Here is a 57671-nt window from a genome sequence, read left to right on the forward strand (position 1 = left end):
TTAGCGTTGCCCATCGACAGTCTCCTTGCGAACAGGGGTTTCTATCGACACCCTAACAAAAAAGCAGAACCAATCCGTGTTCTTCGGCTCCGTTCTATTTGCTGAGTTCGTGCAGCGACGTGGCCCACTGAATCAGTGGAGGGTCAGATTTTTCCGATGGCGGGGCGAGAAATGGTGGGCCAAGCCTTATCGCTTCTACCAAACACTAAACGTTGGGGGTCCGCTTGGACTTCGCAATGATGGATCGGAGATCCATTGCGAAGTCCAAACGGACCCCCAAAGTTTCAGCAATTCTCATTGAACACGGTAGCCAGCAGGACGTTACGGATTTGTCGCCCAGCCGCTTTAACGGCTTCCCGGAGACTTCCGAACGTCCTGCTTGCTTCGTCGCAAAACGGATCACTCAGATGATGCCCATCATAGCTCTCTCTAAGGTTTCCGCGTCGATGAGGCTGGACGACCGCTTTTAATCGAAACCCTCGAAAAGGTCTCTACAACATCGTGAATCAGAATCCATTGCCAAGCAACACTCCTCCCGCACTTTTCATCGGAATCGACTGGGCTGATCAGGCCCACGATTGCTACATCATCGCGGTCGATAAACGAATGGAAGAAGGATTGAACAAGCATCCCGATGGGTCCTTGTTTACCGAGCTGCGCGGTGCGGGCCCGACCTTGGCAGCAAGGCCTGGCCGCCTTCGGCTCGCAGAAGGATCGCTGGAACAACGCTGATGAAATCGCTTGCCTTTCGGGCATCGCGCCCGTGACAGTTCAAAGTGGCAAAAGCCGAGTGGTGCATCAGCGTTGGGCGTGCCCGAAATACCTCAAACAGACATTCCATGAGGTCGCCGACAGTGCTCGAAAATACTGTCCGTGGACAAAGGCTCGTTACAATCAACTCAAAGATGGCGGAATGAAACAGAATGCGGCAATCCGAAAGCTAGCTCGCAGCTGGATCCGAATTCTCTTTCGGGACTGGCAAACTGGTCAGCCATTCGACTGCGATCGCTACGTAACCGGCCTACTGCGACGTAATCCCGAACTCGCAAATTACCTTCCAAAATCCTGAAAAAATGACCGCCAACCCCTGGAACAAACCTCCGATGTCTCCGGGCTAGGTTTGTTGCTACTATTTCAGCAGCTTCCTATATTCGGTCATCGTTGTCGCGACTAAAACCGTCAGTAATTAAGTCGAAGTCCCTTCGGGATGACTGATGAACAACGTGAAAGTTGTTTATGACTTGCAAAGCGACCGATCGAATCAACGCAAAAATTGGCAGTACGAATGATCCCAGTTCCGATCCTCATGCTTGGTATCCCAATCGTGTTTTTGTTCATGTGGTGTGGGATTTCATTACTGCTGTCGTTCTTGAGTGGCTGGTCCAAACTTGCGGGACGATATCAGTGCTCGTCGCTGCCTGATTGCAAAGCTTTCCATTTTCGATCCGGCATGATCGGTGCTGTTAAATACAATTCCTGTCTCACCCTTTCGGTCACGCAGCAAGGGTTGGGGCTTTCGGTGCTGATTCCATTTCGAATCGGGCATCCCACCCTTCTCGTTCCATGGTCGGACTTTCATCAGGTGCAAGAAAAACGAACGCCCCTACTTGGCGTTCGTTCCATGACCGCCATGCTGGGAACGCCCCCAACGGTACGTGTGACGTTACCGGTATGGCTGATCGACTATGTCGAAGTCGCGGACGGATACGAACTTGACCAGGGGCGTTCGTTTGAGTTCGATTCAGAGTTTGGCCCGCAGTGGGAATGCGAAGCGTGCGGCGAACACAACGATCCGACGTTTGATGTATGTTGGCAGTGCCAAAACGCAAACTTGTGTAGATGACATCCAGGAATTAGAACGGATCGGCTCCGGCGTGATGAGACTTGTCGGTAACTGACAGGCTAGAAGTCGTGGGTACGTTGATCGCCGGCCGAAAAGGAGGAAATCCAAAACTTATAAATCGAACATCCCTTCGGAACTTCAATCGCAGCAGATTGCGCGACCCTGGACTCGCGTCCGCGGCTAGTGCCTATCGTGGCTTCGCCACTAAAACAAACTTACTTTGGCTCCAGTAGTTCGAGCCCCAAATCCTTGCCTTTCTCGACCGCTGGAATGCCCTCAGCCATCCACACAGGCTCGGGTGCGTCCTTCAAGTAATGATCAAAAAACTGTTGCATCCGAATTGCAAAGTCGCGACGATTGTAGTCGCCCATCACCCAGTGTGGGTCACCGTTATAATTGAGCATCCAGGCTGGCTTTTCCAGGCGGCGTAGTGCAACAAAAAGCTCGATTCCTTGATACCATGGCACGGCGCCGTCTTGGTCATTATGCAAAATCAGCAGTGGTGTATCGATATTGTCGGCGAAGAAGAGGGGTGAATTGGCAATATATTTTTCACGGGCTGCCCACAGATCCCCACCGATCCGACTTTGCGTCCGTTCGTACTGGAACATGCGACTCATTCCACTGCTCCAGCGAATGCCACCGTAAGCACTCGTCATGTTACTGACCGGCGCCCCGGCTTCGGCACAGGCAAACATGTCCGTTTGGGTCACCAGATAGGCCGTCTGGTACCCTCCCCAACTGTGCCCCTGCATCCCAATCCTTTCTTGGTCGACAAAGCCCTTAGCGATCAAATGCTCAACGCCCGGCAAAACGGCGTTCGCAGCACTCTGACCAGGCTCGCCCGTCTTATAAGGGATGTCTGGAATAAAGACGACATAACCACGACTGACGTAAAAACTGAAGCAGATAATCGATCGCCCCGCAGCAGGCGGATAATACTTGTGCAGGCCATCCGAGCTTCGTTCATAAAAGTACACCAACAGCGGATACTTTTTGGACGGATCAAACCCATCCGGCTTGAGGAGAATGCCATCAAGCGTTTGCCCGTCTCGCGATTCCCAATGAGTCAATTCGGACGTCCCCCACGAGTACTCGTCTTGTTGGGGATTGAGGTCACTGACGCGAGAGATCTTTTCGAAGCGAGTGGTACTGGTCCATAGATCGGGAAACATGCGAAACGTGCTGCGAGTGAATACAACCTGGTCACTGTCTTTCGCTTTTTGCAGTTCACCTAGGTTTTCATCAAGCATGATCAATGGAGCAGGACCAACTGGGGCGGCTTGTTTATTTTTCGCGTTCCCCTCGAGCGCAGGCAGAGAGTAAAAACCGCTCGCCTTCGTCTTTAGATGGAATGCGGTCAACAGCATTGGTTTTTCGGCATCGACAAAGCGCTGTTTGGAATCGAAGTGGCGATAGCGGAATCGAATCTCGTTTCGGCGACCGCTGCCCAAAGTGATGCAAACCGGTTTGGATTCGCCTGTCGGGTCGAGTTTCCAGATATCGTAACGATCGTAAATCAAGAGAGCGCGGTCCCCACGCAACCAGCCTGCCGTTCCATATGCCGACGGCAACATCGGACGATCGTCGAGTACATTGTAGAGTGGATGCTTAATACCTTTGCTGATCTCGATCGACTTCGCATCCTTATCTTTGGCCTTCTTTGCAAACCACTTCTTTTGTTCAGCATCAAACCAAACGATATACTTTCCGGTTGGCGACAGCGCCGCATCGGAGCGAACCTTGTTCAGGACCTGGGTCCTTCGTCCGCTATTGAGGTTAACCAAGTAAACGTCCTGGTACCCTGGGACGTCCCACGAAAGCATTTTACGGTAAGGCACATTGCTATTGGCGATTGATACGTTTGACGGGGAGCGATAGTCGATATCCACGACGGGGGTTTGCAGATCTTCGATCTGAACGATTTTCTTGGACTTCAACACATAGGCTGCGCGATAATCACGTTTCCGTTCGGCTTCAGCCTCCAGCAATTGTTGCGGTTGCAATTGTGGGTCTTGCCAATGCCAAAGATCAAGCTTGGCTCGTTCTTCCGATTCCTCGGCATCGACATCGCGTCCCTCAGCAAGATCGCGCCGCTGCTTGAGAATCGCCTCAGGAATGGGGCTCGTTTCAAAATACAGCCTGCGTCCATCTTCGCTGTAGCGCTGCGTCGATCCCGGTGCGATCCACCATCCGCTGGGGATTCCCTGCTCACCTTCGCCAGCGATACACTTGGCCTGTTTGGAGCCAGCGGTCCATTCATAGACGGACCATTTCGGCGACTTCGATTCGTAGTCGTCTTTGTTGGTAATAAACGCCAAACGCGAACCATCTTCGTTAAAAGCAAGGTTTTTGTATTCCCCCACGCCACGGGCGATGCATGTCAATTTCAGCGAATCAAGTTGCAGCAGATGCACACCATCGACCACCTCATTGGCAACGAGATCATCGGCTTGCTCACCATTCCGCTCTTCCTTATCGGGCGCTTCGACCGAAGTCACAAAGGCAAGCCAATTGCCCTTTTTTGAGAACCGAAAGGCACGGACGAAGGGAAAGGTTCGCTGGATTTCGGTAGGCAGATTGACCAGCTTTAGCGGCGTACCAACCGTCTTCTTCTTTGGGTCTTTATCGTCTTGGTCGGCCCTTGGCGGTTCGGAGTGCTGTGGTTTCTGCTTTGCTTTGGCCTCGCTCTCTTCGACCGGATCCGGTTTGCTACGCCCAGGCTTACGAGTTGTTGCTCCGCGGCTCTTTAGCTTTAGCTGTTTTGCTGGCTGGCGAAGTCCTTCGCCCGTCACTTCGTAAACCTCGCGTGGTCCCTTCTCGGTTTTATCAATCGGAGAGGTGACCGTTGGCTTTTCCATCTGGCATGCGACCCAATCACCGTTCTCTTGCGGCAAACCAAAAGAGCGAGCGTCATCGAGAGTGATGATGTCACCCGACGCCAATTCGAGGGCCTGCATCTTGGCTTGGGGACGCTCCTGCGATTCCTTTTTCTGTTTTCGAAATTGCTTCAGGATTTTTTTCTCTGGCGTGACCAAAAACACCGCGAATTGGCTGTTAAACGTGAAGCGGGCCTGTGCTGCACGTTCGATCACATATTCACGCGCCGTATCGACGTGCTGGATGTGCAAGGTCGACTCACCATCAATGGCACCACTTTGGACCGCGTACAAGACCCAGTTGCCATCGTTTGAGATCTTGGCATTGGAAAGCGTATTCCAGACGTCGTAGTCGCTGTGCTCGAGCATTCGCCGGGTAATGTCTTGGGCCACGACAGCTGGGCAGAAAGTCAAAAACACCAACACGGCAGCGATTTTGCTGATCCGCGATTGGCCTGTGAAACGGAACAAAAGTCTAGTCATCAAAAGAGGCTCCTCGGCACGTTGTTATCCAATAACCGAGAGTAGCTACTCTTGTTAAAAAATGGAAACAAACTTGCCTTGGATGTCGCAGTTTTTGGCGATTTATCGAGGTCGACGTTGGAATCCAGACGGCAGCCGGTTGACCCGCCCAGACGATACAATGCAGAACGGCCCTACTCCGTTTTCCATCGAAACGGCAACCTGCAAGCGGATCCAAAGCAATTGAGCACCCTTCGACGAATCGTGGCCTACCTTTGGGCGTCGCCCTATACGATCGCTGGAATTACGATCGGGCTGTTGCTCGGTGGCCGGTTTCAGGTTGTCGACGGGGTCATTGAAATCAGCGGGCCGCGAATTGCGGGGCTCTTGCTGCGAATGCTCATCCCCGCCTTGGCTTTGACCTTTGGGCATGTCGTCTTTGGGCAAACCGAGGCTGCACTGGCACGGACTCGTGAACACGAACGGGTTCATGTACAGCAATATGAGCGATGGGGGATCGCCTTTGTGCCCGCCTACCTGACGTGCTGGCTGATTTTATCCCTCGCTGGCAGGGACGGTTACCGCGAAAATCCGTTTGAAGTGGAAGCTTACGCGGCCGACGACTGCCAAAAGTGAAGATAGGTAAGCAAAGTAGCCAATCCGATGAGGTCGAAAGAATGACTTAGAAGATTTTCTCTCAAGACGATTGGGCGGCAAAGATGTCGTAAACTTGCGAATTTCCTAGTGTTTCATGCAAGTCCTGGGGTCTCAGCGTCCGAAAACCTTCACATGACTCAAACAAATTCTACACTTTTTGCAAAACAGCCGTTGACCATTTTGGATCAGCCGCTATCTTTCTATCTCGCTCAGCAAATGAGTCTTCCAAACGTCCCCGAGGGACACCTGGTATGACCCCGCTCTGAGCGAAAGTGAGCCGGTTTAAGAAACTTTAAAAAAACTTCTCAAACACGGTTGACGGCAACGAATCGCCTCGCTATTCTTCGCCCTCACTTGTGACCAACCGGCTGACGCCGACTGTCCCAGAGACATCATTCTGGGTACAATTCGCGTTGACCGGCTGTTCACAAAAACAGCGTCTCTTGCTGACATGACCCTGTGTCATCGGCGAGATATTGATATTTGACAATTTGGTTGTTTTGGTAGTTGGCATCTAAAAAGAGCACCACGCTCATTTGGATTCAAGCTGACTTCGCTCAGAGCTTGCTCTAAGAGAAGGCGGTTTCCAATTGAGTTGGTAGTTTAAGAACAAGTTCTTAAGAAGCGTGCTAACGAAGAAGTCTTGCTGTACTTAACAGTAAAGAGTGAATCGTTAGCGATTAGTATTCTAATAGGATTCTGTGCAACGTGATTGCTGGCGATTTAATGAAGCCGCCTGTTAAGTCTTTTTGGCTTGAGAGGTAGCGTTCCTACAGAGCGTGTGGTGGAGGTTAATGAAGCAGTGATCAACACATGTGATATCGTTAATCGTAGAAACCGATCGATATTTTGGATTTCAATCGTGACGCAAGTTACTTTTGAGTTCGGGATTTCGGCGGCCAATCTATTAAGGGCACATGGGGGATGTCTTGGCGTTAAAAGTAGAAGGGCGTGGAAGTCTGCGAAATGCCTGGGGGAGCTGACAAACAAGCAATGATCCCGGGGTACCCGATTGCTACCTGCTGAATACATAGGCAGGCTAGTTACAACCTGGTGAACTGAAACATCTAAGTAACCAGAGGAACAGAAAGAAAAATCGATTCCGTCAGTAGCGGCGAGCGAAATCGGAATAGCCCAAACCGTGAAGGTTTTCCTTCGCGGGGTTGTAGGACTTCAATATCAGATTGTGTGTTGTTAGTGGAAGATTCTGGGAAGGATCGCCACAGAGGGTGACAGTCCCGTACACGAAAATAAACACACACTGTAGAAGCACCTGAGTAGGTCCAGTCACGTGAAACCTGGACTGAATCCACGGGGACCATCCCGTAAGGCTAAATACTCTTTAACGACCGATAGCGAACCAGTAGCGTGAGTGAAAGGTGAGAAGAACCCCTGCTAGGGGAGGAATGTGAACCTGAAACCATGTGCCTACAAGCGGTCGGAGCACTATTTAATATGTGTGACGGCGTGCCTTTTGCATAATGATCCGGCGAGTTGTGGTAAATGGCTTGGTTAAGTTCTTACGGAACGTAGCCCAAGGGAAACCGAGTCTGAATAGGGCGAAATATTGTCATTTGCTGCAGACGCGAAACCTGTGTGATCTACCCATGAGCAGGTTGAAGCGCGGGTTAAACTGCGTGGAGGACCGAACCCACTTAGGTTGAAAACTGAGGGGATGACTTGTGGGGAGGACTGAAAGTGTAATCAAACCAGGAGATAGCTCGTTCTCTCCGAAATATCTTGAGGGATAGCGTCGAGTAAATTAGTGACCGGGGGTAGAGATACTGAATCGGATGGGGGCCCTTCCAAGGGTACCTCACCGAACCAAACTCCGAATACCGGTTCACCTTACCTCGGCAGTCAGTCCCTGGGGGATAAGCTCCAGGGTCGAGAGGGAAACAACCCAGATCGCCTGCTAAGGTCCCGAAGGACCACTTAGTCACTAAGGAAGTTGAAATGCTGTGACAGCTGGGATGTTGGCTTAGAAGCAGCCACCATTTAAAAAGTGCGTAACAGCTTACCAGTCGAGCATTTCTGCGCCGATAATGAACGGGAGTAAGTGGTACACCGAAGCAGCGGATTCTAGATTTATCTAGAGTGGTAGGAGAGCGCCGATGAAGAGATACAAGCCGTACGGTAACGAGCGGTGTTGGCTTCATCGGGTGATTATGCCGGAATGAGTAACGATAAAACAGGTGAGAATCCTGTTCGCCGAAAACCTAAGGTTTCCTGGGGAAGGCAAATCCGCCCAGGGTTAGCCGGTACCTTACCCGAGGCCGAAAGGCGTAGGGGATGGACAGAAGGTCAATATTCCTTCGCCGGTTGTGTATCCGATGCAGGGACGGCGTCCAGAAAGTGAGCGGTACGAATAGAAATGTCCGTAGCGAAAGCTGAGAGATTCGGGGTTAAAATACCGATGTTTATCAAGGCATAGCTCGAGAGCGTTTAAGTTCTCGAAGTCATTGGAAGGACGTCCAAGAAAAGCTGCTAGGTTAAGCAACTGACCGTACTAAAACTGACACAGGTAGGTGAGAAGAGAATTCTAAGGCGCTCGGGAGAACGGTGGTTAAGGAACTCTGCAAAATGGCCCCGTAAGTTCGCGATAAGGGGCGCCCACGCAAGTGGGCCACAGAAAATCGGCTCTAACGACTGTTTATCAAAAACACAGGACTCTGCTAACACGCAAGTGGACGTATAGAGTCTGACGCCTGCCCGGTGTTGGTAGGTTAAGGAAGAGGGTTATCTCCTTCGGGAGAGAAGCTCGCAACCGAAGCCCCAATAAACGGCGGCCCTAACTATGAGGGTCCTAAGGTAGCGAAGTTCCTTGTCGGGTAAGTTCCGACCTGCATGAAAGGCGTAACGATTGGAGCACTGTCTCAACCACCGACCCGGTGAAATTGTAGTTGTGGTGAAGATGCCACATACCCGCGGTTAGACGGAAAGACCCCGTGAACCTTTACTGTAGGCTGATATTGGGTTGAGATATAAATTGTGTAGGATAGCTGGGAGGCTTTGAGACCGGGACGCTAGTTTCGGAGGAGCCATCGTTGAAATACCAGCCTGTTTATGTTTTAATTCTAACTTCGATCCCCTGAATCGGGGCGAAGGACAATGTCAGTCGGGCAGTTTGACTGGGGCGGTCTCCTCCCAAAGAGTAACGGAGGAGTGCAAAGGTACACTCAGCCTGGTCGGCAATCAGGCGAAGAGAGTAAAGTTAGAAGTGTGCTTGACTGCGAGAGATATAACTCGAGCAGGTACGAAAGTAGGTCTTAGTGATCCGGTAATCCCGAATGGAAGGGTTATCGCTCATCAGATAAAAGGTACTCCGGGGATAACAGGCTTATCGCATCCGAGCGTCCACAGCGGCGATGCGGTTTGGCACCTCGATGTCGGCTCATCACATCCTGGGGGTGTAGAAGCTCCCAAGGGTTTGGCTGTTCGCCAATGAAAGTGGTACGTGAGCTGGGTTCAGACCGTCGTGAGACAGGTCGGTCCCTATCTGCCGTGGGCGTTCGAGTCTTGAGGAGATTCAACTTTAGTACGAGAGGATTTAGTTGGACGAAGCGCTGGTGTACCAGTTGTCGCGCTAGCGGCACGGCTGGATAGCTAACTTCGGAAAGGATAAACGCTGAAAGCATCTAAGCGTGAAGCCCGCTCCAAGATTAGGACTCGTAGACTTATGTCGAGAGCCCCCTGAAAGACGATCAGGTTGATAGGCTGGGCGTGTAAGCACGGTAACGTGTTAAGCTAACCAGTACTAACGGGCGAAAGATTGGCCGTCGATATCCCGCACTCAAATCTATTAGATTCTGATTGCTTCGACGAGCTTGCAAATGCGGATTACAGCTACCAAAAACAACCGGCTTACTAGCGGCGAAATACCCGTTAGTAAGTCTTTCCGGCGACCATATCGTAAAGGTTATACCTGTTCCCATCCCGAACACAGCAGTCAAGCTTTATGAGCCGATGATAGTGCATACCAGCGTGAAAGTAGGTATTGCCGGATTTTTTAAAACCTCTTGTTTCGTAGCCGAAACAGGAGGTTTTTTTATGCGCTAAGCTCTCTGTCCCTTCAAAACCGGGGGTGCCCTGCTTCACTGCTCCCCCCGGCGACTTATCAAGGCTGCCCCTTCCCGGACGAAAAAGGATTCAATTAATCGCCGCTTTGCCGTGTCCTTTTTGGCTGCTGTCGAAACGGAACCGTCCCCGGGGAAAGGTGCGACGCCAGTGATGGAGCCGGCTTTAGCGTGGGCCATCCTGACTTAGCCCGGATGATTCATGGGCTTGCAAATTGTTTTGCTATCGTCTTCGCCTTAAAGCGTTTACGTTCATTGCTCGAAAAACAGTCTGCGTATCATCCGGGTTAGGCGATGCGGCAACGAGCTTCGGATCTGCCTATCGAAACGCTCGGCGAGCTATTCGTATGGCATCATGATCTTCCCAGCGCGGACGTTACCAATTTCCGTCCACCCCTTTTCAACAATCATACTTCCAAGCTGGGTGACTTGGCGGAAATCTCCGTCGCTGGGGGCTTCCCCGGTCAACCGCCTGCGAAGTTCTCGACAGACGGCATCGGCAGCGGATTGAGTCACGACGTCTTTCGATGCTCGCGCGTACAAACTGGTGACCAAAATCACGACTGCGTTTTGTACGTCCGAGGACATGGCTGACATGCGACATTGACGGTCAGCCAACGTCAACTGGTATTTGACCATGTTGCGACTGATCGTCATCCCACTTCGTGACAAGTATCGCTGCGCGAATCGCGTGTGTTGGCTCAAGCGTTCGTTTGACGCTGCAGCATTGCTTATCGAAGCGGGTGTCCATTTTGCGGACACGAGCTTTTGCTTGGCAAACCACATCGAATAGCGGGTGAGCGGTCCCTTCAATGCCCAAACGTGTTTGGGGTTGATCGGGTTAAGTTTCGTTGTTCCCATCGAACCGAGCGTACGGCCAATCGGTTCGAAGAATTTCTTTCCATGATGTTTCACCAACGATTTCAGAAACGCCATGCCCAACATTTCTCCTTCACCTTCGTAGATACATGGAGCCAGGAAATCGTGAACGTTATCCCCAAACAAATGACCAGCTAGGAACGATCGGCCACCATGCGTTTTCATAAACAATTCGATTGCCGCTTCCTTTTGTGCCTCACTACCAAAAATTTTTGCGACGATACATTCCATTTCGCCTCGATAACCTTGATCGAGTAACCCGGCTCCCCAGGCGGTTAATGCATCGCAGGCGACAATCAACCCCGCCATCCGTCCGATCCGGCGACGAACCAATTCACGTTTGTCGATTGATTTTCCATAGGTCTGGCGAAATTTACCCCACGGCAACATTTCGGCCAACATCATCCGCATCGCACCCGCTGCATTGGCACATAGTGCAACACGTCCTAGATTGAGTCCGTGATAGGCGATGGTTAATCCATCCCCTTGCACCGGAGTGAGCAGGTTCGCGGCGGGAACGCGGAAATCACGAAAGATTATTCCAACGTTGTGAGCCCGACGCAGCGCATAGATCCCATATTTTTTGAGTTGAAAATGCTCATCGCAGCAGAACGGCAAATCGACGATGAGGACGCTCGGTTTACCATCGATTTTGCAAACCAATCCGATCGTGCGTCCGGGGATGACATTGGTGATGAAGAGCTTTTCGCCATTGACCACATACTCGTCACCGTCAAGCACCGCATGAGTCCGTAGGGCAGTCATGTCGCTACCGGCGCACGGTTCGGTCAGGGCGAAAGCCGACAAGCGTCTACCGTCGGCCAATTTTGGCAAAAATCGACTTTTCTGTTCTTCGCTGCCGAATGAGCGAACGGGATCGACGGCGCCGATGCAACCATGAACCGATGCCAAGCCAGCGACCGTTGGATCGATCATCGCCATTTGCGTAATCATTTCAGCGAATTGTCGCATCGTCGCTCCGCTTCCGCCATATTTGGTATCCACCAACAACCCCCAATAGCCCACGGATCCCAACTCAGCCAATACCGACGCGGCAATTTTGCCGTCTTCGCCGAGCAACGTTCCGTTGTCGCAATGTTTGCGAACCACCGCTAGCGACTGAGTCACCACTCGCGAGACCGATTCGTTTTGAGTCATCGGTGTGACTTCGAAGCCACTCGTTGCGACCTGTTTTCCCCAAACCGCTCGGTGTATCGGACTATTGACGGTTTGGTATTCAGCCGAAAACAACGCTTCGACTTCGTCATCTGCGTGATCGACCACTCCGGTGCGATGGGCTTCATCATACGATGCACCGCCTAAACGCAGAGCGGTTTCTGCGAACGATTCGGATTGCTTCGCTGGCTTCGCTTCTGGCTTCCGCGAATGGATATCAAGCGTCATCACGATACTCCTTGAAAGAGTTGGTTGTGTTTTGCCATCTCATCTAACAAAGATGGCGAGGAAAAGCGTGGACCGTATATCGATTGCATAAGTTTCAAGTTGGCTAAAACCGTGGTTTGCCCAATTGCGTTGATGACTTGCAGCGGTCCGCCTCGATGAGGTGCAAATCCGGTCCCCAAGACCATGGCCAAGTCGATCGCCCAATCATTTTGAACGACTTTTTCTTGCTTGACACGAATTGCCTCGACTAACATCGGGTAGATCAAACGGCGCTGAATGGGCGTCAATCCGTCTTTGATGAACTTAGCGGCCGATTGACGATCATCGTGACGATCCAAAGGCTTTGGGAAGGCACGAGATAGCATCGCGGGCCCACGCTTCATTCCATTCTTGTAGCGGTAGAACCCGGCCCCCGATTTTTTGCCAAGTTTTCCAGTCTCGACCATTCGTGACAAGAACTTAGCGACACCCGAGAGTCCCTGCAGAACGCCATCGAGTGATTTGGCAACATGCAGCGCCACATCCAAACCAACTTGATCGATCAATTCGCAGGGTCCCATCGGCATCCCGAATCGACGGACCTGCCTATCGAGTTCCATTGCCGTGTATCCTTCAGCGATCATCAGCACGGCTTCCCCAAGATAAGGAAACAACACACGGTTGACCAAGAATCCGGTCGAGTCGGAGGTTACGATCGGCGTTTTGCCGAGTGCCCGCGTGAAGCCGACCAAACGAGCGATCGTCGCATCGTCGGTCTGTTTACCGCGAACCACTTCGACCAATTCCATCTTGTGAACGGGATTGAAGAAGTGCAGTCCGCCGACCAAATGACCTCGATGGGTGGCCGCAGCCATTTCGCTGACCGACAACGACGAGGTGTTCGTCGCCAGGATCGTTTCGGGTGCCGTCAATCGGTCGAGAGCACGGAATACTTGTTGTTTCACATCGATTCGTTCCACCACCGCTTCGATGACCAAGTCAGCATTGGCGAGCCAGTCGTCATCGGTCACCACACGAACTTGCCCCAGCAGTTTGTCTCGCTCCGCTTCACGAAAGCCCTTTCGTTTTGCGAGTTTGTCGATTAGCGACTTCACTCGTGCGCGTCCGGCGCCGGCGGCTTCTTCGTTGACCTCTTGGATGACAACCTCGAAGCCACGGTAGCCTGCCAATTGGCCGATCCCAGCTCCCATCGCACCGGCTCCGATCACGCCGACTTTGCGGATAGGCTTTTCGTAGGCGACCGCAGGCTTGCCGGTCCATGTTCGCAAGGAACGAGCTGCTTCGCGAGCGAAGAACAAGTCGATCAGCCGGCGGCACGTTGGCGTCGCCAGCAAGTCGATAAACTCGTTCCTTTCCATCATGAAGCCTTGCGGGCGCAGTCCAAAACCTGCCCGTACGGAGCGGATCGCTGCATCGATCGCCGGATAGTGCTCCGCCTTCGATCTGGTCCGACTTCGCACTGCGTTCAACACCAGGTGACGGCCAATGCGAGAGTTTTCTATCGAACGCAACAACCTTGCAGGCCAGGAAATTTGTCGAGCACGCTTAGGGCATTCGAGCACATCATCCACAAAGGCGGAAACGCCACTATCCCAGCAATCAGGCTCGATCGCACGATCGATAAGTCCGATTTTGACTGCTTCGGAAGCGGACAAAAACGAGCCTTGTAGAATCATCGACAATGCCCTGCGAATTCCTATTCGTTTTGGTAATCGCTGCGTTCCTCCCCAACCAGGAATCAGGCCGAGTTTTATTTCAGGAAGTCCAATCTTGGTGCTACTATTATCACGAGCGATCCGGTAGTCACACGCCAACGCCCACTCCAAACCGCCACCGAGACAGGGCCCATGGATGACGGCAATCGTAGGCATCGGCAGCCAATCGATCGCATCGAACAAGTGTTGTCCGCCATCAATGAGCTGGGCCGCTTCGATGGGCGAAGCGATTTTCGTAATCGCATTGATGTCTGCACCTGCTAAGAAGCCGGACTCTTTGCTGCTGGTGAAGACAACCGCTGTCGATGACGAGTCATGCAAATCGCGAACAAGATCATTTAGTTCGTGCATCACCGAAGCATCCAAAACGTTGAGTGGTCGGTCTGGTACATCAAGCATCACCGTCGTCACACCGCGAGCATCGGTTTGGAGCGTGAAAGCGTCGTAGGTTTTGCTGTTCATGGTTTGGTTCCTTTTTTGGGTTTACTACCACCGCGAAACTTTGGAGCCTGCTTAAGTCGTGCAATGTACTTAGGCCGGAGGCCGACACAAGACTGCAATGTGCTGCCCTCTGGGCTAGGTTCAATACTACTCATTCAAATGCTACTCATTCAGCAGCCTGCTTTGCTTGGGAGGGCTCGTCATGTCTCAACCACCATCGCAACGCCTTGGCCGCCTCCTACGCAGAGTGTTGCTAATCCACGCTGCTTCCCCTTTGCTTTGAGTGTCCGTAGTAGAGTTAGTACGATTCGGGTTCCCGAGGTACCGACCGGGTGGCCGAGTGCGATCGCACCACCATGCACGTTGACGCGGTCCATCGGTAATTCGCCCACGGCACTTGACCGTGATAACTCGTTTTCCGCAAAACGCTTTGATCCAAACGCTCGTTCGCAGGCCAAGACCTGGGCCGCAAAGGCTTCGTTGATTTCGATGTTGTCGAAGTCCGTAAACGACAAGCCCGTTTTTGCAAACAGTTTTGCGGTTGCATAAACAGGCCCGAGCCCCATTCGTCGCGGATCGCAACCGGCGATTGAATAGGCGGTGATGTAACCGAGGGGTGGGCGAGAAAATCGATCGAGCTTGTCAGGATCGGATAAAACCAAAGCAGCGGCACCATCGGTAAGCGGGCAACTATTGCCAGCAGTGATCGTTCCCTCCCGTCCAAACAGCGGACGCAGACGCCCGAGTTGTTCGAGCGTTTGATTTTTTCGCGGTCCATTGTCTCGTTCGACCGCTTCGCCGGTTGGAAGTGTGACGCTCGCGATTTCGCCAGACATAAAACATCGCTCCTGGGCTTCGCTCGCCTTCTTGTGACTTTCCAGTGCAAACGCGTCCTGCTGGTCACGCGTGATAGGAAACTCCTTGGCCAATACTTCGGCGGTTTCGCCCATATTCAAACCTGAAACCGGGTCCGTCAGTCCCAGCTCAATCCCTGGAACCGGTTTGAAATGCTTCGGACGCATCGACGCGATCGTACGCAGCCGATCGAGCATCGACTTGGAGCGAGCTAGTCGTAACCAGAGCTTCGCTGCCTCGTGACTCAACAACATTGGAATCTGTGACATCGATTCGGTGCCTCCAGCGACGATGGTTGATGCACGGCCTTCTCGAATCCGACTGCATCCGGCAAAGATCGATTCCATTCCCGATGCACAATTCCGGTTGACCGTATGAGCGATGCGGTCGTTGGGAACGCCAGCTTTCAACGCAATCACTCGAGCGATGTTGGCCGAATCAGCAGGCCCCGCGACGTTGCCAAACACGACTTCGTCAATATCGTTGGCGGATAAGCCGCAGCGAAGGAGTACGGCTTCGAGTGCCGTGCGGCCAAGCTCGACGGCTGAAACGTCGATAAATGCTCCGAATGCTTTTGCAAACGGCGTCCGTACCCCGTCGACGATGGCGATCGGTTTATTGGATTGCATCACTTGATTCTCCTTCGCCAACGGGGGTCGACTGCGTCGTCTCTTGATCGGCTTCACGCAGCTTGCGCCGAATCACCTTGCCCAAAAAATTCCTGGGAAGATCTTCCGCGCATCGTTCATAGATGCGAGGTTGTTTGTGCTTCGAGAGATGGTCACGACAATGCTGGCGTAGCCTCGCTTCCTCCCACTCGGCTTTCGGCTTCATAACGATAAATGCCTTGACGATCTCGCCGCGTTCGCTGTCGGGAACCCCCACGACTGCCGCATCCGCAACGCCGTCAATCTCTCGGAGTACCGCTTCGACTTCGGCGGGATAAACGTTGAAGCCCGAAGTGATGATGAGATCCTTTTTGCGTCCGACAATGCTATACAGACCATCGCTGCGGCGGATTGCCAGATCACCCGTGTGTAGCCAACCATCGCGAATCGTTTCAGCCGTTGCCGTTGGATTTTCCCAGTACCCCAACATGACTTGAGGCCCACGAACAATCAGCTCACCGATCTCGCCACTACCAATATCTTCGTGGCTGTCGCCGCTTTCCTCGATAATTCGACAACGTGTTTCAGGTAGAGGAAAACCTATCGTGCCATACTCAGGTGGGCCAAAGAGATCGCCAACATGCGTTACCGGTGACGATTCAGACAAGCCGAAACCTTCGACCATGACCGCTCCGCAGTAGCGAGTGAATTCTTCGGCGACTTCCGCTTCCAGCGGTGCCCCACCGGAAATCACCCACTTGAGTGAACTCAAATCAGCCGGGTAATCTCGCAGTCGTTGGTTCATCGCAACCAACATGGCCGGGACAGCATGAAACACTGTAGGCCTATGTTGCTCGATCAATTGGATCACTTGGCGAGTATTGAAGCGATGATGCAAAATCAATGTCGCTCCCATGGCTGCTCCTCCCAGAGCGATTGCCGAAACGCCATAGCTATGGAAAAACGGCAACACGGCCATCATCGTCTCGGTGGCAAATTCTCGCTTCGTCGATTCGAATTGTTGCCAAGCATTCGCAACCATGTTTTGATGGCTAAGTGTCACCGATTTCGGCGAACCCGTCGTCCCCCCCGTCGGCAGAATGTAGGCGGCGTCCTTCGCCGGATCAATCCGGACCGGTTTCCATTCGCGACGAACAGCCTCGACCTCACTCCAGAACCACGAATGCGACGGATTGCTTGGAAGTGACAACACGCCCGTTCGCTGCATGCGCACCCATAGATAACCGATCTGTTTCAACGACGGCAGATGCTCGCGGATGGAAACGTACAGGGTCTTCTCGAGCTCGTCTTGGCATCCAGCAAGCAGATGGGCCAACATATCGAGGCCGACAACGACGCGAACCTTCGTTTCTTTGACAAACCGCTCGACCTCTTCAGGCACCATCAACGGACTTAAGGCAACGACAATACCACCACATCGCCATACCGCATTGATCGTAATTAGAAACTCAGGAACGTTGGGCAGCAAAACGCCGACGCGGTCACCTGGTTCGACTCCTAGGCGTTGCAGCATTGATGCGGCGCGAACAACGTCATGGTTGAGTTCCTCATACGTCCAACATTGGGATCCGTACACAACCGCCTTGCGATCAGGGATCACTTCGGCCGCATGACGAAGCAGTTCAAAGGCAGCAAAACCTTTGTAGTAGTCAATGCCATCCATCTTCGATGGTGGCAGCGACCCTTTCGCTCGCTTAGACACCGCAAGTTCGTTCTTGAGTAGATGTCCCATCACGAATTCCTCGATCAAGAAAGGAATCGACGGTCATGCTCTCACCAAGCATGATGTGAAAAACATAGGGGACTGTTGGCTCGTCGAATCAGCCGAATAAACAGACAAGAAATAAGCGTGGTCACTTGGAATGGATTAACCACGACGACTGACGAGAAAGCGAATAACCGAGCCAAACTGCTACTCGCCAACCGCAAGCCAATTGTAGGCACTAGGAGCCCTTAAGAAAAGTGTTTTTCCACTAAAAACCAACAAGGGAACTTGAGACGCCCTAGAGAAGCAGTCTCTTGAAGATCTGGCTTGACCGTAGTGGATCTTGTGAAAGATCCCCATGCGGTTGGATTTTGTGAAAGATCCCCCACGATCGACGAATCATGAATTAGCGACTCGAGTGATTCGGGCGACTACTTTTTCCTGGCCAATCACCTCAAGTGTTTCGAACATCCCAAACCCAGCGGGTGACCCGGTGGTTGCAACGCGTAACGCATGGATGATATCGCCCAGTCCGATCTGTTGGTCATCGCAAAACTGATTGACCAAGGCTTCAAGCGTTTCGGCGTCAAAGGAATCCGCTTGGGTAAGTGGCTCCACAAGTTTTGCCAACAGAGGCTTGGCCATTTCGGGTTTGACAACTCGCTTTTGGTAGGCCTTTTCATTGATAGCGTAGTCGTCAATGAAACAATAGTCGAAGTCCAAGATATCCCCCGCGATCTTCAGGCGATCGCCTGCCGCTTCGACAACCGCTTTCAACTTAGCTTCCGACTCGGGGCTGTCCGACGAAGTAAGTCCAGCGGCGATGGCAAACGGGCGGACCTTTTCCAATCGTGTCTCGAGCGGCAATGCGGCAAAAGCATCGCCTTGGAAAGAGAGTAGTTTTGTGGAATCGAACGAAGCGGGAGCTTTGGTGACGCGGTCGAGTGAAAACAGCTTGATCATTTCATCGACCGTGAACTTTTCGCTCTCGCCGTCAAGCGACCAACCGAGCAAAACCAAATAGTTCAAAATCGCATCGGGTGTAAAACCGATCTCACGATAGAAATCGATTATGACCGGATTAAAGGTATCGGCCTCGGCTGAAATACCACAGCGCTGTGCGATGCGGCAACCATGAGCGAGTAAGTCTGCAAAGCCTTTGTTCTTTTGGTACTTCGCCAACTTACGTTTACTCAATTTGGCATGGCCGCCTGGTTCCGCAACGTATGGTAGGTGGGCGTAAGCAGGGCGTTCGTATCCCAACGACTCAAGAATAAAGATCTGGCGAGGTGTGTTGGACAAGTGTTCTTCAGAGCGGATGACGTGAGAAATCTGGAGTTCGTGGTCATCGACCACCGAGGCGAGGTGATACAAGCAACTTCCGTCCGCGCGTTGAATGACGTGATCTTGTTCCGCCGCCCAATCGACTCGCACTTCGCCACGAACCAGATCCGAGATCACGCATTCCCCTTCACGCGGCATTTTTAGCCGCACGACGGCGGTACGTCCTTCGGCTTCAAAGGCTGCAGCAGCGGCATCGTCTTCGGCCATCCAGCGGCGATCATAGATGAACGGTACCTTGTTCTTCTCCGCTTCTTGGCGTAGCGCCGTGAACTCTTCGGGACGGGCGTAGTCGCGATACGCATGACCGCTTTCGAGTAACTTTGTAGCGGCTTGTTTATAGAGCGAATCTCGTTGTGATTGGTAGTACGGATCGTGGGGCCCACCGACTTGAGGGCCTTCATCCCAATTCATTCCAAGCCAGCGAAAACCGTCGAGAATCGGCTCAATCGCTTCAGCCACGTTTCGACCTGCATCGGTATCATCAATGCGAAGAATAAATTGACCGCCCGCTTGGCGAGCGATCAACCAATTGAAAAGGGCTGTCCGCACGCCACCAATGTGAAGGTATCCAGTAGGACTAGGCGCAAATCGAGTTCGAATCATGAGAGCAGAAAGGAAAAAGAGGCAAGGGATCAAAAGAGATGTTTGGAATCACCGCGAGACAAAGGTTTTAGGGTTCGTCAGCGGTTTGAGGTTCTTCGGTCTGAAGCCCATCCTCGGGCTCTGGCCTCTCCTCCAAATCCTCCGTTCTCTGATCTTTCACAGATTCTGACGTCTCCGATTCACCTCGTTGCTTTTCACCCAGCTCCGCGTTTTCACCCAGCTCCGCGTTTTCGTCCAGCTCCGCGTTTTCGTCCAAACCGGTCGCGGGCTGGTTGAAGGCGGCTTCATCTGGGAATCGTGGAGCGACGAACCGGTGCTCGCGATAGGCTAATAACGCAAAACCAATAGCGGTAATTCCGACAAAGACAAACACGAGTGTCTTTCCATAGTTCTCACGCCACAACTCCGCTCCCCAAGATGAGTCTTGGGCATAACGTGACGAAGCGCTAGAAGAACCAAATTCTTCTTGCTGATCTTCCATTTTTTTCCGGCTATTACAATTAAGATTTCGAGACCCTGACTATGGATAGACTACTGTGCTAGCCACTGGGAATCAAGCGACGCAGCGGAAACTATTTGGTGCGGTGAAAGGAGGTCGCATCAATCGTCGATCCTGCGCCCATCGGTCGCCGATTCGGCTGATCTTGCTGCCGCGAATTTTGGTAGGGAGCGGAGGTATCATTCGAACGAATGTACCGGCTCAACACGTGGCATCGAATCCAGTTTCTACCCGCGGGAATCAACATCAGGAAACCGACCGCATCGGTCAAGAGTCCTGGGGTCAACAGCAGTGCTGCTGCAAAAACGACCATCAATCCATCTTGGATTTCACGACTTGGTATCCGCCCGCTAGCCAATGCGGATCGGAATCGATGCCACGCCATGGCACCTTCACGACGGGCGAGTATCGAGCCGAGGATGCCTGTGCCGATTACGACTAGCAGCGTCGTAAAGACATTGGTGGCATCCGCTAGTCGAAGCAACAACGCTAATTCCACAAGCGGAATGAGGATAAAGGCGGCAAGTAAGCGGAAAAACATGGTAAGTTTCGTCGCGAAAAAAGGTAAAAATGGAAGCGTCAGTTTGGCATTGCTGACAAACCTTTCCCCAGAGACGCAGTTCTTATGCCAAATCAGTGGAAAGAGAAATGGGAGGTGCGGGATACATGGATTACCCCAATAAAACCGGTTTCTCCGAATGTCAGATACGCCCCCCCCGAAATCGCCTTTTGTTGGGAGCAATGGCGATTCAAGCCACGAGCCGTTGCCGACTAAACCAATGGTGGGCGGAACCCATTTAGTTTTTTTGGTCGCAACGCGTTGGCCGTTGTTGGAAAGGGAATGGTAGAAACGATGGACCACAGTTGGCTTCGTAATTTGCGTTTGGCGTTCGCCGCGATCGGGCCAATCATCGCCGTGTCAGCCATCTCCATGACAATCGCAAAAGCCGATCGTCCCTATTTGCAAGTAGGACTTTCTCAAGACCAACTCGAGATTGTCGAGGTTGAAACGGACGAGACCAGTGCTGCTGTCTTTGAAGCCCCCCAACAGCTGGCGCCCACCATGCCGGCTCCGGTGATTTACGATCGAGCCATTGCCACCACCAACTGCAATTGCGGCACGACCTCGTGTTGCAGCGTAGCGGACAAGAAGGCTGCCTACGCCAAAATGATGTCTGCCTATGCTGGCGTTTTCTACGAGAACAACTTTTCCTACCTAAAGGATCCGTGCTACGAAGGCCCGTCATTCTACAGCGATCGTTTCAAGAACATCGACACTCGTTGGGGTACCTTTAGCTTCGGCGGTGAAACACGCTATCGTTATCACGACGAACGCAACCTTCGCGGACTGGGAATTACCGGCAAAGACGACACCTTCTGGCTCACCCGACAACGGTTGTATGCCGATTGGAAAATCAACGACACCCTGCGTGTTTATGGCGAAATCTTAGACGCCAACTCGTCGGATGAAGAGTTTGCTCCGCGTCCGATCGAAGAAAACGACATGGACTTCTTAAACTTGTTCGCTGACGTACTGCTGCTTGATACCGGATCGAGCAAGCTCACCGCTCGTGTCGGTCGACAAGAATTATTGTACGGAGTCCAACGAGCCGTTTCACCACTCGATTGGGCAAACACTCGCCGTACCTTCGAAGGTGTAAAACTACTTTACCAAAGCGGCGACACCTCGATCGACGCATTTTGGACTCAATATGTGCCCGTCGCTCCCAATGAGCTAGACGATGCGGATTCCAATCAACCGTTCTACGGCATCTATGCTTCGAAAAAGGGGACCTCGCTTGGTGTCTTCGACGCCTACTATCTCGGCTACGAAAATCGCGATGTCGGCTTCAGCTATCAGACGTTCGGCAGCCGAACCGCCGGTGAGACCGATAGGGGAATACTTTATGACATGGAAGGTGCGATCCAGTTTGGCAAAAATGAGAACAACAGTGATCACAATGCGGGCTTTTTCACAGCAGGCATCGGTCGCAAATACGAAACGCGTTTGCTGAGCCCTACCGTTTGGGCCTACTATGACTACGCCTCCGGTGAAGATGACTTTGACCAAGTTGGCCGTGGCGATAATGGTTACGATCCCTTGTACCCCCTCGCTCACAAGTTCAATGGTTTTATGGATTTGTTCGGACGTCGCAACCTACACGATTTCAACGTGCTGACGACCGCGCCCCTAACCAAGAACATCTCATTGGTGCTCTGGTATCACTCCTTCCGCCTGGTCGAAGAAACGACTCCGTATAGCGTCGCAATGAATCCTTACAACTCGACCACAAAAGCGGAATCGAAGGATCTTGGACAAGAGATTGATGTGCTATTCAACATCAACCTCAATCCTCGCAACAACGTCCTGTTGGGCTATTCCCACTTCTCCGGCGGCGACTATTACGACACCGACGGCATCAAGCCTGCGATTGCGGGCGACAGTGCGGACGCTGATTTCTTCTATGCTCAGTTTCAATCACGTTATTAATGCGTGGTGGAATGACACGCTTGGCGAGTTTCGCTACCGCGTGGTCGTTTCTAAAACCTCTGTGAACAGAGACGATTCGATCGCGTTTTTTGCTGCCTCGCCGACCGGTTGCTGATGGTCTACGATTGAAGGGGATATGCTGTAAGCTGCCAGACCTCCGATCCACCTTGCATAAAAGCAACTCGATGCTCAAACCTCCACATTCACAGACGCGCGTGAACCTGAGACACGACCTGGTAGCGGGTCTGGTTGTTTTCCTTGTGGCACTTCCGCTTTGCTTAGGCATCGCTCTTGCATCGGGTGCCGACCTGTTCACTGGCCTGGTTTCTGGAGTTGTTGGAGGCTTAGTTGTTGGCTTTGTTAGCGGATCACACACAAGTGTCAGCGGCCCTGCGATCGGTTTGACGGTACTCGTCGCGTCGCAAATCGTCATGCTTGGTTCGTTCGAAGCCTTCATGTTGTCGGTTCTAATTGCCGGACTTATCCAAATCGGATTTGGTGTCGCTCGTGGAGGTGCGTTTTCAGCGTTCTTTCCATCGAGTGTGGTCAAAGGTCTGCTGTTTGCAATCGGCATTGTTTTGGTCATGAAGCAAATTCCGCACCTGCTTGGACACGATGCAACGGCGGCCGATACAATCTTGCTACAACAACGCGATTTCCTGACGACGATCACTGAAGTCAATACGCTAATCGCAGGCGAGATCCATTTCGGTGCCATGCTGATCGGAATGATCTCGATCGTGATGTTGTTATGCTGGGATCGTCTTACCATTATGAAGCGGCTGATCTTGCCTGCTCCTCTGGTGGTCGTTTTATTCGGAATCTTGATGACCAGTTTATTGGCATCGTGTGGAGAAGCGTGGCGGATCGGACCGAGTCATCGTGTCCAAATCCCTGTCGCAACGAGTTTGTTTGAATTCGCTAGTTTTTTGAAACGGCCTGACTTTTCACAGGTCACCAACCCCGCCATCTACACGGGTGCTTTCGCGATTGCCATGATTGCATCGCTTGAAACGCTCTTGAATCTTGAAGCGGTCGACAAGCTCGATCAAAAAAAACGATATTCACCTGCCAGTCGTGAATTGATTGCGCAAGGCTGCGGCAATGTCGTGTGTGGCATAATCGGGGGGCTACCTGTTGCGTCGGTAATCGTTCGCGGTTCGGTTAACGTGGCAGCGGGCTCACGAACCAAGATGTCGACCATTTTCCATGGTGCATTTTTGCTGCTCAGCGCATCGCTGTTACCAGCCCTCATGAACCGCATACCACTGTCCGCTCTCGCAGCGATTCTGTTCATTACGGGAATGAAGCTGGCAAGTCCTCGGCTGTTCAAACAGATGTGGAGTGAAGGGCGTTATCAATTCTTGCCGTTCTTCATCACGATTGTCGTGATCGTACTGACCGATTTGATGTTCGGAATTCTGGTTGGACTCGGCGTCAGTGTTTTGTTCATTCTCCATCGCAGCGTCCGGCACCCGATTCGGCAGGTCGTCGAAACCTACCTGTCCGGCGATCTGACGCACATCGTACTTTCGAATCAAGTTAGTTTCTTGAATCGTGCCGCGATTGACCGCGTCTTAAACGAAGCAACTTCCGGTAGTCAATTGCTAATCAATGCGACCGATTCTGACTACATCGACCCCGACGTTCTCAGTTTCATTCGCGACTTCAAAGAGAACGTAGCTCCAGCGCGGGGGATTACCGTCAGCGTCAAAGGGTTTCAGCCAAAGTATTCAATGCCCGATGACATTCAGTTCGCCGACTACTCGACGCGTGCGTTGCAGGACGCGGTGACGGCAGATCAAGTGATCGACATCCTCCGTGCGGGCAACCAACGATTCGTCGCTGGATCGCAACTCAACCGAGATTTGTCGCGGCAAGTCAATGCCACCGCAGCAGGCCAAAACCCACTTGCGGCCGTCTTAAGCTGTATCGATTCGCGAGTTCCCGCCGAGTTGGTATTTGATCTCGGCGTGGGCGATATCTTTAGTAACCGTGTCGCTGGCAACGTCGTCGGACCGATCTCTCTCGGTAGCCTCGAATATGCAATCGGTGTCGCCGGTGTCAAACTCCTCGTCGTACTGGGACATACCCGCTGTGGTGCAGTAACATCATCGATCCACCTAATATCGAGCGGACAAAACGCGATGTCAGCGACCGGATGCCAGCACTTGCAGGCAATCGTTGACGAGATTGAACCGAGTATGTTATCACCCGGCGAAATGCCTTTCGAAGCTTTGTCGACGGAACAGCGTGAAGCCTTGGTCGATACCGTGGCACGACGAAATGTCCAACATACTTGTGATAAAATCTTGCACCAAAGCGACGTGATTCGTCTCGCCGTTGCAGACGGACGCGTCAAAGTGGTGGGGGCAATGTATGATGTAAAAACGGGAATAGTAACGTTCTCAATTTGAACGTTTAACGCTTAACCGAAGGCGCCAGCTTTTTCGCAAATGATCGCCTACAACTTGTTGTTAAACAATCAAGGAGCCGTGATCTTTCGGTACGTCAAGTTGATCCGCTCGCCTACCTTGCGAGCCGTTTTGGGAACCTCGTGTTTCCAGAACTGCTGCATCGTGCCAGCCATAATGAGCAGCGATCCGTGGCTGAGCAAAAACGTTCTTGTCTCTTTGCTCGTATTATGCCTCATTCGAAATTTCCGTGTTTCGCCGAGCGAAACGGAACCGATGACATTGCCCATCTCAGGTTCATTGTCAGCGTGCAATCCCATGCTATCGCTGCCCCCTCGATACCGATTCAAGAGACAGTAATTGTACTCGCCTTGGATCGCTTCGATTCGCTGCTTGATCTCTAGCAGTGTCGTTGTCCAGGGCAACGAAACATTCGTAGTTCCGCTGTAGCGATAGGTGATCCCTTCGTCGCCGTAGGAAGCGGTCAGCCGAGGTTGCCTGTGCCCAAAGAGTGCCGGTTTCTGTTCCCATTTGCACTGATCTCGGATCTCCTTAAAGTAGCGATCGGCAAGTTTCGATTCCATGAAGTCTTGGTCGTATCGCAGGAGTCCGCCGTCAGCCAATTTGATCGTTTCCATGATTGTCCTATACAAATGGCTTTCCCACGCGGCCCCGTTGGGCACGCGGTTTACCGGCATGAACAGCCTAGCCTAACACCCAAACTGGCTATTCTTCGAGTTTCTCGTCCAAGATTGCACTGAGTTCTTTTACCACGTCAGCGTTCCCAGCGGCGATGTTCTCCGTTTCACCGCTATCGATTTGGTGGTCGTACAGTTCGTTTGCCGTAACTCTCTTCCCTTTTAAATGCCGAATCAAACGATACTTCTCAGTACGAATGGTGTCGCGCGAGCCACCATAAGAGATCGCCGACTTGCCATCAACACTGGGGTCATCGAGCATCGGCAGAAGCGATTCACCGTCGAGGCTGGAGGGTTTTGGCAGCTCACACAAATCGCATAGCGTCGGGAACAAATCGATCGATTCAACAATCGCTTTGCTCTGAACACCAGCCTGTTTGACCTGGGGGGCGCAGACAATAAGTGGTGATCGAAGCGATTCTTCGAATAGAGTGTGTTTTCCCCAAACCGCGTGTTCACCCAAGTGCCAACCGTGGTCGCCCCACAAGACGATAATCGTATCATCGGCCAAGCCGTTCTCTTTGAGTCGATCAACAATCCGGCCAACGCAAGCGTCGGCATACGTAACACAGGAGGCGTAGTGTTTTCGTACTTCGTCGGCAAATTCGCTATCCTGACGTGGGTCTTTCCCCCACCCATTGTATCTCAAAAATTCACCCGATCCGTGCCAAGTTGAAAGGCCGAGCGGTTTTTCTTTGTGAGCAATCGTTGGCAATTCTGCGTCTAGGTACGGCTGCATGTAAGTCGCGGGTGAACCGAAGGGCAAATGAGGTCGAATGATCCCAACGGCAAGTAAAAAGGGCTCACCCGTCTTTGCCAATTGGTCGAGTTCTTCGAGTGCAGCATTGGTCGTCAAACCATCAGGATAGGCAGTATCGGGACCATCGAACGATTCAAAGACGTCCAGTTGCTTTTCGCTGCGAATTTGGCCGTTGGCTAGTCCGTGCATCGCTCCTTCCGGATGCCGCCAAGGACCAGTGGGCATCGAATGGCGGTCCCAGGCACCGGGCATTTCAATCGAATCGGGATCGTTCCAATCCTTTCCATACCGTCCGCCGGGGTGATGCGAAACTTTTCCGATCGAGACGGTTGTGTAGCCTGCCTTGCGGAAGACTTCCGGAAACGATGGTGTGGCCTTCGCCATCTCTTTGCTCCGCGCCACCAATGCTTGGTTACCCCGCGAAGCCGACGTTCGTCCATACCGTCCCGTCAACATTGCGTAGCGAGACGCGCCACATGTTGGTGCTTGCACATAGTGCCTCGAAAATGCACGACCGGAACTGGCAAGCGCATCGATATTGGGCGATTCGATATATTCAGCTCCAAACGATTTCAATTCGGGGCGCAAATCATCAATACATAGCAACAGCACATTGGGCGATTTGGCCGATAGCATTGGCGAAAAGCACAGGTAGCAAAGCAGAATCGGAGTGATTTTTTTTAACATGGTGCGAAGCGGATAGGAGGGGAAAGGGGTTTGTTTGCAAGGGCTGCATTGTATCCCATATCTGCTCTCCGTAGTGGCGACATGGCCCAATGGGGGTATTGAATTTGTTAAAGTTTCTCTCGATCTGGATCTTTGACAAGATCCACTACTTGAAGATCTGGATCTTTGACAAGATCCACTACTTGAAGATCTGGATTTTTGACAAGATCCACTACCTGAAGACCTGGATCTTTGACAAGATCCACTACTTGAAGATCTGGATCTTTGACAAGATCCACTACTTGAAGACCTGGATCTTTGACAAGATCCACTACCTGAAGATCTGGATCTTTGACAAGATCCACTACTTGAAGACCTGGATCTTTGACAAGATCCACTACTTGAAGATCTGGATCTTTGACAAGATCCACTACTTGAAGATCTGGATCTTTGACAAGATCCACTACCTGAAGATCTGGATCTTTGACAAGATCCACTACTTGAAGATCGGGGTCTTTGACAAGATCCACTACTTGAAGACCTGGATCTTTGACAAGATCCACTACCTGAAGATCTGGATCTTTGACAAGATCCACTACTTGAAGACCTGGATCTTTGACAAGATCCACTACTTGAAGCAGGTAAGGAATTTTCTGCCGCGTTCCATAACAACAGGCAATGACCAAGGCGATACCGGCATATAATAAACGCGTACGCCTCATCTTCTCTTTCCCAAGGTGCTCCGATGAATCATTCACTCAACGCTCGCGGCGAAACAACAAAACCGACGCGTCGTGCGACCGCCAATGTTACGATAGCCGACTACTTGATCCAGCGGCTTCGCGACTATGGGGTTCATGATCTATTTGGAATCCCCGGCGACTATGTGCTGTCATTCTATAGCGAATTGGAAAACAGCCCGATCAATGTGATTGGGTGCACGCGTGAAGACTGTGCGGGGTTTGCCGCCGACGCGTACGCTCGCCTAAACGGGATGGGAGCCCTTTGCGTCACGTACTGCGTCGGTGGGATGAGTGTCTGCAACTCGGTCGCAGGCGCGTTCGCTGAAAAATCGCCTGTCGTCGTGATCTCGGGTGCGCCTGGACTCGACGAGCGCCATCGCGGAGTTCTGCTGCACCACATGGTCCGCGACTTTCGCACGCAAGCCGATGTGTTCGAAAAGTTTACGATTGCCTCCACCGAGTTGACCGATCCGATGACGGCGTTCTCGGAGATCGACCGCGTCCTCGACGCATGCGACCACTACAAACGACCGGTCTATATCGAATTGCCTCGAGACATGGTTCATGTCATCCCTCCGGTCGCGCACGGGTTTCGCGGCACGGTTCAAAACTCAGACGCGGATGCGACGAGCGAAGCAGTCTCGGATGCGATCGATCGGTTAAAGCATGCAAAACGTCCGGTTATTCTAGCGGGCGTCGAAACCCACCGGTTCCGTCTTCAAGATGAACTTTTACAATTTGCCGAGTCAGCGTCGATCCCGATCGCGACGACCATGCTTGGAAAAAGCGTTGTCAGTGAAAAACATCCGTTATTTATCGGGCTCTACGAAGGAGCGATTGGCGATGCGAATGTCACTCAGATTGTCGAGCAAAGTGATTGGTTGCTACTTTTGGGAGCCTTCCTAAGCGACATTAACCTAGGCATTTACACGGCAAAACTGGACCCGAGCCGCTGTGTCTACGCAACAAGTGAATCGCTTCGTGTCTCTCATCACCACTACCACGATGTTGAACTCAAGCAGTTCTTGTCGGGTTTGATCGAAGCATCGAAAGACTTGCCGCCGCGGCCTATGCCAAAGACCCAAACGCGTAACAAGAAGAAAGCGAAAACGGGAAGAGACAATACCCAGCTGCAAACCAGTTGGATGGTTGAACAGTTAAACGAGCGGCTCGATCCGGATACAATCGTGATCGCCGACGTTGGTGATTCATTGTTCGCAGCAACCGAATTGACGATCCACGAGCGGACGGAGTTTCTTAGCCCCGCCTACTACACGTCGATGGGATTTAGTATTCCCGCGGCACTCGGGGCAGCCACCGCACGGCCCGACCATCGCATCGTTGTACTCGTCGGCGACGGTGCCTTTCAAATGACAGGCCAGGAACTCAGTACACTGGTTTACCACAACCACAACCCCGTGATTATCTTGCTAGACAATCACGGCTATGGAACCGAGCGATACCTACATGCCGGTGAATGGAAGTACAACGAGGTTGCCAAATGGAACTACACCGAACTCATGAAAGTCTACGGACGAGGTGAAGCCTACAAGGTCGAAACCAAGGATTCATTCCTGGAAACGCTCGACCGTGTCTGGAACTCACCGGATCATCCGCACTTGATTCACGCCGTCTTGGAAGAAAATGACGCCAGCGACACGTTGAAGAAGTTGGCCGAACGGATGAAAGAGAAAGTTTGAAAGAGAGCGTGGCCCAGGCTTCCAGCCTAGGGACTCCGTCGCCCCCCCAGACTGGAAGCGTAGGCCACGTTCCACTCAAACAAAGCCTTGGAACCAGGTTTCCAGGGCTCGGTCCATCCAACAACCGTTACGGCGGTCGATAAAGCCAACGTGCCCGCCATGCCTTGCGATGCATACGGTCGTCGTATCGGGCCACGCTTGCGACGATTTTCGAAAGCAATCGACAGGGACAACAGGGTCATCGGTCGACGCTAACACCAATGTTGATATCGGATTGGAATCGATGTACCGTGACGCAGAGGCTTGCTGGTAGTAATCAAGAGCATCAGCAAACCCGCTCAAGGGCGCCGTCAACTGGTCGTCGAGTTCGAATAGCGTTCGCGGACGGCGGCGAAAAATTTTGTCTTGAAAATCTTCCCGCAATTTGACTCGCGGAGGGATTCTCGCCAGCAGTTTTCGAACAAAGTAAAAGTTGTAAGGCCACATGATCGGGCGTTGCATATTCGCACTGCAGCGAAGCAGATCAATGGGCGGGGAAACCGTGGCCACGCGATCGAGACGATCAAACCATTCAGGTACCCTTGAAACGCCTGCCCCGATTTTACCGAGTGCAGCTAGAATTTGGTTCCCACCGAGCGAGACCGCAATCGCGCCGAGACGACTGTTGGGCGCCCGCCGGCTGATAAAATCGAGTGCACAAATAAGATCGTCACCTCGACCTGCGTGGGTCAATTGCTCGGATAGATCAAAACCAGCACCACATCCTCGCATGTCGATGCGAAAGACGCGGACACCTTTGGCAGCAAACTGAGCAGCCAATCGGCCCATATAGGGTGCTTGGTGAGATCCACAAAGTCCGTGAACCAACAACAAGCATGGCTGACCGGCGGACCAGTTTTGCGGTCGATTCTCATGCAACACCACCGCATCGTTGTCGGGCAATGTTACGATATGCTGTTGACCGTTAAACTTGGATGCTGCATCGCCCCAAACGGACGCCAGTGTTTGGAGGTGTCCGCCACGAAGCCAGCGATGGGGTTCAAAGCGTGGCGGCTGATAAGCCGTTTTTTCGTCCAATCGATTCGCCCTTTGTTTTTACAATAACTCATGCACACGATACGCTCTTTTATTGCCATTCCACTTTCGCCTCAAGTGCTCCACAACGCCACCCGTTTGGTCGCCAAGGTGTCCGAACCGAATGACGGAATACGCTGGGTTCCCACCGACAATTTGCATCTGACGCTTAAGTTTTTAGGCGAAGTGGACAATACCGAAGTTCCCGAGGTTTGCAACACCATTCGCGAAGTCGTTGACGGCTATTCCCCGTTCGAGCTTGAATTTGCCGGCATCGGCGCATTGCCGAGTATCGATCGGCCGCGTGTTATCTGCGTCTATGGCCAAGACCCAACGGGATCGTTGTGCGAAATTGTAGCAAAGCTTGAAAAGAGATTGGCCGATCAAGGTTTCAAACCGGAACCACGCGATTACCGGCCTCATTTGACCCTTGGGCGAACCAAAGGCGGATCGCGGCGTGCCAGCGAGGAGGTCATCGAGAAAGTGAAGGCATACCAGGACATGAAGTTTGGTCAAATGGAGGTCGATGCGGTCGAGCTGATCGCAAGTTTTCTGGAAAAACGCGGCCCCAGCTATCAAGTGATGGACACCATCGAACTCTAAGGGCCTCGAAATCGCCGAAGGCGACAATCACCGGAAAACAGCCTCAAACGAGCCGGTAACTGATGGATATCGAGCACGATTCGCGGCAGAAGCATGATATCTCCGTTGACCTATCGGTCCAGTTTGTCGACAATCCGAGCTAGAATCACCTGTTTTTGTTCGATACACCCAATGTTTGCTGCCCCGACCATGCCTTCTACCACTGGAAAAACCTCGATTTCCGATATTCACGACCTAACGGATTACTGTCATGCAACGGCTGAAAATGCTCGCAAAGCATCCTATGCGCTTGCAACGCTCGACGCCGCAGTAAAAAACCGATGGCTTCGCGAGTCCGCAGCGGGATTGATCGCAAACACAAGCGAGATTATCGCAGCAAACCAAATCGATCTCGATGCGGCTCCAAACTACGGCCTAAGTGAGGCCGCCATCGACCGCTTACGGCTCGATGCCGGTCGTATCGAATCGATAGCCGCGGCGCTAGAAGAAATCGCGATGTTGCCCGATCCAGTCGGTGAAGTGATCGAAGGGCACACACGTCCGGGCGGATTGCAGATTCTAAAGCGACGCGTTCCGCTTGGCGTGGTTTTCTTCATCTACGAAAGTCGTCCGAACGTGACCGCGGATGCGGCGGGCATCTGCGTCAAAAGTGGCAACGCCGTCATCCTTCGTGGCGGCAAAGAAGCGATCCATAGTAGTCGTGCGATCGTCGATGTTTTAGCAAAGTGCGCCCTTGAATGCGGGCTGCCCGAAAATGCGGTCCAGCTTGTCGCCACGACAGACCGAGCGGCCGTTGGTGAATTTTTAAAACTCAGCAAACTAATCGATGTCACGATCCCACGTGGCGGTGAAGGATTGATCCGCCGTGTTGCCAACGAAGCGACCATGCCGGTCATCAAGCACTTTGACGGAAATTGCCATGTTTATGTTGACATGTTTGCCGATATCGAAATGGCAGTCGACATTATCGAAAACGCAAAATGCCAGCGAATGGGTGTTTGCAATGCCTGTGAATCGCTGTTGGTACACGAAGCGATTGCGGAAACGGCCTTACCAAAAATCGCGGCTAGATTGAAAAAGAACCAGATTGAAATGCGAGCGGACGAGCGAGCATTGCCGTTGATCGATGGCGGCATCAAAGCGGAGCCAGCGGATTGGTCGATGGAATATCTCGGGCCGACCATCAGTATTGCCGTTGTCGATTCTCTCGAAGCTGCTGCCGAGCATATCAATCGCTACGGATCGAAACACACCGATGCTATCGTCACCAACGACTTGAAAGCTGCCGAGTTGTTCACGCAAATGGTCGATAGTTCTGCGGTGATGGTCAACGCCAGCACTCGCTTTAATGACGGTGGCGTCTTTGGACTCGGGGCGGAAATCGGCATTTCGACCGATAAGTTCCATGCTCGCGGACCATGCGGGCTAAGAGAATTGACCACCTACAAGTATATCGTTCGTGGCGACGGCCATATTCGAAGCTAAAGTCGTTTGCATGGTAAAAGGACAAGGGATATGTCAGAAGAATCATTAAGCCAAAACCAAGTTGAGAGCTTGCTCAAGGCGATGGAGACGGTTGACCAGACGGGCGGCGGTGGCATTGAAACATCCAACCGCGATGACAAAACGTCCAACCCAACCGTCGGCAAAACGATCGATTCATCACGTGGAAAGGCAACCAACAAACCAAGCGGACGTCGCGCAATGGGGGCAGCAAAAACGTCGGGGCTATTACCCGCCGGTGTGCGTGTGACCGCCTACGACTTCAAGCGACCCGAACGCGTTGGCAAGGATCAAATGCGAGCGATGCACTCGCTGCATGAAACGCTGGCTCGAAACTTCGGTGCCGCGATGTCGGGGCTATTGCGTACAATGATCGAAGTGAAACTGCTAAGCGTCGATCAATTGACCTATTCCGAATTCGTCTTCAGTCTCGACAATCCTAGCTGCTTCAGTGTTCTCAAACCGCAACCGCTTGATGGACACTGGATTCTTGACGTCGCCCCGATGCTCTCGTATGCCTTGATCGATCGAATGCTTGGTGGTGACCCGAAACCGAGCGACGCGATTCGCCGTCCGCTTACGGAAATCGAATCGCGTTTGATTCGCCGCATTGTCGACCTCTTCTTGAAACAATTGACGACGTCATGGGAAAACATTGTCGCGTTGGAATTAGAAATCGACCGCATGGAAAACAACCCTCAATTGGTGCAAATTGTGCCGCCCAATGAAGTCGTGATTTTAGTGGGATTCGAAGTTGTCTTGGGGAAAAATCGGGGGATGATGAATTTGTGCATCCCCTTCAACACCATCGAATCATTTAATGCGCAACTAAGCCGTAACGGATGGGTGGGCTATGGGAAAGGCAAGCCGACCGAAGGGACACGCGACCGAATTTCCACCAGCATTGATGCTGCTCCGGTGAATGTCGTCGTCACGCTGGCACGTTCCAAAATCTGTACCCGTGACCTGCTAGAATTGTCAGTCGGTGACGTGATCACGACCGAAAAAGAGGTAAACGCTCCGTTAGAGTTATCGATACAAAACGTGCCGAAGTTTCATGTTAAAGCCGGCGCGTTCAAAGGAAAAAAAGCGGTGCGGATCGATGCGGCCATGCCACCCAAACGTCATTTCGAAGTAGAAGAATAACGAAGCGTTTCACTCGGAGAGCGACAGGCGAGACGCTCAAGCAACTCCTTAGGTGCGAGTAGCGATTTTGAGTACTTGGCGTACCGAATCAAGAATTCGTGAAGCGGCCCACTGCCAATACCGTCGAAATAGTCGAACCAACCATTCGGATGACGGTACCCCAATCCGCCCGACATTGCTCGAGCGATCAAGTTCGCGTCGGTGACCGTGCCTTCACGGAGTAACATTGCTGCTTCGATCCACATGGTCGCGGCGAGACGCATCTCAGTTTCGGCCCGTTCAATGACACGCACTCCTCGAGCGTAGCGGTTGCAGATCTCGACCGTTTGCGGCGCCAATCTTTCGCTCCGCTGTTTCGCCTTGCCAATATAATCGTAAAAACCACAACGACTTTGTCTGCCTGCCCGTTTTGCTTTTATCAATGCAGGCAGTATCGGTGACGGATCGATACGCGATGGAAAGGCCTGCCAATAAACCCGCCCGGCGTTAAACATCGTTTGCGTGCCGATAAGATCGATGAGTTCAAGAGGCGACATCGGCATCCCGTAGTGGATGGCGGCAGATTCAATTTGTTGTTCCGTCGCGCCCTGCGACAACAATAACATCGCTTCGTTCAAATAGGGAGACAACATGCGGTTCACAATGAACCCTGGCGAATCGCACACCTGTAAAGGAGTTTTTCCGAGCAATTCCACGTGTTGACAACATCGCCTGATCACTTCGTTTTGAGGTTCTCCAGCCCTACCTTCAGCCGTTGCTGTGGAAGCGATCACCTCAACGGCATCGCGTTGAGATACCGGCATAAAAAAATGCATCCCACAAAATCGCTCGGGACGATCGAGTGCCGATGCGATATCCCGAATTCTCAGCGTCGAGGTGTTGCTGCAAAAGATCCAATCGTCGCAAAGCCGAGACTCAGCGAATCGAAAAAACTCTTGCTTGAGCGACAACTTTTCTGCAATCGATTCGATCAGTATGGGGGAAGGTAAAACGGGCCCCCTCGATGACACCTTCGAAACCGGAATTTCATCAGCGCATGGTTTGAAAATCAATGTGATGGCTGGCAAATCCAGTTCGTTTCGCGTGATCTCAGAAACCTCCCAATCCTGCGGATCGAGCATCAGCGTGTCCACCGCATGCTGCACCGCGTTCGGATCCAAGTCGGCAACTTGCACGTTCAACCGGGATTCAATGTGGGCGGATAAAATCGCACGCCCGACGACTCCCACGCCGACAAGCATACAATTGGGTTGATAGGTCTTCAAAACGACACGATGGTTAAGAGTAAATGGTTAAGAGTAAATTTGCTCACGAACGGGAACTTCTTCCTTAACTGTAACAAAAACAACGGTTATCCGTACACGCCACCCAAAGCGACTTCGTGCCGTTTAACCGCGTGCTCAGCGGGCCGCGAGGGTCACCATACAAACGCACGGCCCGCCGAGCCCCCGATTTACCGAGCGCTGCCGATCGCACGTGGGCGAAGAGTGGTTATATTAGGGAGCTGAGTTTTGTGTTTGTCTACATCCTGTTTGGAATCGCATTTATGTCAACGGTCCCCCACCTACCTTCACGGCGTCAATTTTTGTCTTCCTCCGCTGTTGCACTGGCGTCAACTGGCTTGCTTGGCTCGCGGCTTTGGGCGAACGAAGCAGCCCCTTCCACGGATGACAACTCGCCACCTTTTTCGATCTCGCTTGCGGAGTGGTCGCTCCACCGAACCCTAGGCAATCCATCGAAAAATGTGACGAATCTGGATTTCCCAGCGATTGCGAAGAAGCTTGGCATCGACGCGATCGAGTACGTTAATTCCTTTTTCAAAGACAAGGCTCGTGACTCCCAATACCTCACTGACCTAAAGTCCCGTTGCGACGACCAAGGGGTGAAGAGTTTATTAATCATGGTCGATGGCGAAGGAGCTCTTGGCGCCCCCAAGGAAGCGGATCGCGAAAAGTCGGTGACGAATCACTATCGCTGGATCGATGCAGCTAAATTCCTCGGTTGTCATAGCATCCGCGTGAATGCACAAAGCAGTGGTAGTTACGAAGAGCAACAAAAGCTTGCTGCGGACGGACTCAGGCGTCTTAGCGAGCACGCCGCTCCCCAAGACATCAACGTGATTGTTGAAAACCATGGTGGATTGAGCAGTAACGGAAAGTGGTTATCCGAGACGATCGAGATGGTGGGACTCGACAACTGCGGAACACTACCCGACTTCGGTAACTTTTTCATCTCCCGTAATCCAGTGGAATGGTTTGACAACTATGAAGGAGTCGATTTGCTGATGCCGTATGCGAAAGCCGTTAGTGCAAAGACTCATCAATTCATGGAGGGTTCGAACATTTCTTATCAAGAACGTGGCGGCAAGAAATATGAAACCGACTACGACCGAATGATGGAAATTGTGGTCAAACACGGCTATCACGGATACGTGGGCATCGAGTATGAGGGCCCAGGTGACGAGTACGAAGGAATCCGCAAAACCAAGGCGGTCCTCGATCGGGTCGCTGCTTCGATTGCGGAAACGGCCACCGTTGCCGGGTAGTGGGTAGGATTGGCTCGCAGCTGCTTCCGCCGGGCTCGCCCCGGTTCGGAGCAACTTTGTAGCCACCCGTTGTCTCCTCCGCCGAGACAAGCTCGACGGAAGGAGGTTTCACGTTGGATCGCGGCTAATGCCTGCACTCCAACGCTTGTGCCCACGTTTTTCAGGACTTCATCGAACGCATTGGATCACATCCGATAGTACCGACCAAGTCCGCTTCGTAATTCGCCGATTCGGCTCGAATTCGCATCTTCTTGACGAAGTCTAAACGCGCGGGCAAGTTGAGACTACTCACGATATCCGTCTCATCGGGCTCGGCTAGAATGTTCTCGATTCGCTGTTCAAACGCTTTCCAATGATCGGTATCTCGCTTCCGCTTTTCACTAAGTCGCGCCTTGTACCAATCACTTTGCAGCATCGCATCACGCGAAAATAGCTGGCGAATTTCAGGATCCTCGATCGATTTGCCTTCGTATTTACCTGTGGCCATAATACTCAAAATCGCTTTGAGAGGCGGACACGCCAATTCGAAACCACCATCCTCGAAATAGGCTTTGGCAACTCGCTGCTGTGCCTCAGCAATATACTTGATGCCATCAACAAAAGATTCCTTGTCTTGCAATTCAGGCTGCAGTATCTCGGGTGTAAACACCTTTACCGGATTGTCAAAGATACGTGCCAAGTAAGTCCGTACAAACTTTCGCGTGATGCGATACCCCAACCGACTGGCAGGCACGGTGACCCCGTCGACTTTGAAATCTTCCAACTTTTCAAGCATACCAGCCTTAATCATCGCGCTGGGTTCACGTTCCTCGGGTCGCAATCGACACCAAACCTCAGGAATGAGGAGCGAGATATCATGACCGACTTCGAAGTTAGGGCCAACATGTCCCGCAGCGGTACTGAACCCGCCCACCCCTGTGAGCACCATTGAAACGACGACCGAGTTGAGATCAATCGATGGCATCAATGCATTGAACGGTCCTTTGGTCAGCGCACCTTCGCTCCCCGCCCCCGTCGTGCTCGGGCTCTTCCCCGTCAAGGAGCAAACGTAGTCCATCAGTAGCTCGGGTAGCTCTTGGAAGTGCAACGGCGAATAGACCGCTAACGATCGGAATCCAGCTTCCAAGTCAGGTGGATTATTGCGGCGGCCCGATAAGACCGCACCAACGGGAGTCAGAACCGGTTGATCCGCAGCCAATCCTCGGTGCAACTGAATCCCTCGCATCGCAACGTAGGTATCTTGACTGCGAACGTGATCGGGTCGGTCTTGGAGGTAGCGGGGGTTCTTGGTTCGTTTGCCGTCGACAATTCGCGGGTCTGCCGTACTGACGACATAACCTTCTTGCAAAGACGCTGCTTTCAGAAGTAGCGTTTCCATCGGTCCAGTAAACTTGTCAAACTCAATCGCATCCTGAACGATCTGTCTCGCTTCTTTCGTCGACAATGGCTCGAAGTTGCTAATGAAGTTGCCCGTCCGCGACAAATCCCATTCGGTTTGTTTGTCGAGCCCTCGATGAACGGCATCATCGGGTCGTTGAAAGAGTCGATACTCGCAGTTTTCGACAAACTTGTAACTATCCGATGGCAAAATACCGGTTCCAACATCCGCCAATGACGTGCTCGGCACCACGACCGAACAACTGATGTCATCTTCTCGTTGAACCTTGTCGGCTGCAATGAAATCCTGACGAAGCTTGAAGGTTCGCCAATTCTTGTCATGCAAGCCGACGCGTAAATAGGTCCCAACCAAAGACCGTTCATCCATCTTCAGTTCGTGACCGGGCGACCCATTGACGATATCGACACCAAAGTCGTCCTGCCAAGTCGTTTCCATCCCCGGCTTGACGAATCGCTTTATAATAAGCGCTAAAGCGTAGACGTGATCGGGGATCGTGCGAAGCCATTTGTTATAGTCTTCATTAAAATCGGGAGATGGCGTCAACAATTGAATCACACTCCCGAGACTTCGACTCTGCGACAAAACACTACGACTTGGTTGGTCGGTGTAGTCCGTTCGGCCCGCGTAATCATTCGACCAGCGATCGTGATAACTGCGTGAAAAAATCTCTTCTAGCATCTTAAAATCTTCGTCGCGATCTTTGACAAAGATGGGGCCGTATAGCATGTAGTCCCGAAGGCTCTTGCTAATTTCACTTTTCCCACCACCGCTTACGGTGCAAGGCTTGTGACAAAACACGCCTTCGCCAACCGTTCCCACCAATCGCCAAGAGGGTGCCGCAGGGTGTTTTTCAAGCCGAATTTTATAACCACTCGGAGCAATGTATATCTGCTTGGGCGACAATGGGATGCGGACCTCCTTTCCTTCGTGATTCCACAGAATGCATCGTTCATGGAGCGTCGCTTTGGCCTGCTCTGGAATATAGATCACATCGGGATCGAGTTTATCAATACCATAGCCCTCTGCTTGCACATCGATAAACGAGGCGTAGTCTTTGGCAACATCCGCAAACCGTCTCTGGTTGTAACGGCTACTATCGGCTTGAAACTCGTCACCGAGTGAATAGGATGCAAAAGCCAGAGCGCCGCCCGCATGCTCTTCTTCGCATCCACCCATCAAATTGGTGGCGTAACTTATCTGAGTCTTCACCTCTTTTTTACAGTACCCAAAGTAGTTGTCGGCAATCAGCGTGACGATAACGCCCGAAGCATCGCGGCAGGTCACCTTAAAAGCGCCTCCATCATTGTACTTCTCCGATGGGTCTTTCCAGCACATCGAATCGCGACGTTGACGTTCATTCGCATCGTCAAAATGCGGTAAACCAAGCTCCTTTTTCGTCAACGATGTCAAATGAGTGGCCAAGATCACACAACCTGTATGCCCACTCCATCCGTGCACATCCAAGCCAGCATCGTTCTGCAAACTGAGTGGATCACCAGCGTTTCCAAAAATCGACTCGACAAAATCGAGGTTACTGACCAGACACCCAGGAGCGAAGAACCGGGTTTCCATTCGCTTCGCTTCGGTATACGGAACCACCTCAGGACAAACCAACGGGCGGAGTAAAAGGGACACCCACGTTGTTGCTGGATTTTCAGAGGTTGACGTGTAGGGCAAAAGCATCAATTCATCGGGCGGCGACATCGCGGCGCGAAAAAGGTTTGCAAACACGTGCTTGGGAACAACTCGCTTGTCGTTGGGAATCGGCAATCCGCCTGAAACGACATGGAAGGTTCCCGCTGTCGTGCGCCGATCGGCCCGTGGGTTGTGAAGCACCCCATTCAAACACCGATACGAGTCGACCAAGTCGTTGCGAAAATGATGGCCGCCCGCTGGAAGACTCAGCTCACGGCCCATGCCATGACGGTCGAGGGTCAAAGTGCGACCGGGAAGTTTTAATTGATCACCGTCGATCACGTCTTGAAAATACCGATTCAAAAACGACTCGATCCGCTGGTCAATCGGAGGTCGGTATCCAGCTAGCAAGCGATTTTTTTCACGCAAGCTATCGAGAATACCGCCCGAAAACGTGGTCAGCGATTGGTCGCGATGCCAATCGGGAGGGCTCAAACCCGCCGACGCCATTTGTAACGCAATGTAGTTATTCAAATGTTCTCGTTCGGACGGTTCATCGGCAATTTCGCGATCCCACCCGAGCGCACGCTGTCGTTCCCAATCTGTGTTTTCGAGTTGCTCTTTGCTAAGCGTCATCTGTGTCTCTCGTTTTGGTTCGAAAATTGCCCATGAAGACTTCAATAGCCAGTCAAGACTATCGTTCTACACGTTTCTCGAAGTGGATCCAAGGCGAGGTCTGCAACGGAAACGCGGTTATCCGCAGCGTGTTCCTAGGGTGCCCCTGCCTTCCTTAGCGGAGCAGCTTCCGGGCCAAAGGCCCAGCAATTTACCTAACCCCGCCTGATGGGCTGGCTTGGGCAAACGCACGGGGCTCTGACCCTCTATCAAAACAAGCAAATTCAAAACTTGCGTTTCGGGTTAAGAAAAACCGAATTCCGTTAGTATTTAGGTGGCGCAACCCAATTCGGGCGCCGACTTCCAACGTTCAATGGCAATCCTATTCGACTCGAATGCCATTTGCTCGAATAGCTCACTATCGGAATCGACCCAGCGAGATTCGCTGAGCTCCTTCTTATCGAGTTGGATCTTTGCGTCGTCGGCGACTTTGCAGAGGAAGAACATGTCGATCACCGAGACAATGATGCCGCCATAGCGGTAACCATTTGGATGCGTCATCAACAACTCGTGACTGGTGATCCGCAACTTGGTTTCCTCGCAAACCTCTCGGGCCAAAGCGTCTTCAATCGTTTCGCCGCGATCGACAAACCCGCCCGGTAGCCCCCATTTCCCCTTCCCTGGATCGACGGCTCGGCGGACGAGTAGCAGTTGCCCTTTGTCATTGGTGATCAATCCGCCGACCGCTGCGACAGGACCGAAAAAGTTGGCGAACCCGCATTGGTCACAGCGGAAAGGAACGCTGCCGATTTTGTTGTTCTTCGCCGCGCAACGTGGGCAGTAGTGGTAGGCGTCTTCGATCGATACCTCATTGCAGGCGGTGCTCATGATGATCGCTTTGTGATCGAAGGTAACGAATCGAAACCCAATGAATCAAACGTTCCACTGGCGAATTGAGCTGCTCGAAATGTTTCACAATCTTCAAACGATCGACTCAAATGCTCGATACCTTCAAGCGAATCGATGACCCCGAATCCCAACGCCTCGACCGTGTCGCGATCTAACTGGCTCTTGATGAGCACTCGCGATTCAGCGAGTACCCGCTCCAAAATCCTGGCCAATCCGACCGACTCATCCCAAATCGTGAACCCATCTTCTGACTTGGCGTCCTGATCAAACGACTTGCTGGAGTCGTGATCGTCCATCGATTCGTTTTGGTTGAGTCGATAGACCAATCGGTCGCTTGGTGGGCGTTGAATACTCGTCCAAACGAGGATCGTGCCGCCGGGAGCGACATGGGTTGCTGCTGCCATTAACGCGCGAGCAAAATTGGCCCACGTTTGCTGTTGTTGGTTGCCTTCGAGCGAAGCGATGACCAATTTCGCAGAAGGCGGATACTCGTCTTTACGGTCGCGGGCCAGAGCGAACGAACGACGAATGGTCTCGGGAGTGCCTGCGAACACCGAGCCCGCCAATCCGTCCTCGCTAGCAGCGACTGCCATCATCACTTGCACGCCGAGCATCCATCCGATTTGAGCTTCATTTTGACCACGTTGTTTTTCGCCAGACTTCGATTCGGAATCAGAGAATTTCCATAGCGATTCCAAATGGCGGATTCGAGTATTTGCATCGGCTAACATCGGATAGACGCCGCTAAGGTGACGATTGGAAGCCGCGTCCCAGGGTCGTGCAGCGACAATCGGTAAGACGAAATCAGCATCGGCAATGGCTCGGTTTAGATAGACCGGTTCGGCATCGACGTCGGCACCGAGATATCGAAGTGACTCGCGATTTGTCGAGTCGTGCCGAAGGATGGTTGCGCGCCCCTTGAATTCGTTTTCCAGCTCTTGGATCGTTGCATCGGTTGCTTCATCCCAAAGCACGACATCAACGGCATCCGCACCCGCCTCTTCCATTTCTGAAAGCACGCCGCCAAGGATTTCCAGCAAACTCGGCAAATTGGGATCGACCGCCAAAGCGACACGGTCTCCGGGTGCGATTGCGGCGGAAACGGCAGGAAAATCTTCGGGCCTCCGCAGAGCCGACCGTACTTCCCCCACGAAGTCCTTGATCGGACAACGGTTCGCCGACATGTCGAAATGCCATTGATTTGTCGATGCAATCCGTGATTGCACCTGCGAAAAAGGGAGCGAGGAGGTAAGGGATTCTTCCATTGAATGAGCAACGTCATGGGTTGAGAAAACGTGAATTGCCAATCGGCTTAGATTGGCCAGTCCAAGAAAGTATCCGAAAAGCAAAGCCTTTTAGCAACAGCCAATCAAAATCTAGTCATTTCCTTCAAAAGGGCGTGAAACGACAACCCGCAGCGTGATGAAGTGGGTGTGGAAAAAAGTTAAGATGAGGTTTGATCTTCCAGATCATTGCCGGGTTGCTCCTATTGTGGCTGGTCGTGGCGTACGTCGTACGCTCCTCTTGTCTGGAAAGAATACGCACGCCGCGATTCGAGCTTTCGATGATAGTCCTCGAATTACCTCGACCGGCGATCATCATCCGGGGGATCCGCTGAATGTGGCCTTGACCGGCATCAACGTGCTTTACCATGGATGGGCTGGCTTGCCTTGCCTTTCACGGAACATTACAACAAGTAGGCCCCATTGGATTCGACGCTCGCTCGATAACACGACGATCACGTTTCTGAATGGATAGCGTTGAGAATCTTAGAATGATCGATAGGAACGGGCCCAAGTTGAAACCGGAAAACAGGATATCGACGGATCACGCTGATGACGAACAAGCATTGCACGCGCATTTGAATCGACGGGTGCAATGGAAAACGGCTGGGATCCGTCTGTTGATCGGCCTGGTTGTGCTGGCAGCGGTTGTCTGGTTCGGCCGCAATGCGGGCGAGGACATCAAAGGGATGGAGAGTTGGATTGCCGGTCATGGGGTCTGGGGATGCCTTGTCTTTGTCGGCATGATGGTCCTGTTCACTTCGATTTTCGTGCCCGATACAGTGCTGGCGGTTGCGGCCGGAGTCCTGTTCGGAATCGGATGGGGTGCCGTTTTGACGGTGATTGGAGCTTTGCTCACCGCCACGTTGAATTTTTTCTCCGCTCAAACTCTGTTGCGGCCACGGATCGAAAAGATGCTCGCCGCGCACCCTAAGCTCCGAGCAATTCAACGCGCCGTCAATCGCGAAGGCCTGAGACTGCAATTGCTGCTGCGGTTGTCACCGATCAATCCGGTCTCGGTCAGCTACGTGTTGGGAGCCTCGGGGGTGCGATATTCAACCTTCATTCTTGCGACGGCCGGATTGATTCCGGGCTTGTTTTGTGAAGTTTACTTCGGCTATCTGGCCAGCCATGTCACCAAGGTCGCTGGCAACGTCAGCGAGCATTCGTCGCTACATACCATCGTCACGGTCGTCGGCTTTGTTTTCTGTATTTTGTTGATGGTCTTCATCTCGCGGATTGCTTCGAAAGCGATTGCGGAGGCAGAAAGTGAATCGACAAGCGAGGTCGAACAAGCATGAACCAACGTCGACGATTGTGAATCGAAGGCACCGATTGCATCGGTGCAACAGGAGGTCGATCAGACGTTTGTTCCGATTCCCAGGAAGCAATGTTCGACCCGCACCACGTCGTGGCAGCGGCAGATTTGCCCAAGATTGTACCTTCGGGCGTCAGATGCGAAAGTAATTTTTTGACGCCCTTATCAGGATCAATCTTTGCTCGTTCCCGATCAAACCCATTTTCGCCATCTCAGGTAGATCCATGAACTTATCGCGATCAACACCATACTCGTGCATACGACAACGAATCCCTGTGGGTCATGTTGCTCGGGAATTCCCGAGACATTCATCCCCAATAGGCCAGTAAGGAAGCTGAGCGGCAAGAACACCGTGGCAACAATCGTCAGGTTATAGGTAATCTGATTCAATCGTGCGTTCATCTGTGACTCGATTTGATCGCGTAACAGGTGTGCTCTTTCGTGACAGCCTTCCAGGATTTCCAGGTAGTTGCGTACGCGATCGGTGACAGACTCAATCGCCGGCCGATCATCCTCACTGATCGGCAGCGAGTGATCCGAGAGAATGAACACCAACAGATTTCGCAGTGTCAGTAGCTGACGACGAATACGAATTGTTTTTCGCCGAACGAGATCTAATTGCGCTGAGTTTGCGTCATCGATCGACTCAAGAATTTGTTCCTCCAAGTCGTCGGTTCTTTCAGAAACCATCACGATAAGACTTTCCAATTTGCTGACGTTGCTGTTGATCAGGCAAGTGAGTATCTCCAGTGGAGCCCAGCTGCTCTGATGCTTCGAAACATTCGTCTTCAAAGTCTCAATCTCTGGTATCGGGGCGGAACAAATACTGATCACTCGATCGCGTTCGAACCACAAGCCGACCGAAGTCGAATCACTCTTCCCTATTGCAGGTGAGACTACTTGTGTTTGAAAACGGAGCAGCAGCCCATCATCGAACTTCTCATGATGATTCAGCGTGCTTTCATCGAGCAGACGCATGATGACTTGCTCGGGCAAACCCGATCCGTTTTTGAGCCATTCCACGGAATCGGTCGTGCGGCCATCCAGGTCAACCCAGATGAACGTTTCCGCTCCCGCTGCATTGCTTTGACGTTTGAGTTTGAAAAATTCCGGCATTCAGATCACTCCGTGACAATGTGTTTCATTAATTTCCGAATATCGCTGCGTTCCTCCGATACGCGATGAAGCGATCGGAAGGTGAGCGTTTTGTCGCCCATGATGCCCAGGTTGTAGGCGCTGATGTTATCACGCCCAATGTCATCGCCCCAGATGACGAGCATGTTCGGTTTTTCGTCAGCTCCCAGAGCATTGCTGGAGGCCGAAAGGGCCAGCACGCTCACAAGCAGGGCAGCGAAAAAGCTTTCTTGACGTGTGGTTTTCATGCCGGTGGTTCTAAGAACGAGGAGTTTTGTGGATCAATTTCCACAAGTGGAGCATCGCTAGCATCCCCCATCCCACGTGTTTCGCAATCTTATCAACATCCATACTCCTACTCCACTAGCCTTCCCTCCCTTCTGTGTTTAACTGGATTCTGCATGAAGGCGACGAAGCGTTGCTCTCACGGCCAAAGGCCCAACATCCTGTTCATCATGGCTGATGACATCGCCTGGATGTAGCCGGGCTAATAGCATCGGGGTCTGATGGCAGGAGAAACGTTCAATATTGACAGGCTCGCCCCTGAGGGTGGCATCATGAGGCACGCAGACGCCGAGCGAGAATACGCTTACACAACTGGACGGCGTATCAGATTCGAAATCGAAATCGGAAGAGATGGAGCTCTTCATTGATCGGCAACGACAACGATCTTCAAATCGCATACGACCGACCGCTGAATGCGAGATATGCGAATTGGGTAAAGGATTCGGATTGCAGCGACCAACACACCCGAAGGGCTTGGACTATTCTCGCAGGCCGCCCAGTCATACCTCGCAGTGAGTGAGTCGGTAGGGACGGGCCGCTTTTCTCTGCTTGATATTCCCTTGCGCGTCGATGAATGACCAGTAGGCCGGACAAGATGCGAATTTCAGAAGGACGTCAATTGCCAACCGCGAAAACCCACACTTGTATTCTCACACTGCTGCTGATCGGGACCGCGGGATTGACTAGCGCTGATGACACCTGCGATCGGTTCAGCCCCACCCTCTCTGACGCTGCATGCGGCGGCTCCGTATTGTCACCGGACTCCTCCGTATTGTCACCGGACTCCGCGGATGATCCTTGGCAGCTGTTCGGCGACTGCACGCGGTTGGAGCGTTGGGGGATCACCGTTGATGGCCAGCTCGCCCAAGGAGTGACGACCAACTCACGCGATCCGACCAACCCAGCGGCTGGCACCGGCAATCTTCCAGCGACGAGTTTCAACTATCGCAGCGACGAGTACATGCTCAACTCCTGTTACTTGTCCGTTGGTCGGAAGACCGACACGGGTGGTTCAGGATGGGATATTGGCTTCAATATGGATTTGACTTACGGCACCAACTACGTCTTCCTGCAGTCGCGTGGCTTGGAGACGCGCCGCGATCTAAGCAACCATTGGAACCGTGGCGATGGGTCGGGGCTCGGCGGAGTCGGCTTGATGGGACTGGCGATGCCGCAGTTGTATCTAGAAGTGGCCTACAACGACTTGACCGTTCAACTGGGTCACTTCTATTTGCCGGTGGGCTACGAGCGACCAATTCCTACCGAGAATTTCTTCTACTCCAACAGCTATGGATTCAGTTTCAGCTTTGAGACGGTTCCGGTGGTTGGGATGTACGCGAGTTGGCGGCCCAATGACTCGTTGCAGATTGGCGGCGGGTTCCACCGCGGAATGGCCAATTGGGAAGACAACAACAACGACTTGAGTGGCTTCGGAATCGTGACCTTGCTGGGTGACAATGGCGATCGATCCTTGTCGTTCCAATTCAGTCTGGGCAATGAGGCCGATACTGGCAGCGAAATTCTGTACGTGCAAAGTGTCGTCTTTGAACAGCAGATTGGCAAACGCTCGAGCTACGTGATCTACAGCGATTTCGGATTTCAAGAGAACGTGCTGCCAGGCGGCGGAACGGCGTCGTGGTACAACGTCCATCAGGAGTTATCGCACGCGTTCAGTGATTGCTGGACAGCGGGGCTTCGTTTTGAATGGTTCGACGATGTCGACGGATTCACGGTGAATCCAACGCCCGGTCCGGGTGTGTACCATGACCTGACATTCGGCTTGAACTACACACCCAACAGCAATCTGGTCGTCCGCCCCGAGATTCGCTGGGATTGGTTTGACGCGGACGCCGGTGTCGGGTCGGGACCATTCGGCAACGGCAGCGACCGCAATCAATTCATGGCCGCCGTTGACGCGATCATCACGTTCTAGAAGAGAGAACGTTCACGAGAATGAACGAGCAAATTCAAGCAATGGTGACAGTACTTTCGTTGGTGAACCCTGCGATTGGTACGATCTCGAAAAACGGATTGAACTCGAATCGTGTTCCGATTTTCCCTTGTTGCTCAAGCCTCGCGATCACCGCCGCATGAAACGTGATCACCGCCGCATGAAATTTGTAGGGCCCGGCATTAAGCGATCGAAAATCGGTGTGAAGACTCTTGAGTGACGGGGCGTAACCACAGCCTGATGACTCCGTGCCAGCAGTCAAAGCATTTGGCCAAAAGCAGCTAAATTGCCGCAAATGTTCCTGAATGTTATATTCTTCATTTCATGGAATACAATCCTTTTCACAGAAACAAATCCGCTTTGCTGGTGTTCTCTTTTAAAACGGGCAAAGCGCCGACTCTTATCCTAGGACCACAATGAAACACTCCTCCTCTCAACGACTCAGGATTCTATGCTTCATCGGTCTGTTTTCAATATACTCGATAGGTGTATTTGCCGGTGAGTTTGTCTATTTTCATGAGAACGTTCTCGGTAGTTCACTCGAACTCCGATTGAATGCGGACAATCAATCCCATGCTGAAGCGGCTCAACTCGCCACGTTAGAAGAGATTGGCCGACTCTCGGAAATCTATAGCCATTACAGCTCATCGAGTGAGCTGTCAAAGTTGTCCGCGTTACCCTACGAAGCCGAAATGGTGGTTTCGAGCGAACTCGCGATGACGTTACAAGTTTGTGAGGATTGGGTCCAGATTTCCAAAGGTGCATTCAATCCTGCCGCCGAATCGTTGTCGAGAGTATGGAGGGAAGCGGAGGTTGCACAACGTTGTCCGACGCCCGAAGAACTTTCAGAGAAAGCTCGCGCCGTTTCGGCTGATCATTGGCGAGTCGATCCGAAATCCAATCGCGTGACACGACTTTCTCGTGAACCACTCACACTCAATGCGATTGCAAAAGGAACGATCCTTGACGGTGTGTGCAAGCATGTCCTCGACAACAACAAGCAGATTACCGGCATCGCCGTGAATATTGGGGGTGATATCCGAGTCGCTGGGGATATGTCACAGATCATTTTGATTGCCGACCCTAAGGCGGACGCCATTGGAGCAAAACCGCTGAGCCGACTGAATTTGCACAACCAGGCAGTTGCAACAAGCGGTCCATCGGAGAGGCACTTTACGATCGAGGGCGTGAACTATTCACATCTGATTGATCCTCGCTGTGGTCAACCAACGCAAACGATCATGAGTGCGACCGTCATTGCTGCGGATGCCGAAACAGCAGACGTGCTGGCGACGATCTGTAGCGTACTACCGATGGCTGACAGCCTCGCGCTCGTCCAATCACTTCACAACGTCGAGTGCTTGCTGGTGACGGCTGCGGGGGTGATGACACACAGCACGAATTGGCCGGGTGAAGTTCCTGCAGAGGACGGCTCGACCGTTGACGCTCCAACGACCACTGATCATGAACTGGTTGTCGAAATTGAAATTGCGAATTCCAACAACTCTCGACGCTATCGCCGACCCTACGTCGCCGTTTGGATCGAAGACAACAAGGGGTTTCCAGTCAAGACGATGGGCCTTTTTTTGATGGCCAAAAACCCCGGCCCACGCTGGCACCGTGATCTCCGACGCTGGTACGCAGGCGATCAGGCGCGACGTCGGGTCGAGGACACGGCGTTGATAGGAGTGATCTCAAAGCCAACACGAAATCCAGGCAACTACAAGTTCTCATGGGACGGTAAAGACAAGGACGGCAAATCAATCGAACCTGGAAAGTACGTTTTGTACATCGAAGCGGCTCGGGAGCATGGTACGTATCAGCTGATGAAGCATCCGTTTGAATTTGGCGACAAGCCCTTTGAAGCGGAGCTTCCTGGTAACGTCGAAATCAAGTCGGCGTCGGTGAAATTCAACTCGAAATGAATTTGCACCGCCCAACCAAACATGCCTTGCGCCACCCGACCCGTCGCTTCATTGCTTTATGGAGCCGGTGGATTCACATTTACCTGTCACTACTCTGCCTCGCAGTGATCTTCCTGTTCAGCATTACCGGACTGACTCTCAATCATCCCGATTGGTTCTTTAGCGAAAGTACGACCGAACAATCGGGATCGCTTGACGTGTCGCTTCTCAACATCCATGCATCACCACCCGCGAATTGGGACCAATTCGATTATGGTCATCAAGTTGATAAGCTCGCGATTGCGGAGTTGCTTCGTTCAAAGCATGGCCTGCGAGGCACCGTTACTGATTTCTTCACGTATGAAGAGGAAGCGGAATTGACGTACCAAGGACCTGGGTATACCGCGATCGCGCGTCTCTCGCGGAGCAGCGGTGACTATACCGTGGCCGTGACGACCAACGATCTCGTCTCAGTCTTCAACGATTTGCACAAAGGACGAAACAGTGGCAAAGCGTGGTCAATCGTGATTGATGTATCGGCAATCGTTTCAGCGATCGTCGCACTCAGCGGCTTTGCACTGATCTTCTTCTTGCGTGTCCGCCGCACCAAAGGAATTCTAACGGCAATTACCGGAGCGGCGATTTTGCTAATCCTGTACCGTATTGCGGTGTCCTGACCGAAGGATCGTCTAGACGTCAAACAAACAAAGACGCACCGGAGTCAATCCACCTCGACGTCGTGAATCGTATAGATGCGTGATTTCTTGGTTTGGCTTTTCGGCACCATTGCCATTACCAATTGCCGGGTCGTTGATAATGATGTCTTTCTGGTTGTAACCGACTGCAACGACCCAATGATCCTCGCGTCCATCGCCACTGGTCCCATAATCGACCCCGATTAATGTTGGCAAGTTTCGCCAAAGTCGTTCCATGATCGTGTCAATAAAATCGCTTCGGCGACGATAGTCGGGGTAAGTCAACCTGGGCCTACGGCAGCCGAGCGTTTGCCCCGCATCAAATGCTTTTTGCCAATAGAGGTTGTTGCCCGAGTATCCGTTGTTGGCATCGAGGTACGCGTCCAAGGATGCTGGATTGATGTCGTGTCCATAAAAGGCCAAGCACATGGCAACCGAACACATCGCGCAACCTTTTGAGGCAATCGATTTGTCGCCCAGCATGATTGAGCCCCATTGCGGATCGCCTTGCCGAAAATGAGGCACTTTGCGCCCGCCGCTGCGGATGAGAGTTGCAAACCCAGGATCGCGGTCTCGACCTATTTGATCGTTTTTCTCGTACCAATCGAGTACCTTCCAAGACAAAGGGCCGACAATTCCGTCCGGTTCAAGGTTCTCGCCAATGATCTTGCGAGAACGAAACTTGTTCGCTTGGTTTTGAAACTTGACCACCGTCCCTTTCGTTCCATTTCCGAATTTTCCATCGACTTCGATATCGGGTCGCGGATCAACGTAACGGTTTAGCATCATTTGCAAATTTTCGACATCCTGCCCCCGGGTCCCGAAAAGTAAAGTTCGTCTATCGGCCATGGATGTGCTCCAGAAATGGTGAAAACGTGGATCGAAAAGGGGAAGCGTCGCCAATCGAGTTGAGAAGATGGCTACCCTCTTGTAATCGGGTGCAACAGGAATAAGTTGCTTCGAATCGACGGATTATGCGAAGAAACTCGGCCAACGTTTTCCAGTTAAAGAGTAGAGCGACACGATTTGGGCAAGTATTTGAGCAAGTATCGCGATCACCGCCGGATGAAATTCGTACGGCCTGGCGTTAGGGGTGCGGTATCACTTGGCTGTGGCTTTCAGCCCCAGTTCTGCGACTGGAAGCCACAGCCACAAAAAAACGCACCCCTAAAGTTTTACTTTGACGAAGCACTACGGTTCTAGACAAAGCTTAATAGAAAATGCCGTAGAGGATGACCATACACACGATCACGACGCCTCCGAAGAATTTGGCAATCTTCGAACTCTCTAAGTTCATGTTCTCGTTGACCGGCAGAGTGACCGGAACCTTCAATGGCCTGATCAAGGTCATCAGCGTCAACACGACGAGGATCACTCCGAAAGTGATCGCCATTCGATTAAGGAACGCAATGTCTTGTGTTTGAGGTGCAAAGTAGAGCGTTCCGTAGAGCACGGGACTCAAGATCAATCCAACGGTGCCAGCCGAACGCGGTGCTCGGTGAACCAGCAATCCGAAGATGAAAATCGCCAAGATTCCCGGCGAGATGAATCCTTGGAATTCTTGGATAACCGTAAAAATACCTCCAAACGACGGATGCCCAAGAAACGGAGCAATGAACATTGCGATCAACACAAAGACGACCGTGCAAACGCGCCCGGTCCGCACAAGTGCTTTCTGTGACGACGTCGGTCGCAACTTGTAGAAGATGTCCATCGTGAAAATCGTCGATGCGGAATTGAGCATCGAAGCAAGCGAGCTAACGACCGCTCCAAAAATGGCCGCCAGAACGAAACCTTTGACCCCCGTTCCAATGGGAATTAATTCGCGGATTAAAGTCGGGAATGCGTTATCGTAATCGTGCGTTACCAAGGTCTCCGACATGACTTCCTTTTCCAATTCGACCTCAGCCAGTTTGATCAACTTGTCGTTGAGTGCTGCCAGATCGATTGCATTGGTTCCTAGTGCTATCTCGTCGCCCAGTTCAACCTTGCCCTCCAAAACGGAGCGATTGTATTTCGCAACCGTTAGTGCGTCTTCGGGCATGAACTCGACAAACACGTCATTGAACGAGTAAAGCTGTGTCGCTTCGGGTGGTTTTGGATCGGCCAAGTTTGCCTCGATTGCTTTCGCGACGGTCGCATGACGCGTGTCCTCGGGATCAGGCTTCATCATGCTTGACATCTCGCCATAAAGCTCGGGTGTCCTTTCGGATAAGATCAGCGCATTTCGGTTGACCGCATCTTCACGCAATTTCCCTTGGAACAAGTTGAAGGCCAAAATGCCGGGGATCACGACGATAAATGGAATCAGGAGCTTCAAGAAGGCGGCAAAAATAATCCCCTTCTGGCCCTCCGCCAGCGACTTTGATCCGAGAGTTCGCTGGGTAATGTATTGATTCAACCCCCAGTAGAAAAAGTTGGGAATCCAAAGTCCGATCATTAAAGCCGTCCAAGGAATCTCGGGGTCATCGGTTGGCCGTACCATGTGCAACTTGCCATCGGGCAATTCACCCTTGTTGAGATCGTAAAACCGTTCGATCGGGCCTGCGGCTTCGAGGCTTTCCACGGTGACTTCGCTATTGCGTGCTGTCAGGATCAATTTTTCGGGATCGGTTTCTCCCAGTAAAGCGAATGCAAAGTAGGCGATAATCATGCCGCCAATGATTAGGGCGGCACCTTGCAAGAGGTCAGCCCAGGCACAAGCTTTCAGCCCGCCCGCGAACACGTAGGCTGCCGCCAGGACTCCGATAATCCAACACCCCACCGTGATACTGCCTAGATCCAAACCGGCGACCACGACCCCTTGGAAGTTCCCGGTAATAACCTTTGCACCGGAGTAGATGACCGACGCGGTTGGCACCCCTACCAAGATGATCATGGTAGTGATCGCCATCACAGTGCGAGCGAAGGTGTTGTAGCGGTATTCCAAAAACTCTGGAATCGTATAGATACCGCTCTTGAGGAAAACGGGCAGAAAGACGAACGCGGTGACAACCAACGTCGCCGCGGCCATCCATTCATAACTGGCGATCGCCATCCCGAGCCAATCGGCCGCCTTGCCCGTCATGCCGACAAATTGCTCGGTCGAGATATTGGCGGCGATCAGCGAAAACCCGACCAAGTACCAAGTCAAACCACGCCCCGCCAAAAAGTAGTCCTGCGCGTCCTTGGACTCATGATCCTCTTCACGGCTCTTCCAAAGACCAATGGCGATGACCGAGAAAACAAAAAGCACAAAAACGATGATGTCCAAAGCGGCCATATTGAACTGCCAATCAGGAGAATGAGAGTGGAAGGATGTGGATAAAAACGAAGTGGTTAGGACGGGGAACGAGAAATAACGTGGGCACCAATCGCCGGGCGACTGGCGAACAATTGGGCCTCGACGCCACTTTGTTCTTTGTAGGCTTTCAGAATTTGCTGGGAGACTTCGACCACTTTGTCCGAATCAACTAAGGTAACGGTACAACCGCCGAAGCCGCCGCCCGTCATTCTCGATCCATATACGCCTCCTTCGCGACCAATCGCTTTGGCGATATCGACAAGCAAATCGAGTTCTTTGCAACTGACTTTGAAGTCATCACGAAGGGACGCATGGCCTTGATACATCAAGTCGCCAAGTGCTTCCCAGCGGTTCGCTTCGATGGCTTCCGCTGCTCGTTCGGTTCGCTCGATTTCCGAAACCACGTGCCGTGCCAATTGACGTTCGGTCGCTGTTAACGTTGCCTCCGCTGCGTCGACTTGTCCCATCGTGACATCTCGCCACGATGACGCACCGATTTTCGTGAGCGCGGAATCACACCCTTTGCGCCGCTGGGCGTACTCGCCACCGACCAATTCGTGTTTAACGTTGCTGTTGGTAATCAGCACCGAGATCCCATCACTCGAAAATGGGAGTTGGCGGATTTCTTGGCTTCGACAATCGAGCAGCATGAACGCGTTGGCTTGGCCAAAAACGCTGCTGAACTGATCCATGATTCCGCACGGCATTTTGGCAAAATCATGTTCCGCTTTCTGGCAAATCAGCGCTTTCTCTGCCTTTCCGAGTTCGACGCCTGTGACGGCTTCCAATAGCGTAGCGGTAGCGACTTCCAAGGCAGCACTGCTACTAAGCCCTCCACCGACGGGAACGTTGGACTCAAGCAAGATGTTGAGAGGGGGAATTTTCTGAGTGGATTCAGGGCCAAGTTTTTGCATGAATCCAGCAAAAACTCCTTCCACATAGCTCATCCAAGAAGGGGTCTCAGGCGGCGTGGGGATCTTCGTCAAATCGATCTCGGCAAAGACGTCCAAATTGACACTGCGTACTGACGCGATCCCCCGGTCATCCCTCTTTCGCTCCGATGCAGCCATTGCGACATAACGTTCGATCGCCATCGGCATCACAAAGCCGTCGTTGTAGTCAACATGCTCACCAATTAAATTCACTCGCCCCGGGGCCGCTACGATCCACGTTGGTGGTTCGCCATGCTCGGCAATAAAAGATTGGGTTAAACGATGCACCAAGTCACCAAGCGAACCGTCGTAAGCGTTGATTTCCGATGAAGTCATAGCGTGCGGAACCATTTCGGAGAGAACAAATGCAAATCATCGCGAAATCGAAAAAAATCGCGACCTTGCTAGTAGAAGGCTTCAATTGCCTTTGCATGACCCATGATTATGTATTGCCAGCATCTCGATGACAATGAGACGCACAGCGAATGGCTCAAAACTTATTGAGAAACTCAGCTTAGCTGCGACAGCGGTAAACGTTGCACACGGTGATTGTTGCTATCGAGAACATGCACGCGACGGTCCGAATCGATGACGACTCCCCAGGGTTGGTAGAGTTGACCGTTTTGAAAACCGGGACCACCCCAACTTGCGATCCAGTTTCCGTTGCTGTCGATTCGCTGTAGCCGTTGGTTACCATATTCGCAAACGACGATCGTTCCATCAGCGGCAAGGGTTAGGTCATACGGGTAATAGAATTGGCCACTCTCGCTGCCTTGGCTGCCAAAAATGCCAACAAGTGTCGGTGTCGGTGTCGACAAATCAAACCGCTGAATGCGATGGTTACACGCGTCGGCCACCCACAATGTTTGCCCTTGAACGACCAAGCTTTGTGGGCGGACGAATTGACCGGGCTGGTTCCCCGTGCCACCCCACGACGTCATGAACTGGCCGCTCGGATCGAACTTTTGGATCCGATCGGAATCGCCATATTCGCCGATATAGAAGCATCCATCCGCGTCACAAACGGCATCGGTTACAAACGCAAATTCACCCGGTGAATAGCCGGCAACGCCACCGATTTGTTGTTCGGGAACAAGCTTTCCGCTCAGCGTATAACAGAGCATGCGGTAATAGTGCGTGTCGGCAACCAGTAAGCGGTGAGCGGACAATTGGGCATCCGGTCCATCGACACCACTGGGGGAAAAACCCGTAGGCAAGGCGACGGCCAATCCGGTCGGACGGCCGTTTTTGGTTTGCGGAGTCGACCAGCCTCGAAGATAATTGCCATCGGCGTCAAAGACTTGAATCCGACCCGTTGTGTCGACGATGTAGAGGCGATCTGCGGGGTCAATCGCAATCGCTCTCGGCTTCAGAAACCGGCCTTCGCTAAAACCGCGTCTTCCCCAGACAAGTTCAGGTTGGCCATGCAATGCCCCGGAGATGCAGCCGGGAATCGCAGTGCTTCCGATTGCTGCCGTTCCAATCGCAACCGAGGCACGCATCCAATTTCGGCGGTTGAGGTTATTTTTCACTCGTTGATCAGTCCATGCCGAAGTTTGCCCGAAAACGTCGCTGAAGACACACACCATCGACGGTGATGAGAACGTCCCTATCGACGAATAAGGATCCGGACTGGGAAATCGTCGAAAAACACCTTACAATCCTCCATTATCGTATACCGCCGGACCATCGCCTTTGTCAACTGAATACGAATTGGCGAAAAAAAAAACAGCCGTTTGCAAAGCCAACCCTCCATGCTGAAAATCCTAGACCTACAAACGGCAGAGGATTCGCGAGATATTGTGCATCGTAGCGTCCAGGCATTGGTCGAGGGCCAACTCGTCGGTTTGCCGACGGAAACCAGCTATGCCGTCGCTGCCCATGCACTTTGCGAGCCAGCAATGGAGCGATTGTGTGCGCTTGCCAAGAGCGGCGGGGGGCGGAAGGGGGACGAGCGTAGTGAAACAGACGACAGCCCCGGGGTGGGTGATTTTGCCCTGTCGATCCGAAGCCGTGAAGCGGCCATCGATTATTTGGGGGACAAATCGACGACCGCTCGGCGGCTCATGCACCGCTGCTGGCCAGGCCCGCTGACGATTCAGTGCGAGTGCCGAGACCCATTGTCGGCGATATCCCAATTGCCTGAATTCGTTAGAAACCGACTAATTTGCCAAGAAAACCGCATCAATTTTCGCGTTGTCGACCATGACGTTTTGGACCAAATCCACCGTTATCTGTCTGCACCGCTTGTCCTTTTCAGCCATTCGAACTGTAATTACGGCGAAGTCGTTGCGACCGCGGCAACGTTAGCAGATCGCTATAGCAACGATTTGCCTCTGCTGCTCGATGACGGGCCCACTCGTTATGGTGGCAGGACCACCGTGGTCCAGGTCAACGGCAATCGCTGGAAACTACTCCGTGAGGGCGTTATTGAACGTGCTGCTATGAATCAATTTGTCAAACCCGTGATTGCGTTAGTGTGTACGGGAAACACGTGCCGCAGCCCGATGGCGGAAACCATCATGCGCGAGCAGCTTCGAAAGCGAACCGGGTGCGAAGACGCCGTCCGCGTCCTCTCAGCCGGTGTCGCTGCCTCGGCTGGATCGGGGGCCAGTCCTCATGCGGTCGCGGTCATGGGCAAACGGGGGCTCGATTTGACCGGTCACAGCAGTCGTCCACTCGACGAATCGGTCATGAATGTCGCCGATCTTGTCCTCACGATGACACGTGGCCATCGGGCCGCCATTTTAGCAGCATGGCCTGAGATGCATGATCGTATCTTTACACTTCGCCGTGATGGCGGTGACATCTCGGACCCCGTCGGCATGGATATTGAAGTCTACCGAGCCTGTGCCGATCAAATCGAAGAAGAACTTGGAAAATGGCTCGATTCCCTTGATGACGACTTTTTTCCAAAAAACGAAAACGAACCGAACAACAAGACTAACCCGGACCGCGAATCATGATGAAAAAGGTGACGGAATGTTAAAAGTGTCCATTGCAAGCGATCACCGTGGTGTTCACATCAAGGCTCGGCTCATTCAATCGCTCCAAGCGGCTGGCTATACCGTTCATGACGAAGGAACCGAGAGTGATTCGACCGTCGACTATCCTGACTTCGCCAAAAAAGTAGCGAGCAAAGTCAGTTTAGGGGAGGTCGATCGCGGGATCCTGATTTGTGGAACGGGAATCGGTATGTCGATCACGGCGAACAAGTACTCAGGCGTGCGCGCAGCATCCTGTTCTGGCGAAGTGATGGTCGAAATGAGCCGTCGGCATAACGACGTCAACGTCCTCTGCCTACCAGGTGATATGATTGGCGACCGACCGATCGATGATTTGGTTTTGCTTTGGTTGCGAACGGAATTTGAAGGTGGCAGGCACGCGAAACGGGTCAGCAAAATCAGTGAAATCGAAAAGGCGAATCTACGCGGTGACTCGCTGAAAAACGAATCAACGAACCCATCGGGAACCTAGGATACCCATGGCTTGGTCCACTCTCATCGGTCACTCTGGAATTGAAAAATGGTTCTCGGTTTCCATCGGTAAAGGACGTATCGGCGGCAGTTTTCTATTTGTCGGTCAAAACGGTATCGGCAAACGAACAGCCGCCAACCTGCTCGCCCAAACACTGTTGTGCCAACGTAGCGAGCCAGCCGAGATGTCGCCTTGTGGGGTTTGTGAATCGTGCGTCCAAGTTGCGGCTGGGACGCATCTCGACGTTACCCGCGTTGGCAAACCGAGTGACAAGACGATGATTCCACTCGAACTTCTCATCGGCCCCCCTGAAGCACGGATGCAGGAAGGTTTTTGCCGCGACGTTCGGATGCGGCCGATGAGCGGTCGAAGACGCATTGGAATCATTGAAGACGCCGACTATCTCAACGAAGAAGGGGCGAATTGCCTACTAAAAACGCTCGAAGAACCGCCTCTCGGTGCGGTCATTATCTTGATTGGAACGAGCGAGCAGCGACAATTGCCGACGATTCGTTCA

General features: G+C 52.4%; 42 protein-coding genes and 2 rRNA genes (1 of these 44 only partly in view). 21 read left to right on the top strand and 23 right to left on the bottom strand.

Annotated elements, in window-relative coordinates; translation table 11 throughout:
• Positions 1-501 precede the first annotated feature (501 nt).
• From Q31b_RS27955 to Q31b_RS06220, 3 genes are all read left to right on the top strand, one after another.
• A complete protein-coding gene (locus Q31b_RS27955) occupies positions 502-732 on the top strand; it encodes a hypothetical protein (protein ID WP_197171265.1) in 231 nt (76 codons plus the stop codon).
• Positions 635-1069, top strand: a complete 435-nt coding sequence (locus Q31b_RS29590) for a transposase (protein WP_146598843.1) — start codon at positions 635-637, stop codon at positions 1067-1069. The genes Q31b_RS27955 and Q31b_RS29590 overlap by 98 nt, the downstream gene beginning before the upstream one ends.
• A gap of 381 nt (positions 1070-1450) precedes the next feature.
• Positions 1451-1843: a hypothetical protein gene (locus tag Q31b_RS06220; protein WP_146598844.1), complete on the top strand. Its 393-nt coding sequence runs from the start codon at positions 1451-1453 to the stop codon at positions 1841-1843.
• A gap of 215 nt (positions 1844-2058) precedes the next feature.
• Here Q31b_RS06220 and Q31b_RS06225 read toward each other — a convergent pair whose 3' ends face one another.
• On the bottom strand, positions 2059-5205 hold the full coding sequence (locus Q31b_RS06225) for an alpha/beta hydrolase family protein (protein ID WP_146599380.1): 3147 nt from the start codon (positions 5203-5205) through the stop codon (positions 2059-2061).
• A 117-nt stretch (positions 5206-5322) separates the two neighbouring features.
• Between Q31b_RS06225 and Q31b_RS06230 the strand changes: the two genes are divergently transcribed.
• Positions 5323-5820 carry a hypothetical protein gene (locus Q31b_RS06230; protein WP_315860381.1) on the top strand — a complete coding sequence of 166 codons (498 nt, stop codon included), beginning with the start codon at positions 5323-5325 and terminating at the stop codon, positions 5818-5820.
• A 358-nt stretch (positions 5821-6178) separates the two neighbouring features.
• On the opposite strand, the gene Q31b_RS27960 is transcribed toward Q31b_RS06230, so the two are convergent.
• Positions 6179-6355: a hypothetical protein gene (locus Q31b_RS27960; RefSeq protein ID WP_197171040.1), complete on the bottom strand. Its 177-nt coding sequence runs from the start codon at positions 6353-6355 to the stop codon at positions 6179-6181.
• A gap of 383 nt (positions 6356-6738) precedes the next feature.
• Here Q31b_RS27960 and Q31b_RS06235 point away from each other — a divergent pair.
• A 23S ribosomal RNA gene (locus Q31b_RS06235) occupies positions 6739-9621 on the top strand.
• A gap of 117 nt (positions 9622-9738) precedes the next feature.
• Positions 9739-9847, top strand: a 5S ribosomal RNA gene (gene rrf, locus Q31b_RS06240).
• 409 nt (positions 9848-10256) lie between these two features.
• Here the strand turns inward: rrf and Q31b_RS06245 are convergent.
• The 7 genes from Q31b_RS06245 to Q31b_RS06275 all read right to left on the bottom strand — a co-directional run bounded on the left by Q31b_RS06245 (position 10257) and on the right by Q31b_RS06275 (position 20532).
• A complete protein-coding gene (locus Q31b_RS06245) occupies positions 10257-12200 on the bottom strand; it encodes an acyl-CoA dehydrogenase family protein (RefSeq protein WP_146598845.1) in 1944 nt (647 codons plus the stop codon).
• The gene (locus Q31b_RS06250; protein ID WP_146598846.1) at positions 12200-14377 is read right to left on the bottom strand and encodes a 3-hydroxyacyl-CoA dehydrogenase NAD-binding domain-containing protein; all 2178 of its coding nucleotides are present in this window, start codon (positions 14375-14377) and stop codon (positions 12200-12202) included. The genes Q31b_RS06245 and Q31b_RS06250 overlap by 1 nt, the downstream gene beginning before the upstream one ends.
• 179 nt (positions 14378-14556) lie before the next feature.
• Positions 14557-15840 carry a thiolase family protein gene (locus Q31b_RS06255; RefSeq protein WP_146598847.1) on the bottom strand — a complete coding sequence of 428 codons (1284 nt, stop codon included), beginning with the start codon at positions 15838-15840 and terminating at the stop codon, positions 14557-14559.
• A complete protein-coding gene (locus Q31b_RS06260) occupies positions 15827-17572 on the bottom strand; it encodes an AMP-binding protein (protein WP_146598848.1) in 1746 nt (581 codons plus the stop codon). The genes Q31b_RS06255 and Q31b_RS06260 overlap by 14 nt, the downstream gene beginning before the upstream one ends.
• 372 nt (positions 17573-17944) lie before the next feature.
• Positions 17945-19492, bottom strand: coding sequence for a glutamate--tRNA ligase (gene gltX, locus Q31b_RS06265; protein ID WP_146598849.1), 1548 nt, complete (start codon positions 19490-19492; stop codon positions 17945-17947).
• A gap of 67 nt (positions 19493-19559) precedes the next feature.
• Positions 19560-19973, bottom strand: a complete 414-nt coding sequence (locus tag Q31b_RS06270) for a hypothetical protein (protein WP_146598850.1) — start codon at positions 19971-19973, stop codon at positions 19560-19562.
• A 91-nt stretch (positions 19974-20064) separates the two neighbouring features.
• Positions 20065-20532: an FxsA family protein gene (locus Q31b_RS06275; protein ID WP_146598851.1), complete on the bottom strand. Its 468-nt coding sequence runs from the start codon at positions 20530-20532 to the stop codon at positions 20065-20067.
• A gap of 312 nt (positions 20533-20844) precedes the next feature.
• On the opposite strand from Q31b_RS06275, the gene Q31b_RS06280 reads away from it, so the two are divergent.
• The gene (locus tag Q31b_RS06280; RefSeq protein WP_146598852.1) at positions 20845-22482 is read left to right on the top strand and encodes an alginate export family protein; all 1638 of its coding nucleotides are present in this window, start codon (positions 20845-20847) and stop codon (positions 22480-22482) included.
• A gap of 185 nt (positions 22483-22667) precedes the next feature.
• Positions 22668-24899: a SulP family inorganic anion transporter gene (locus tag Q31b_RS06285; RefSeq protein WP_146598853.1), complete on the top strand. Its 2232-nt coding sequence runs from the start codon at positions 22668-22670 to the stop codon at positions 24897-24899.
• A gap of 68 nt (positions 24900-24967) precedes the next feature.
• Here the strand turns inward: Q31b_RS06285 and Q31b_RS06290 are convergent, their stop codons facing one another.
• Together Q31b_RS06290 and Q31b_RS06295 are read right to left on the bottom strand one after the other, a co-directional pair.
• Positions 24968-25534 carry an alpha-ketoglutarate-dependent dioxygenase AlkB family protein gene (locus Q31b_RS06290; protein ID WP_146598854.1) on the bottom strand — a complete coding sequence of 189 codons (567 nt, stop codon included), beginning with the start codon at positions 25532-25534 and terminating at the stop codon, positions 24968-24970.
• 88 nt (positions 25535-25622) lie between these two features.
• A complete protein-coding gene (locus Q31b_RS06295) occupies positions 25623-27041 on the bottom strand; it encodes a sulfatase (RefSeq protein WP_146598855.1) in 1419 nt (472 codons plus the stop codon).
• An 89-nt stretch (positions 27042-27130) separates the two neighbouring features.
• On the opposite strand from Q31b_RS06295, the gene Q31b_RS29595 reads away from it, so the two are divergent.
• Together Q31b_RS29595 and Q31b_RS06305 are read left to right on the top strand one after the other, a co-directional pair.
• Positions 27131-27724 carry a leucine-rich repeat protein gene (locus Q31b_RS29595; RefSeq protein ID WP_146598856.1) on the top strand — a complete coding sequence of 198 codons (594 nt, stop codon included), beginning with the start codon at positions 27131-27133 and terminating at the stop codon, positions 27722-27724.
• A gap of 41 nt (positions 27725-27765) precedes the next feature.
• Positions 27766-29463: an alpha-keto acid decarboxylase family protein gene (locus tag Q31b_RS06305; RefSeq protein WP_146598857.1), complete on the top strand. Its 1698-nt coding sequence runs from the start codon at positions 27766-27768 to the stop codon at positions 29461-29463.
• Positions 29464-29538: 75 nt separating this feature from the next.
• On the opposite strand, the gene Q31b_RS06310 is transcribed toward Q31b_RS06305, so the two are convergent.
• The gene (locus Q31b_RS06310) at positions 29539-30540 is read right to left on the bottom strand and encodes a YheT family hydrolase (protein WP_146598858.1); all 1002 of its coding nucleotides are present in this window, start codon (positions 30538-30540) and stop codon (positions 29539-29541) included.
• Positions 30541-30570: 30 nt separating this feature from the next.
• Between Q31b_RS06310 and thpR the strand changes: the two genes are divergently transcribed.
• The 3 genes from thpR to fliM all read left to right on the top strand — a co-directional run bounded on the left by thpR (position 30571) and on the right by fliM (position 33789).
• Positions 30571-31140 (top strand): RNA 2',3'-cyclic phosphodiesterase, encoded by a 570-nt coding sequence (gene thpR / locus Q31b_RS06315; protein ID WP_146598859.1) that lies wholly within the window; start codon positions 30571-30573, stop codon positions 31138-31140.
• A 189-nt stretch (positions 31141-31329) separates the two neighbouring features.
• Positions 31330-32625, top strand: coding sequence for a glutamate-5-semialdehyde dehydrogenase (locus Q31b_RS06320; RefSeq protein ID WP_146598860.1), 1296 nt, complete (start codon positions 31330-31332; stop codon positions 32623-32625).
• Between the two features lie 30 nt (positions 32626-32655).
• On the top strand, positions 32656-33789 hold the full coding sequence (gene fliM, locus Q31b_RS06325; protein ID WP_146598861.1) for a flagellar motor switch protein FliM: 1134 nt from the start codon (positions 32656-32658) through the stop codon (positions 33787-33789).
• Here the strand turns inward: fliM and Q31b_RS06330 are convergent.
• Complete coding sequence (locus Q31b_RS06330; RefSeq protein ID WP_146598862.1) at positions 33768-35054, bottom strand: 3-hydroxyacyl-CoA dehydrogenase family protein; 1287 nt, start codon at positions 35052-35054, stop codon at positions 33768-33770. The two genes, fliM and Q31b_RS06330, sit on opposite strands and share 22 nt — an antisense overlap.
• 281 nt (positions 35055-35335) lie before the next feature.
• Between Q31b_RS06330 and Q31b_RS06335 the strand changes: the two genes are divergently transcribed.
• Positions 35336-36334: a sugar phosphate isomerase/epimerase family protein gene (locus tag Q31b_RS06335; protein WP_146599382.1), complete on the top strand. Its 999-nt coding sequence runs from the start codon at positions 35336-35338 to the stop codon at positions 36332-36334.
• Positions 36335-36494: 160 nt separating this feature from the next.
• On the opposite strand, the gene Q31b_RS06340 is transcribed toward Q31b_RS06335, so the two are convergent.
• The 3 genes from Q31b_RS06340 to Q31b_RS06350 all read right to left on the bottom strand — a co-directional run bounded on the left by Q31b_RS06340 (position 36495) and on the right by Q31b_RS06350 (position 42076).
• The gene (locus Q31b_RS06340) at positions 36495-40004 is read right to left on the bottom strand and encodes a hypothetical protein (RefSeq protein ID WP_146598863.1); all 3510 of its coding nucleotides are present in this window, start codon (positions 40002-40004) and stop codon (positions 36495-36497) included.
• A 309-nt stretch (positions 40005-40313) separates the two neighbouring features.
• Positions 40314-40871 carry an NUDIX hydrolase gene (locus Q31b_RS06345; RefSeq protein WP_146598864.1) on the bottom strand — a complete coding sequence of 186 codons (558 nt, stop codon included), beginning with the start codon at positions 40869-40871 and terminating at the stop codon, positions 40314-40316.
• Positions 40868-42076: a lactate racemase domain-containing protein gene (locus tag Q31b_RS06350; RefSeq protein ID WP_197171044.1), complete on the bottom strand. Its 1209-nt coding sequence runs from the start codon at positions 42074-42076 to the stop codon at positions 40868-40870. Before Q31b_RS06350 ends, Q31b_RS06345 begins: the two co-directional genes overlap by 4 nt.
• 590 nt (positions 42077-42666) lie before the next feature.
• On the opposite strand from Q31b_RS06350, the gene Q31b_RS06355 reads away from it, so the two are divergent.
• Positions 42667-43476: a TVP38/TMEM64 family protein gene (locus Q31b_RS06355; protein WP_197171046.1), complete on the top strand. Its 810-nt coding sequence runs from the start codon at positions 42667-42669 to the stop codon at positions 43474-43476.
• 209 nt (positions 43477-43685) lie between these two features.
• Here Q31b_RS06355 and Q31b_RS06360 read toward each other — a convergent pair whose 3' ends face one another.
• Both Q31b_RS06360 and Q31b_RS06365 read right to left on the bottom strand, forming a co-directional pair.
• Positions 43686-44609, bottom strand: a complete 924-nt coding sequence (locus Q31b_RS06360) for a magnesium transporter CorA family protein (protein WP_146598867.1) — start codon at positions 44607-44609, stop codon at positions 43686-43688.
• 5 nt (positions 44610-44614) lie between these two features.
• Positions 44615-44875: a hypothetical protein gene (locus tag Q31b_RS06365; RefSeq protein ID WP_146598868.1), complete on the bottom strand. Its 261-nt coding sequence runs from the start codon at positions 44873-44875 to the stop codon at positions 44615-44617.
• Between the two features lie 632 nt (positions 44876-45507).
• Here Q31b_RS06365 and Q31b_RS06370 point away from each other — a divergent pair.
• Complete coding sequence (locus Q31b_RS06370) at positions 45508-46845, top strand: outer membrane beta-barrel protein (protein WP_197171048.1); 1338 nt, start codon at positions 45508-45510, stop codon at positions 46843-46845.
• Positions 46846-46879: 34 nt separating this feature from the next.
• On the opposite strand, the gene Q31b_RS06375 is transcribed toward Q31b_RS06370, so the two are convergent.
• Positions 46880-47125 (bottom strand): hypothetical protein, encoded by a 246-nt coding sequence (locus tag Q31b_RS06375; protein ID WP_146598870.1) that lies wholly within the window; start codon positions 47123-47125, stop codon positions 46880-46882.
• A gap of 154 nt (positions 47126-47279) precedes the next feature.
• On the opposite strand from Q31b_RS06375, the gene Q31b_RS06380 reads away from it, so the two are divergent.
• Both Q31b_RS06380 and Q31b_RS06385 read left to right on the top strand, forming a co-directional pair.
• Positions 47280-48788 carry a DUF2271 domain-containing protein gene (locus tag Q31b_RS06380; protein WP_146598871.1) on the top strand — a complete coding sequence of 503 codons (1509 nt, stop codon included), beginning with the start codon at positions 47280-47282 and terminating at the stop codon, positions 48786-48788.
• Positions 48785-49444, top strand: coding sequence for a PepSY-associated TM helix domain-containing protein (locus Q31b_RS06385; protein WP_146598872.1), 660 nt, complete (start codon positions 48785-48787; stop codon positions 49442-49444). Before Q31b_RS06380 ends, Q31b_RS06385 begins: the two co-directional genes overlap by 4 nt.
• A gap of 12 nt (positions 49445-49456) precedes the next feature.
• On the opposite strand, the gene Q31b_RS06390 is transcribed toward Q31b_RS06385, so the two are convergent.
• The 4 genes from Q31b_RS06390 to Q31b_RS06405 all read right to left on the bottom strand — a co-directional run bounded on the left by Q31b_RS06390 (position 49457) and on the right by Q31b_RS06405 (position 55179).
• Positions 49457-50311 (bottom strand): C39 family peptidase, encoded by an 855-nt coding sequence (locus Q31b_RS06390; RefSeq protein ID WP_146598873.1) that lies wholly within the window; start codon positions 50309-50311, stop codon positions 49457-49459.
• Between the two features lie 361 nt (positions 50312-50672).
• Positions 50673-52724 (bottom strand): sodium:solute symporter family transporter, encoded by a 2052-nt coding sequence (locus Q31b_RS06395; protein WP_146598874.1) that lies wholly within the window; start codon positions 52722-52724, stop codon positions 50673-50675.
• 56 nt (positions 52725-52780) lie between these two features.
• Positions 52781-54013, bottom strand: a complete 1233-nt coding sequence (gene galK, locus Q31b_RS06400; RefSeq protein ID WP_146598875.1) for a galactokinase — start codon at positions 54011-54013, stop codon at positions 52781-52783.
• Between the two features lie 173 nt (positions 54014-54186).
• Complete coding sequence (locus Q31b_RS06405; RefSeq protein ID WP_146599383.1) at positions 54187-55179, bottom strand: NHL repeat-containing protein; 993 nt, start codon at positions 55177-55179, stop codon at positions 54187-54189.
• A 252-nt stretch (positions 55180-55431) separates the two neighbouring features.
• Here Q31b_RS06405 and Q31b_RS06410 point away from each other — a divergent pair, with 252 nt between their 5' ends.
• The 3 genes in view from Q31b_RS06410 to Q31b_RS06420 are tightly spaced (at most 16 nt apart) and all read left to right on the top strand, a layout consistent with a single transcriptional unit that may run on beyond the window.
• The gene (locus tag Q31b_RS06410) at positions 55432-56643 is read left to right on the top strand and encodes an arsenate reductase/protein-tyrosine-phosphatase family protein (RefSeq protein ID WP_146598876.1); all 1212 of its coding nucleotides are present in this window, start codon (positions 55432-55434) and stop codon (positions 56641-56643) included.
• A gap of 16 nt (positions 56644-56659) precedes the next feature.
• Positions 56660-57154, top strand: coding sequence for a ribose 5-phosphate isomerase B (rpiB, locus tag Q31b_RS06415; protein ID WP_146598877.1), 495 nt, complete (start codon positions 56660-56662; stop codon positions 57152-57154).
• A 7-nt stretch (positions 57155-57161) separates the two neighbouring features.
• Positions 57162-57671, top strand: partial view of a DNA polymerase III subunit gene (locus Q31b_RS06420; protein ID WP_146598878.1) — the 5' portion only. Its footprint extends 507 nt past the window's final position; the window shows 510 of its 1017 coding nt (coding positions 1-510); it begins with the start codon at positions 57162-57164; the stop codon falls past the right edge of the window.

Source organism: Novipirellula aureliae (assembly GCF_007860185.1).
GTDB classification, from domain to species: domain Bacteria; phylum Planctomycetota; class Planctomycetia; order Pirellulales; family Pirellulaceae; genus Novipirellula_A; species Novipirellula_A aureliae.

What these genes read in the sequence shown, in the direction of transcription:
- Q31b_RS29590 (WP_146598843.1), top strand. Translation starts at nt 635, where the DNA reads ATGGGTCCTTGTTTACCGAGCTGCGCGGTGCGGGCCCGACCTTGGCAG.
- Q31b_RS06220 (WP_146598844.1), top strand. Translation starts at nt 1,451, where the DNA reads ATGATCGGTGCTGTTAAATACAATTCCTGTCTCACCCTTTCGGTCACG.
- Q31b_RS06225 (WP_146599380.1), bottom strand. Translation starts at nt 5,205, where the DNA reads ATGACTAGACTTTTGTTCCGTTTCACAGGCCAATCGCGGATCAGCAAA.
- Q31b_RS27960 (WP_197171040.1), bottom strand. Translation starts at nt 6,355, where the DNA reads ATGCCAACTACCAAAACAACCAAATTGTCAAATATCAATATCTCGCCG.
- Q31b_RS06245 (WP_146598845.1), bottom strand. Translation starts at nt 12,200, where the DNA reads ATGACGCTTGATATCCATTCGCGGAAGCCAGAAGCGAAGCCAGCGAAG.
- Q31b_RS06250 (WP_146598846.1), bottom strand. Translation starts at nt 14,377, where the DNA reads ATGAACAGCAAAACCTACGACGCTTTCACGCTCCAAACCGATGCTCGC.
- Q31b_RS06255 (WP_146598847.1), bottom strand. Translation starts at nt 15,840, where the DNA reads ATGCAATCCAATAAACCGATCGCCATCGTCGACGGGGTACGGACGCCG.
- Q31b_RS06260 (WP_146598848.1), bottom strand. Translation starts at nt 17,572, where the DNA reads ATGGGACATCTACTCAAGAACGAACTTGCGGTGTCTAAGCGAGCGAAA.
- gltX (WP_146598849.1), bottom strand. Translation starts at nt 19,492, where the DNA reads ATGATTCGAACTCGATTTGCGCCTAGTCCTACTGGATACCTTCACATT.
- Q31b_RS06270 (WP_146598850.1), bottom strand. Translation starts at nt 19,973, where the DNA reads ATGGAAGATCAGCAAGAAGAATTTGGTTCTTCTAGCGCTTCGTCACGT.
- Q31b_RS06275 (WP_146598851.1), bottom strand. Translation starts at nt 20,532, where the DNA reads ATGTTTTTCCGCTTACTTGCCGCCTTTATCCTCATTCCGCTTGTGGAA.
- Q31b_RS06280 (WP_146598852.1), top strand. Translation starts at nt 20,845, where the DNA reads ATGGACCACAGTTGGCTTCGTAATTTGCGTTTGGCGTTCGCCGCGATC.
- Q31b_RS06285 (WP_146598853.1), top strand. Translation starts at nt 22,668, where the DNA reads ATGCTCAAACCTCCACATTCACAGACGCGCGTGAACCTGAGACACGAC.
- Q31b_RS06290 (WP_146598854.1), bottom strand. Translation starts at nt 25,534, where the DNA reads ATGGAAACGATCAAATTGGCTGACGGCGGACTCCTGCGATACGACCAA.
- Q31b_RS06295 (WP_146598855.1), bottom strand. Translation starts at nt 27,041, where the DNA reads ATGTTAAAAAAAATCACTCCGATTCTGCTTTGCTACCTGTGCTTTTCG.
- Q31b_RS29595 (WP_146598856.1), top strand. Translation starts at nt 27,131, where the DNA reads ATGGGGGTATTGAATTTGTTAAAGTTTCTCTCGATCTGGATCTTTGAC.
- Q31b_RS06305 (WP_146598857.1), top strand. Translation starts at nt 27,766, where the DNA reads ATGAATCATTCACTCAACGCTCGCGGCGAAACAACAAAACCGACGCGT.
- thpR (WP_146598859.1), top strand. Translation starts at nt 30,571, where the DNA reads ATGCACACGATACGCTCTTTTATTGCCATTCCACTTTCGCCTCAAGTG.
- Q31b_RS06320 (WP_146598860.1), top strand. Translation starts at nt 31,330, where the DNA reads ATGCCTTCTACCACTGGAAAAACCTCGATTTCCGATATTCACGACCTA.
- fliM (WP_146598861.1), top strand. Translation starts at nt 32,656, where the DNA reads ATGTCAGAAGAATCATTAAGCCAAAACCAAGTTGAGAGCTTGCTCAAG.
- Q31b_RS06335 (WP_146599382.1), top strand. Translation starts at nt 35,336, where the DNA reads ATGTCAACGGTCCCCCACCTACCTTCACGGCGTCAATTTTTGTCTTCC.
- Q31b_RS06340 (WP_146598863.1), bottom strand. Translation starts at nt 40,004, where the DNA reads ATGACGCTTAGCAAAGAGCAACTCGAAAACACAGATTGGGAACGACAG.
- Q31b_RS06345 (WP_146598864.1), bottom strand. Translation starts at nt 40,871, where the DNA reads ATGAGCACCGCCTGCAATGAGGTATCGATCGAAGACGCCTACCACTAC.
- Q31b_RS06350 (WP_197171044.1), bottom strand. Translation starts at nt 42,076, where the DNA reads ATGTCGGCGAACCGTTGTCCGATCAAGGACTTCGTGGGGGAAGTACGG.
- Q31b_RS06355 (WP_197171046.1), top strand. Translation starts at nt 42,667, where the DNA reads ATGATCGATAGGAACGGGCCCAAGTTGAAACCGGAAAACAGGATATCG.
- Q31b_RS06360 (WP_146598867.1), bottom strand. Translation starts at nt 44,609, where the DNA reads ATGCCGGAATTTTTCAAACTCAAACGTCAAAGCAATGCAGCGGGAGCG.
- Q31b_RS06365 (WP_146598868.1), bottom strand. Translation starts at nt 44,875, where the DNA reads ATGAAAACCACACGTCAAGAAAGCTTTTTCGCTGCCCTGCTTGTGAGC.
- Q31b_RS06370 (WP_197171048.1), top strand. Translation starts at nt 45,508, where the DNA reads ATGCGAATTTCAGAAGGACGTCAATTGCCAACCGCGAAAACCCACACT.
- Q31b_RS06380 (WP_146598871.1), top strand. Translation starts at nt 47,280, where the DNA reads ATGAAACACTCCTCCTCTCAACGACTCAGGATTCTATGCTTCATCGGT.
- Q31b_RS06385 (WP_146598872.1), top strand. Translation starts at nt 48,785, where the DNA reads ATGAATTTGCACCGCCCAACCAAACATGCCTTGCGCCACCCGACCCGT.
- Q31b_RS06390 (WP_146598873.1), bottom strand. Translation starts at nt 50,311, where the DNA reads ATGGCCGATAGACGAACTTTACTTTTCGGGACCCGGGGGCAGGATGTC.
- Q31b_RS06395 (WP_146598874.1), bottom strand. Translation starts at nt 52,724, where the DNA reads ATGGCCGCTTTGGACATCATCGTTTTTGTGCTTTTTGTTTTCTCGGTC.
- galK (WP_146598875.1), bottom strand. Translation starts at nt 54,013, where the DNA reads ATGACTTCATCGGAAATCAACGCTTACGACGGTTCGCTTGGTGACTTG.
- Q31b_RS06405 (WP_146599383.1), bottom strand. Translation starts at nt 55,179, where the DNA reads ATGCGTGCCTCGGTTGCGATTGGAACGGCAGCAATCGGAAGCACTGCG.
- Q31b_RS06410 (WP_146598876.1), top strand. Translation starts at nt 55,432, where the DNA reads ATGCTGAAAATCCTAGACCTACAAACGGCAGAGGATTCGCGAGATATT.
- rpiB (WP_146598877.1), top strand. Translation starts at nt 56,660, where the DNA reads ATGTTAAAAGTGTCCATTGCAAGCGATCACCGTGGTGTTCACATCAAG.